Annotated in this window: 52 protein-coding genes, 2 tRNA genes, 1 other RNA gene and 1 pseudogene (1 of these 56 running past the window's edge); 28 read left to right on the top strand and 28 right to left on the bottom strand. The window is 64.9% G+C overall.

The annotated features are described in order from the left end of the window. A protein-coding gene (locus QFZ47_RS27580; RefSeq protein ID WP_307658657.1) for a cupin domain-containing protein crosses the window boundary here: on the top strand, nt 1-671 show its 3' portion. Its footprint begins 367 nt before the window's first position; the window shows 671 of its 1038 coding nt (coding positions 368-1038); its start codon lies off the left edge, out of view; the stop codon is at nt 669-671. A gap of 367 nt (nt 672-1038) precedes the next feature. Further along, nucleotides 1039-1464, top strand: a pseudogene (locus QFZ47_RS27575) (phage terminase large subunit family protein); the annotation flags it as partial. A gap of 210 nt (nt 1465-1674) precedes the next feature. Here QFZ47_RS27575 and QFZ47_RS27570 read toward each other — a convergent pair. Next, nucleotides 1675-1824, bottom strand: a complete 150-nt coding sequence (locus QFZ47_RS27570) for a hypothetical protein (RefSeq protein ID WP_307658656.1) — start codon at nt 1822-1824, stop codon at nt 1675-1677. Nucleotides 1825-2059: 235 nt separating this feature from the next. Continuing rightward, nucleotides 2060-2278: a hypothetical protein gene (locus QFZ47_RS27565; RefSeq protein ID WP_307658655.1), complete on the bottom strand. Its 219-nt coding sequence runs from the start codon at nt 2276-2278 to the stop codon at nt 2060-2062. 347 nt (nt 2279-2625) lie between these two features. Here QFZ47_RS27565 and QFZ47_RS27560 point away from each other — a divergent pair, with 347 nt between their 5' ends. Together QFZ47_RS27560 and QFZ47_RS27555 are read left to right on the top strand one after the other, a co-directional pair. Then, the gene (locus QFZ47_RS27560) at nt 2626-2850 is read left to right on the top strand and encodes a hypothetical protein (protein WP_307658654.1); all 225 of its coding nucleotides are present in this window, start codon (nt 2626-2628) and stop codon (nt 2848-2850) included. Nucleotides 2851-3046: 196 nt separating this feature from the next. Beyond that, nucleotides 3047-3328: a hypothetical protein gene (locus QFZ47_RS27555; RefSeq protein ID WP_307658653.1), complete on the top strand. Its 282-nt coding sequence runs from the start codon at nt 3047-3049 to the stop codon at nt 3326-3328. Nucleotides 3329-4151: 823 nt separating this feature from the next. Here the strand turns inward: QFZ47_RS27555 and QFZ47_RS27550 are convergent. Continuing rightward, entirely contained in the window at nt 4152-4676 is a 525-nt protein-coding gene (locus QFZ47_RS27550; RefSeq protein WP_307658652.1) for a hypothetical protein, read from the bottom strand. Nucleotides 4677-5849: 1173 nt separating this feature from the next. On the opposite strand from QFZ47_RS27550, the gene QFZ47_RS27545 reads away from it, so the two are divergent. From QFZ47_RS27545 to QFZ47_RS27535, 3 genes are all read left to right on the top strand, one after another. Further along, nucleotides 5850-6746 carry an abortive infection family protein gene (locus QFZ47_RS27545; protein WP_307658651.1) on the top strand — a complete coding sequence of 299 codons (897 nt, stop codon included), beginning with the start codon at nt 5850-5852 and terminating at the stop codon, nt 6744-6746. Between the two features lie 849 nt (nt 6747-7595). After that, the gene (locus tag QFZ47_RS27540; protein WP_307658650.1) at nt 7596-9164 is read left to right on the top strand and encodes an AAA family ATPase; all 1569 of its coding nucleotides are present in this window, start codon (nt 7596-7598) and stop codon (nt 9162-9164) included. Then, nucleotides 9157-10095: a DUF4435 domain-containing protein gene (locus tag QFZ47_RS27535; RefSeq protein WP_307658649.1), complete on the top strand. Its 939-nt coding sequence runs from the start codon at nt 9157-9159 to the stop codon at nt 10093-10095. Before QFZ47_RS27540 ends, QFZ47_RS27535 begins: the two co-directional genes overlap by 8 nt. A gap of 427 nt (nt 10096-10522) precedes the next feature. Here the strand turns inward: QFZ47_RS27535 and QFZ47_RS27530 are convergent, their stop codons facing one another. From QFZ47_RS27530 to QFZ47_RS27495, 8 genes are all read right to left on the bottom strand, one after another. Further along, nucleotides 10523-11173, bottom strand: a complete 651-nt coding sequence (locus QFZ47_RS27530) for a hypothetical protein (protein ID WP_307658648.1) — start codon at nt 11171-11173, stop codon at nt 10523-10525. A 94-nt stretch (nt 11174-11267) separates the two neighbouring features. Continuing rightward, a complete protein-coding gene (locus tag QFZ47_RS27525; protein ID WP_307658647.1) occupies nt 11268-11915 on the bottom strand; it encodes a hypothetical protein in 648 nt (215 codons plus the stop codon). A 47-nt stretch (nt 11916-11962) separates the two neighbouring features. Continuing rightward, entirely contained in the window at nt 11963-12277 is a 315-nt protein-coding gene (locus tag QFZ47_RS27520; RefSeq protein ID WP_307658646.1) for a hypothetical protein, read from the bottom strand. After that, a complete protein-coding gene (locus tag QFZ47_RS27515; RefSeq protein ID WP_307658645.1) occupies nt 12277-12534 on the bottom strand; it encodes a hypothetical protein in 258 nt (85 codons plus the stop codon). The genes QFZ47_RS27520 and QFZ47_RS27515 overlap by 1 nt, the downstream gene beginning before the upstream one ends. A 62-nt stretch (nt 12535-12596) precedes the next feature. Beyond that, nucleotides 12597-12875 carry a hypothetical protein gene (locus QFZ47_RS27510; RefSeq protein ID WP_307658644.1) on the bottom strand — a complete coding sequence of 93 codons (279 nt, stop codon included), beginning with the start codon at nt 12873-12875 and terminating at the stop codon, nt 12597-12599. Next, complete coding sequence (locus tag QFZ47_RS27505; RefSeq protein ID WP_307658643.1) at nt 12875-13306, bottom strand: hypothetical protein; 432 nt, start codon at nt 13304-13306, stop codon at nt 12875-12877. The genes QFZ47_RS27510 and QFZ47_RS27505 overlap by 1 nt, the downstream gene beginning before the upstream one ends. A gap of 20 nt (nt 13307-13326) precedes the next feature. Further along, nucleotides 13327-13944, bottom strand: coding sequence for a pentapeptide repeat-containing protein (locus tag QFZ47_RS27500; protein ID WP_307658642.1), 618 nt, complete (start codon nt 13942-13944; stop codon nt 13327-13329). 411 nt (nt 13945-14355) lie between these two features. Further along, nucleotides 14356-14958: a hypothetical protein gene (locus tag QFZ47_RS27495; protein ID WP_307658641.1), complete on the bottom strand. Its 603-nt coding sequence runs from the start codon at nt 14956-14958 to the stop codon at nt 14356-14358. Nucleotides 14959-15661: 703 nt separating this feature from the next. Between QFZ47_RS27495 and QFZ47_RS27490 the strand changes: the two genes are divergently transcribed. Beyond that, on the top strand, nt 15662-16834 hold the full coding sequence (locus QFZ47_RS27490; RefSeq protein ID WP_307658640.1) for a hypothetical protein: 1173 nt from the start codon (nt 15662-15664) through the stop codon (nt 16832-16834). A 73-nt stretch (nt 16835-16907) separates the two neighbouring features. On the opposite strand, the gene QFZ47_RS27485 is transcribed toward QFZ47_RS27490, so the two are convergent. The 9 genes from QFZ47_RS27485 to QFZ47_RS27445 all read right to left on the bottom strand — a co-directional run bounded on the left by QFZ47_RS27485 (nt 16908) and on the right by QFZ47_RS27445 (nt 24052). Next, on the bottom strand, nt 16908-17546 hold the full coding sequence (locus QFZ47_RS27485) for a hypothetical protein (protein ID WP_307658639.1): 639 nt from the start codon (nt 17544-17546) through the stop codon (nt 16908-16910). Nucleotides 17547-17611: 65 nt separating this feature from the next. Further along, complete coding sequence (locus QFZ47_RS27480) at nt 17612-17980, bottom strand: hypothetical protein (protein ID WP_307658638.1); 369 nt, start codon at nt 17978-17980, stop codon at nt 17612-17614. A 118-nt stretch (nt 17981-18098) separates the two neighbouring features. Beyond that, nucleotides 18099-19850 (bottom strand): site-specific integrase, encoded by a 1752-nt coding sequence (locus QFZ47_RS27475; protein ID WP_307658637.1) that lies wholly within the window; start codon nt 19848-19850, stop codon nt 18099-18101. 238 nt (nt 19851-20088) lie between these two features. Continuing rightward, nucleotides 20089-20165, bottom strand: a tRNA-Arg gene (locus tag QFZ47_RS27470). 100 nt (nt 20166-20265) lie between these two features. Continuing rightward, nucleotides 20266-20514 carry a hypothetical protein gene (locus QFZ47_RS27465; RefSeq protein WP_307658636.1) on the bottom strand — a complete coding sequence of 83 codons (249 nt, stop codon included), beginning with the start codon at nt 20512-20514 and terminating at the stop codon, nt 20266-20268. A 110-nt stretch (nt 20515-20624) separates the two neighbouring features. Continuing rightward, a complete protein-coding gene (locus QFZ47_RS27460; protein ID WP_307658635.1) occupies nt 20625-21014 on the bottom strand; it encodes a hypothetical protein in 390 nt (129 codons plus the stop codon). Between the two features lie 426 nt (nt 21015-21440). Continuing rightward, a tRNA-Pro gene (locus QFZ47_RS27455) sits at nt 21441-21517 on the bottom strand. A 35-nt stretch (nt 21518-21552) separates the two neighbouring features. After that, nucleotides 21553-22257, bottom strand: a complete 705-nt coding sequence (locus QFZ47_RS27450; RefSeq protein WP_307658634.1) for a glutathione binding-like protein — start codon at nt 22255-22257, stop codon at nt 21553-21555. A 115-nt stretch (nt 22258-22372) separates the two neighbouring features. Beyond that, nucleotides 22373-24052, bottom strand: coding sequence for an FAD-dependent oxidoreductase (locus QFZ47_RS27445; protein WP_307658633.1), 1680 nt, complete (start codon nt 24050-24052; stop codon nt 22373-22375). 145 nt (nt 24053-24197) lie between these two features. Between QFZ47_RS27445 and QFZ47_RS27440 the strand changes: the two genes are divergently transcribed. From QFZ47_RS27440 to QFZ47_RS27420, 5 genes are all read left to right on the top strand, one after another. After that, the gene (locus QFZ47_RS27440; protein WP_307658632.1) at nt 24198-25067 is read left to right on the top strand and encodes a GNAT family N-acetyltransferase; all 870 of its coding nucleotides are present in this window, start codon (nt 24198-24200) and stop codon (nt 25065-25067) included. 176 nt (nt 25068-25243) lie between these two features. Next, nucleotides 25244-27391 carry a polyphosphate kinase 1 gene (ppk1, locus tag QFZ47_RS27435; protein WP_307658631.1) on the top strand — a complete coding sequence of 716 codons (2148 nt, stop codon included), beginning with the start codon at nt 25244-25246 and terminating at the stop codon, nt 27389-27391. 19 nt (nt 27392-27410) lie between these two features. Then, a complete protein-coding gene (locus tag QFZ47_RS27430) occupies nt 27411-27872 on the top strand; it encodes a SixA phosphatase family protein (RefSeq protein ID WP_307658630.1) in 462 nt (153 codons plus the stop codon). Between the two features lie 144 nt (nt 27873-28016). Beyond that, the gene (locus QFZ47_RS27425; protein WP_307658629.1) at nt 28017-28799 is read left to right on the top strand and encodes a hypothetical protein; all 783 of its coding nucleotides are present in this window, start codon (nt 28017-28019) and stop codon (nt 28797-28799) included. 285 nt (nt 28800-29084) lie between these two features. Then, nucleotides 29085-29828: a hypothetical protein gene (locus tag QFZ47_RS27420; RefSeq protein ID WP_307658628.1), complete on the top strand. Its 744-nt coding sequence runs from the start codon at nt 29085-29087 to the stop codon at nt 29826-29828. Between the two features lie 6 nt (nt 29829-29834). Here the strand turns inward: QFZ47_RS27420 and QFZ47_RS27415 are convergent, their stop codons facing one another. Continuing rightward, on the bottom strand, nt 29835-31355 hold the full coding sequence (locus tag QFZ47_RS27415) for a Ppx/GppA phosphatase family protein (RefSeq protein ID WP_307658627.1): 1521 nt from the start codon (nt 31353-31355) through the stop codon (nt 29835-29837). 252 nt (nt 31356-31607) lie between these two features. Between QFZ47_RS27415 and pstS the strand changes: the two genes are divergently transcribed. Genes pstS through phoR form a run of 7 tightly spaced genes read left to right on the top strand, consistent with a single transcriptional unit; the run spans nt 31608 to nt 38255 of the window. Next, the gene (gene pstS / locus QFZ47_RS27410; protein WP_307658626.1) at nt 31608-32645 is read left to right on the top strand and encodes a phosphate ABC transporter substrate-binding protein PstS; all 1038 of its coding nucleotides are present in this window, start codon (nt 31608-31610) and stop codon (nt 32643-32645) included. Between the two features lie 30 nt (nt 32646-32675). Then, complete coding sequence (pstC, locus tag QFZ47_RS27405) at nt 32676-33755, top strand: phosphate ABC transporter permease subunit PstC (RefSeq protein ID WP_307658625.1); 1080 nt, start codon at nt 32676-32678, stop codon at nt 33753-33755. Then, nucleotides 33752-34636: a phosphate ABC transporter permease PstA gene (gene pstA / locus QFZ47_RS27400; RefSeq protein WP_307658624.1), complete on the top strand. Its 885-nt coding sequence runs from the start codon at nt 33752-33754 to the stop codon at nt 34634-34636. The genes pstC and pstA overlap by 4 nt, the downstream gene beginning before the upstream one ends. Nucleotides 34637-34656: 20 nt before the next feature. Further along, nucleotides 34657-35436, top strand: a complete 780-nt coding sequence (gene pstB, locus QFZ47_RS27395) for a phosphate ABC transporter ATP-binding protein PstB (protein WP_307658623.1) — start codon at nt 34657-34659, stop codon at nt 35434-35436. Nucleotides 35437-35451: 15 nt separating this feature from the next. Then, a complete protein-coding gene (phoU, locus tag QFZ47_RS27390; protein WP_307658622.1) occupies nt 35452-36153 on the top strand; it encodes a phosphate signaling complex protein PhoU in 702 nt (233 codons plus the stop codon). A 27-nt stretch (nt 36154-36180) separates the two neighbouring features. Then, nucleotides 36181-36873, top strand: a complete 693-nt coding sequence (phoB, locus tag QFZ47_RS27385) for a phosphate regulon transcriptional regulator PhoB (RefSeq protein ID WP_307658621.1) — start codon at nt 36181-36183, stop codon at nt 36871-36873. A 44-nt stretch (nt 36874-36917) separates the two neighbouring features. Then, on the top strand, nt 36918-38255 hold the full coding sequence (phoR, locus tag QFZ47_RS27380) for a phosphate regulon sensor histidine kinase PhoR (RefSeq protein WP_307658620.1): 1338 nt from the start codon (nt 36918-36920) through the stop codon (nt 38253-38255). Here the strand turns inward: phoR and QFZ47_RS27375 are convergent. The 3 genes from QFZ47_RS27375 to QFZ47_RS27365 all read right to left on the bottom strand — a co-directional run bounded on the left by QFZ47_RS27375 (nt 38244) and on the right by QFZ47_RS27365 (nt 41671). Beyond that, complete coding sequence (locus QFZ47_RS27375) at nt 38244-39587, bottom strand: MATE family efflux transporter (protein WP_307658619.1); 1344 nt, start codon at nt 39585-39587, stop codon at nt 38244-38246. The two genes, phoR and QFZ47_RS27375, sit on opposite strands and share 12 nt — an antisense overlap. Before the next feature lie 3 nt (nt 39588-39590). Then, entirely contained in the window at nt 39591-41318 is a 1728-nt protein-coding gene (locus tag QFZ47_RS27370; RefSeq protein WP_307658618.1) for a hypothetical protein, read from the bottom strand. Between the two features lie 83 nt (nt 41319-41401). Then, complete coding sequence (locus QFZ47_RS27365) at nt 41402-41671, bottom strand: type B 50S ribosomal protein L31 (RefSeq protein WP_007836661.1); 270 nt, start codon at nt 41669-41671, stop codon at nt 41402-41404. 157 nt (nt 41672-41828) lie between these two features. Here QFZ47_RS27365 and QFZ47_RS27360 point away from each other — a divergent pair, with 157 nt between their 5' ends. Continuing rightward, nucleotides 41829-42902, top strand: a complete 1074-nt coding sequence (locus tag QFZ47_RS27360; protein ID WP_307658617.1) for an oxidoreductase — start codon at nt 41829-41831, stop codon at nt 42900-42902. 51 nt (nt 42903-42953) lie between these two features. Here QFZ47_RS27360 and rho read toward each other — a convergent pair whose 3' ends face one another. Beyond that, on the bottom strand, nt 42954-44219 hold the full coding sequence (gene rho, locus QFZ47_RS27355; RefSeq protein WP_307658616.1) for a transcription termination factor Rho: 1266 nt from the start codon (nt 44217-44219) through the stop codon (nt 42954-42956). Between the two features lie 182 nt (nt 44220-44401). Further along, the gene (gene trxA / locus QFZ47_RS27350) at nt 44402-44734 is read right to left on the bottom strand and encodes a thioredoxin TrxA (protein WP_012747433.1); all 333 of its coding nucleotides are present in this window, start codon (nt 44732-44734) and stop codon (nt 44402-44404) included. Between the two features lie 158 nt (nt 44735-44892). Here trxA and QFZ47_RS27345 point away from each other — a divergent pair, with 158 nt between their 5' ends. The 6 genes from QFZ47_RS27345 to QFZ47_RS27320 all read left to right on the top strand — a co-directional run bounded on the left by QFZ47_RS27345 (nt 44893) and on the right by QFZ47_RS27320 (nt 55061). Next, nucleotides 44893-47484: a PD-(D/E)XK nuclease family protein gene (locus QFZ47_RS27345; RefSeq protein WP_307658615.1), complete on the top strand. Its 2592-nt coding sequence runs from the start codon at nt 44893-44895 to the stop codon at nt 47482-47484. Beyond that, entirely contained in the window at nt 47481-50744 is a 3264-nt protein-coding gene (locus tag QFZ47_RS27340; RefSeq protein WP_307658614.1) for a UvrD-helicase domain-containing protein, read from the top strand. The genes QFZ47_RS27345 and QFZ47_RS27340 overlap by 4 nt, the downstream gene beginning before the upstream one ends. Then, complete coding sequence (locus QFZ47_RS27335; protein ID WP_307658613.1) at nt 50741-51979, top strand: TIGR03862 family flavoprotein; 1239 nt, start codon at nt 50741-50743, stop codon at nt 51977-51979. The genes QFZ47_RS27340 and QFZ47_RS27335 overlap by 4 nt, the downstream gene beginning before the upstream one ends. Nucleotides 51980-52059: 80 nt before the next feature. Beyond that, nucleotides 52060-53976 (top strand): galactose oxidase early set domain-containing protein, encoded by a 1917-nt coding sequence (locus QFZ47_RS27330; RefSeq protein WP_307658612.1) that lies wholly within the window; start codon nt 52060-52062, stop codon nt 53974-53976. A gap of 33 nt (nt 53977-54009) precedes the next feature. Next, on the top strand, nt 54010-54456 hold the full coding sequence (locus QFZ47_RS27325; RefSeq protein ID WP_307658611.1) for a hypothetical protein: 447 nt from the start codon (nt 54010-54012) through the stop codon (nt 54454-54456). Next, complete coding sequence (locus QFZ47_RS27320) at nt 54453-55061, top strand: SCO family protein (protein WP_307658610.1); 609 nt, start codon at nt 54453-54455, stop codon at nt 55059-55061. The genes QFZ47_RS27325 and QFZ47_RS27320 overlap by 4 nt, the downstream gene beginning before the upstream one ends. Before the next feature lie 30 nt (nt 55062-55091). On the opposite strand, the gene QFZ47_RS27315 is transcribed toward QFZ47_RS27320, so the two are convergent. Further along, a complete protein-coding gene (locus QFZ47_RS27315; RefSeq protein ID WP_307658609.1) occupies nt 55092-55781 on the bottom strand; it encodes a winged helix-turn-helix transcriptional regulator in 690 nt (229 codons plus the stop codon). A gap of 109 nt (nt 55782-55890) precedes the next feature. On the opposite strand from QFZ47_RS27315, the gene QFZ47_RS27310 reads away from it, so the two are divergent. After that, nucleotides 55891-56763, top strand: coding sequence for a class I SAM-dependent methyltransferase (locus QFZ47_RS27310; protein ID WP_307658608.1), 873 nt, complete (start codon nt 55891-55893; stop codon nt 56761-56763). Nucleotides 56764-56840: 77 nt separating this feature from the next. On the opposite strand, the gene ffs is transcribed toward QFZ47_RS27310, so the two are convergent. After that, nucleotides 56841-56937, bottom strand: an RNA gene (gene ffs, locus QFZ47_RS27305) — signal recognition particle sRNA small type. Nucleotides 56938-56981: the final 44 nt, after the last annotated feature.

Genomic DNA, 56981 nt, shown 5'->3' with positions numbered 1-56981 from the left:
GCGCGGGCGACATCTTCCTGCTGCCCGCGGCACGGGGCTACCGGCTCAGCGCCGGTGCCGCGGGCGCGTTGCTGTGGACCGTGGGCAACGAGCCGCAACTGGCTTTCGACGGGTCCCAGCCACCTGTGGCGTCGAGCGCGCTCATCGATGCAGTCCACTATCCCTTCGACGAGATCGAACGGCAATTCGCGCTGATCTTTTCCATGGCCACAAGCGACGCGACTTCGGGCCGTGCGCTGATTTTTTCGTCCGATCGGCAGGAGGCTGCGCGCAATCTCACGCCCACGCTGACCTTGAGCTTCAATACCCTGGAGCCGCACACGCACCAGCGATCGCACCGCCACAACTCCGCGGCCGTCACGCTGGTGGTGCAGGGTAAGGCATGCCATTCGATGGTCGGCGCATTGCGTTGTCCATGGATGCCATGGGCGACCCTTGTCACGCCGCCGGGCGCGCCGCATTCGCATCACAACGCGGGCATGAAAGGCGCGCGCTTCCTGATCGTGCAGGACGGCGGGCTGCACTATCACGCGCGGACGATGGGGTTCGAGTTTCTGGAGGCGGCCGCGCAGGCCGTCGCGGCCCGCACCGGCCCAGAAGATCAACCCGCCGGGTGGTGCCGGGAAGAAAGCACGAAAGCCTCGGAGGGCGAATCGGGATGCGGCCCGTAGGCCGATCCGAAGTAGCGCGCGGCCGCGCGTCCCAGGTTCGTGACCTCGTGCACCGTGGCACAGGGCGCCGCCGCCCCTTGTGGCGGCGAGAACGCTACCTTGATGTACCCGGCATCCCGCAGATCCTTGAGCCCATCTATTTCAGACGGACCGTAGAACCGCGTTGGCAGCCGCGTCGTCAGTATCTGCTTGAAAAGCGTATGCGCCACGTTACGACTCCCTGACCAGAGGGTGGATTGGGCGACACAGGTGCGCGGCATTGCACACCGGTCGGGTCGGAAGATAACCCAGTCGATGCGGCCTATCGATCCCACATTCGGCATAGGCCTTGGTGGGTGGATAACGGGGGCGGAGGGGAGAGATGGCCCCGGACAAGCCCGGCGGCAAGTTCCGCGTGCTCGAGCGCCACCAGTGGCGCGGCCTCGACTTCGAGGCGCAGGCCCAAGCCATCCGGCAGATCACGCTTCGCTACAACGTGACGTTCGTCGGCATCGACATTACCGGACTGGGGCAGGGCGTCTATCAGCTGGTGACCAAGTTCTTTCCCGCGGCGAAGTCGATCAACTATTCGGTCGAGTCGAAGACCCGCCTGGTGCTCAAGGCGAAGAACGTCATCGGCAAAGGGCGCCTCGAGTTCGACGCCGGCTGGACGGACCTGGCGCACGCGTTCCTCGCCATTCGCAGAACGCTTACGGCCAGTGGCCGCAACGTCACATTCGACGCCGGCCGCAACGAAGAGACCGGCCACGCCGATCTCGCGTGGGCCTGCATGCATGCCCTCGACAAGGGTTAGGTCTAGGTTAGGAAAAAATTAGGTTTGTCTGAAGTGTTGAAACCCGCATGGATAAAGGCTTTGCAGCGTGTTTCGTGGGGTCGATTAGGAAAGTTAGGCTTTTCCCGAACCCTCCCCGGAATTCTGGGTCGGCAGCGGACGGTGGCGCGACGAGGGGATCTCGTTCGCAAACTTTCGGGCGAAAAAAAGCCCGCTGAAGCGGGTTCACGTTCAGTTGCTGAACCGGATAGCAAGCAGTACGAGGAGATACATGCACACCATGATCGCACTGAGGACGGCGAACTGCGTGGACGACATGCCCGCGTCTTCACGCAGCAGGTTCATGAAGAAATTTTCCGGTAGCAGGTTGTGCGATTCCATGCGCGTTCTCCAGTGAAGTGGTCAACTGGCGCCGCTTGTTTGTCCGTCCTGGAACAAAGCGTTTCGCCGTGAAGTTCACTGTAGAAATTGCGCCGTCCGCCCGCATGAGTGGTGCGCCCCTTTTCCAGGGAGACAATCGCCCTGCCCACCTCGTCGTTGCCTATGACAAAGTGCCTCCGCCTCTCAGAGGCAGGAATCGGAGCCGGAAGGTCGCTGCACGGCTTGAGCAATCGGCTCAATCCTTTGCGTGTGCGCGCGTGATCGTGACAGGACCGATGCCGCTGTAGATCGTCGCGTTCGTCTTCGGACAAGTGACGGTCCAACTGTCGCCGGGCGTCACCTTGTAGTCGCCGGGCGTCAGTGGCAGCTCGCGGTCTTCATGCACCTGGCTGCCCAGCCACGATGGCATGCGAAGGATGGTGGCGGGTTCGATAAAAAATTCTGTTTGGGACATGCCGAGATTGTCGCGGGAGGGCGCGATCAAACAGGTCGCACCTCGATGTACGCCTCGGTGGTATCGCCGAGATCCCGGAAGCCCGCGTCTCGGGCCGCTTCATAGGCCTTTGCCCAGCGCGAGGCAAGCATGACTTCTGTGGCGCGCCGTAGCCCTCGACCCACTTGGATCGCTCAGCCATCTCCTCGCTGGTCTCGGGAATCCGCCGGACCTCGCGGCTCGTCAGATCGGGCTGGAAAAAATAGAAGAACTCGACCTCTTTCGTGGGGACCTCGGTGACATTCGTGGTTTCCAAAAGTACTGGTTAAATATACAGTTCTTTGGGTAGAATGCAAACCATGGACACAATGCCTGCCACCCTCTGGATTGCCGCCTGCGCGCACCGGTTGCAGCAGCAGTGGCACACCGTTGACCCGCTCGAGCTGGAGGATGTCGCGCGTGATCTCTGGCGCGACGAACGGCTGCGAACGATGCTGCCAGACGCGGCGGCCGTGGAGTGGCTGAAGCCGATTACCGAGCGACCCAGCTCTGCCGATCGGGTGGCCGCTGGCCTGGAAGCCGGCCACGTCTGACATCTCGAGCCCTTGCTCGAAACCCAATTTGCAGTTGCCCCGATTCTTGGTTTGCGGGGCCTTTGACGTGGCGACATCGTCAAAGATTTCCGCCCAGCAGCGTGCTGGGCGTTTTTTTGTCCGCGTGCGCCAGATCGGCCGAGACAGTCGAGGTCGTCCGACTTGCCGAAGTACGGATCCGGGCGACTATCGGGCCATGCAGCCACTCTGCAGAATCGCCGTCACCGTGGTCGAAGAGGAAGAGGGCGCCTACCGCTGGCGCCTGATCGAACTCGAAGGCGAGGGCTGGCACAGCCTCAACCAGCAGTCGCGATCCGTAAAGACTTACAAGGCAGCGATGGCTGCTGGCCTGCTCGAACTGCAGAAGATGGTCGAGGATCTCGACGTCGGGCCGCGAGAGGAGGAGCTTGAGCCGGCGAAGCCCAAGAAGAGCGGATCCGTTTTCGGCTTCGGGTTTGGGCTGCCGAAGATGGGGTGACCATCAGCACCAGAGCGCGATTCTTCCCCAAGATTTTTGGAAGATGCGATTTTTGTGGGGGAACGTGGAGCAACAAAATGGCCTGCCCGGAGGGGATCGAACCCTGCACCCCAGTGTTTTGGGGAAGCTAATTTCGTTATAAATCAACTAGTTAGCTAGCGTCCTCAGGCCGTGTGATACCTGGAAATTCTGTTCCAAGTGCACATGGTGCGCCTTGAGTATGGCATGGGAATCTCGACGTGCGATGAATTCATGCGTCGCTTTGCGTAGGCCTTACCAGCGGCGTCACTCTTCGCGAATCTGCCGGACTTCGCGACTAGTTAAGTGGCGCACGCCATACATCCTTGCCCCTTCTCCAAAGAGCGTTGCGAGGCTGTCCAGTAGTTGCTGGTGATCCGTTCCGGCGATGGCTTCCGCTGCGCCCACAGAGACCAAAGTCACCTCCGGATGCGTTGCACCCGCTCGGACCAGAAATGATAGTTCCGCCCCTCGCAGCCATGTCGCAACGTAAGGAACGATCGAAGTTGACCCAACGGAGTAGCGTTGCGTGGCGTAACTTGATCCGCCGAGACAGGCAGCCCTTGCGCCGTTATCTTGAGAGAAAAGCGCCGAGCGCAAGTCCGAAAATCTGCGTCCTCGGCTCCCATGGCGGCGCCAGCGAGGGCTTCCTACCTTCGTCTCCATCTGGTGGATACCAAATTCGATGACTCCCGGTTCATCAAGTTGACTGAGCACTAAATCCCACGACATCGAACCCTCCACGCAAGAAGACTTGGTGTCTCGACAGTAATCGGTTGCTCAGGATTACGACATAGGGCGTTTGTCACGTACGTCTTAGGGCAACATCTCTTCGGGTAGCCGCTGCGCGTTCCTGCGCTTCGGCACGATGCTTTTCGCGCAGCGCCTGTAGCAGTGCCAGATGATCCCGCTGTTCAACGTCGAAGCCAAGGCTTGCCGAAGCCTGCCGAAGGCCCCCGGTGCCTCCCCCTCGCCGACGAATGGCTTCGGTCTGCCGTTCCCGAATCAGCGCCTTTATCGGGTCGCGATACGGCCCGCGCACGCGGTTGAGTTGACGCTTCACCCATGCTTTCCGAGTCTTACGCTCACGGGCACTGGCGTCCTGCTGGGCCTTGATTGCGAGCCACTGCGGACTGAAGAAGTAGGCGGCGTTAATTCTGTTCGCCTTGTCTATGGCGCGGCGTGTGCGCTCCCGCGTGTTTCGTAGCGGCTTGCGTGCGGCGCGGGCGGCGCCATTCGCCTCGGATGTGCAAGGCTTGCAGGCAGGGCCATAGCGGCTCAGCTGCCATGGGTACCGGCGGCTATCGACGTAGAAGTGATCCACGTTCAACGGGAGCACCTTGGCGCAGCGATTGCAAAGGCGATGCGTGGGCAGCAAGTCGGGATGTGGGCGGGTCAGCCGAGAGTCGGCGTGCTCCGGTGTGATCTCAGGTCGTGGCATTGGGTGGGATGGTGATGGTGGATGGCGGACCCAGTTGATCCCCGGGAGTCCCTTGGCTGCCTGGATGTCCTGAGCAGTCTTGCTGCGGCGGTTCATCTCACGATGTGGATTCAGCAAGACCCATTGAGCCGCAAGTGCAGGCGCGTGGATGCGGAGGCGCAGGACCCTCGAGACGGCCCGCACATCGCTGGCGGCGGATGCTGCGCCGTGACACAAGGGACAGAGGGCCTCTACGCGGCTACGATACGGCGCATGACGCACGATGAACTCCAGCAAGTTAACGCGAGCATTCAGCGCAGCCTCGCGCAGACATCGCGCAACGCCGCCGACCTAGAGCGCCAGCGTCTCTCCATCGTTGACAGACCTTGGTTTCCCTTGGGTCGCCATGCCCTGTGCGGTGGCCCTGGGAGTCGCCTTGGCCCTAGTCACGCGATAAGTCGGAGCGGGATGGTCCAGGCAGGCCACGGCTTGCTGGGTGATCGTTGGGCGGAGGGTATGCAACCCTACGGCTGTCCTATGCGAATCAATGACTTAGCACCGACGATCTGTTGATTCGACCAGCAAACTGCCGCCTCTGTGGCACTTGGCAGTGCGCACGCGATGGGGAAACCAGCGAGACCCGAGCGGCCCAGGGTGATTCCAGCAGGACTCTAAAAGTGGTTTGGAACGGTGACATCGGCCTGATGTGCCCAGACTTGTTGACGTTCTGCGGACCGATGGCTGCTCGGCTGTCTGCGTATACCCAGTTGACACGCTGGCGGCCTCAGGTCGCCCAGGGATGCGCGGCGGTCCCAGGCGTTCACAGTCCATCTTCGCAATCGGCGCATGCCCAGAGCGTCCACGCTGGCCCAATGGCCGCAGGAGGACTCCCTCAGGTGCGAGCGGCCAGAGGGCCCCAGCGCCCCGCCAGAGGGCCCTCAGGGCCCCTAGGGGGCGCTGCGTGCGCGGCGGGGACGTAGGAGTGTCGCGAATATTCTTGGTATTTTTTAGGCCGCCGAGTCCCCGAGGAGCGCCGTGAATCGCGAGCCGACAATGGACGCTTCGCAGCCCTTTGGTCTCTCAATGGCTAGGCTCATCCCGCCGCCCCTCCTTGCTATCGTTTCGAACATCGTCTCCACAGTCGAGACCCACGCCAGCATGAACAGCCTGTTTATGTACGCCGAGGCTCCAGGCGAGCCACCAGACGGGAGTAAGCACGTCAAGGCACAAGAGTGGTTACGACATACGAACAAGCAGCATCCCGAGCCTTTGGCGGTTCTCGGACGGATCATCAGCGGGTACATGGAAGACCCCGTGATGGCGGCTGACTACGTTGTCCCTCGATGGACAACGGAAGACGAAGACACCCTGAAGAAGCGAGAGAACGTCCGGAAGATTGAGACGGTGCTCGCCAACAATGGGCTGCAGTATCGCGTCGGCGGATTCATCACAGGTGGTGGGCTTGCGCCAAGTAAGACGCTGGGTCAGTTGATCAAGGGCCGCGACATGCCCGCGATCCATCGTGAGTTTGATCGCGCTATGGAGACCGTTGAGGCCAAGCCGCGCGAGGCAGTGTCGGCCGCCTCAAACATTCTTGAATCGATCTTCAAGATTTATATCGAGGACAACAAGCTGACGATGCCGGACAAGCAGGATTTGCAGCCAGTGTTCAAGGTCGTTCGTGCAGACCTCGGGCTTGACCCCGGAAGCATCGAGGACCAGGACCTGCAACGAATCATCACGGGCCTGTTCTCAATCGTTGATGGTATCGGGGCACTGCGCACGCATGCGGGCAGCGCCCATAGCGAGGGCCGCAAGGGCTACAAGCTTGAGCCTCGGCATGCACGTCTTGCGGTCAATGCCGCGCACACGGTCGCAACATTCGTAATGGAGACCTGGGACAAGAAGATCGGGTTCAAACCGCCAACTGCGACCGCCAAACCCGTGCCCGTCGAGCTTGACGAAGACACCCCGTTCTAGAGGGCCAGGACGCCATCGATTGCAAGGGGCCCAGGAAGCCCCGAGGCCGTCATGGGGCGCTAGTTCGCTGGATTGATTCATCGGGCCGGGGAATGATTGAAAAGAGACTGCCCAGGGGCCCCAGTCTCCTAAAAGAAAGGCGCGGGGGGCCAAGGGGGCTGGCCTCACGCGGTGACGCAGGAGTGCAGACGAAGATTTCGCACGTTTTTAAGCCGGGACCGCTGCGCCTCAACGGCACGCGGGCGGCGCCGGGCAAAGCGTCCCTTGAGAGACCCCCTGGGAGACACCGAGGCACCCAAAAGGGTCACGGAGAGTCCAGCGGCGCGGCCTGCATCGATTGCGGGTTCTCTGGCGAACCGTTGCCTTCCATTCCCGACGCGAACCAAATGAGCCAGGAAGCCAAGGAAGATCACGACGAACAGCATGCCGCCTGCGGTAGACAGCGGAGAGGGTGATGGCATCGTCAGGACGGCGCCCAGGACCCCGAGGGCGCTGGCCTTGTCGGTGAAACCAAGATGGTCCTCTTCCATGGTGACTGCCGGGGGCAATCACCGTGGCGGGGCTTCGTTCTGGTCTTCGGCGCCGACTCGCGCGGAGTGCCGTCCCGTCCGTTAGCGTCCGCGAGCAGCCGGAACACCTCGCACCCGCAGCGTGATGCCTCAGCGCGGGAGACGGCATGGGGGCATGGGGGAAGCGGATGAGGGGAACGATTTTTTCGGATGATTTCTTGCCCGGCTTGGTGATTCCGCAGCATCCAATGTTCGGGGCTCGTTACTGGTATATCCCGCTACCTCAGACCGTGGCAATCGGCGTTTCGCTTGTATGCTAGGCAGCAACAAGGGGTAAGTAATGGAACAGTCCGAATCGGCACGAGACACCACGCGGGCGGCACGCCAACCATCCATAGTGGAACACTTTTCAATCGAAGGACTCTTCGGGTACAGATCCGTGAGCCTCTCATCAAAATGCGCAGCGACCGTACTTATTGCTCGCAACGGCTCTGGAAAGACAACCCTCATTGCAGCGTTAGACGCCTTTTTGCGTGGGCAATTCACCCGGTTTGCCGCCCTTAAATTTGAGAAGGTCACGTGCATTTTGCGTGGTCAACCCGAACCCTTGATCCTCCTCCGGAGTGATGTAGACCAGCTCACCGATTTGTCAGCACATAGCGAAATTGCAATCGGCGCAAAGAATTGGGAAGTGGAGCCCCTTGCTCTGTTGGAATTGGTCGAAATGGCTGCCACGGACGCCAAGATGTCCGACTTAATGGACAACCCGACTTTTTACACAATATACGCGAAGGTTGGGTATGACTCCACACTTGCTCGTCGGCAGTGCGAAAGGCTGGCCTCGGCTATTGAGGGGAGAAATCCAAACATTGATACTTTGAGGCGAACTGTGCGTTCTGTACTCAGTGGTACGGAAATTGTCTATTTACCGACTTACCGCAGAATTGAACTTTCGATACCGACTTCGGATGCGCGGCAAAGCGGAAGGCGAAAAAGTATTCTTTCCCGACTAGGTGTGGCGAGAAGTGGTCTTTACACTGCCGACATTCAGTTTGGATTAGGTGATATTTCGGATCGATTGAAAGCCTTGTATTCCGAAATGCTTTACCTTTCGAATCAAGGCTATGGAAAGGTAAGCGCCAATATTATCAATGACTTGATTTCTGGAAATTACAAGGAAGAGGGTTCGAACCCTAAATTTCCACCAACAAAAGAATCTTTGGAAATTTTCTTTTCTCGAATTAAAAATGCGGAGCGTGAGCGAGGATATGCCAGGGGGCCGTATCAGAACTTCGTTGCCAGCCCGGACTTGGATAGAGTCTATAGCGGAGATGTTGCAGATGACGCCAAGCCCTTTTTAAATTATTTTCTAGACCAGCTAAATTCCGTAATTCAGCAGACGAGAGGATCCGAAGAGTTGGTCGAAGCATTCATTGGCAACTGCAATAGGTATTTATCTGATGATGATCAATCGACTGATCAGTTTGAAGAGGGCGCCGAGAATGCGCAGGACAAAAAGCGGTTAACATTTAATAGAAAAAATTTCAAGGTAAAAGTCAGCAGTCTGTCGTCAGACACCGAAGTGCCACTTGAAGCGCTTTCCTCGGGTGAGAAGCAAATGATCTCGCTATTTGCTCGGCTCTATTTGTATCCTGGCCCGAAGATCGTACTAATTGACGAGCCGGAGCTTTCGCTCTCGTTGGATTGGCAGCGAAAAATTCTGACTGATGTTCTTCAAGCCCCGACGTGCAAGCAGGTCATCGCGATTACTCATTCTCCATTCATATTTGACAACGCGCTGGAGCCCTTTGCTGGCTCGTTGCAGTTAAAGATCGTCTCGAACAAGAGCGAACCGCTTTTTCCTGCAAGCCAGTTTGGCGAGGAAATCGAGGAGGACGGAAATGAATAAGCCTAACGAGCTTCCACAAGAAAAGGTGGCGGACAAATATCTTGCAAAAGTCAAACAAGCCAAGGATGTCCGAGCAGTCTTAAAGGTCGATTTCGCTACATTTGCTTCTGCCGTGCCAGAAGAGGTAAAGGTGTTTGCGTATGAGGGGCCAGCCGATAAATTCATCTACTATCATTGGATTCGAGAGTTGCGACCTTCCCTTCGCTACGAGGCGTATATTTGCAAAAACAAGGCCAAGGCTTTGCAACTTTTTGATATTTTGCAGAGTGATTTAACTGGCCTAGGTGAACGTGTTTACTTTTTTGTTGATAAAGACTTTGATGATCTTCAGGGGCGAGCCGCCACAAGCAAAGTCTTTTTAACTGATAGGTACTCTATAGAAAACTATATTGTTTGCCCCAAGCTCTTGGAGGACTTGCTTATGATCGATTTTCACTGCAATGGCCATCCCGGTGCGCGAATTGAAGTGCGGGAGTACTTTGAAAAGATATACTCCAAGTTCCTTGAAATTACGAGGAATCTGAACTTTAGAATTTTTGCCGCCCGAAAACTACAGATAGAACAGACGGAAGACCTGCCCGATAAAATCAACTTATTGGCTCAGGTGGAATTGACTGAAATTTCTCCGACTGAGCACGCGGTAGAGGGTTTGGTGAAACTTGGCAGAGAACCTACCGCAGAGGAGTGGGCGGGATTGAAGGAAGCATTTGCAGCCATTAATCCAATGCAAGGATATCGAGGCAAGTTTGCATTGCAATTTTTTGTCAAATGGTTGGGATTGCTCCGCCAAGACAGAGCGTCGTCGCCATCTGTTTTATTTCCAATGCTGCCAGCATCAACTTTCATGGTGGACGGGAATTTCTCTTTGCAGACTCTTGCACCTAAGGCCGCGCCTCCAAAGGACCTCGGAGCATTTCTGGCCTCCATATAAATCTCTGCAATTTCCGGGTTGATCTGGAATGCCGCGAGCCGAATGGATCGTGCGACAGAAACGGGTGGAATCCGTTCAGAGGCCACGGCTCAGCGCCGATCACGTTGCGGTATCAGTTGAAGCGAAGGCCGGCGCAAATCGTATGGACCATTTAGGTAGCGTACGACGTCCCGCTGCTCGGTCGTCCCGACGATCAGTCGAGCCAGTTGCCATACCCGGCGGTCTGAACTGCCCGGAGTTCTTAGGACGACACGGGGGTCCGTGATGGACCCGGTGCCACGCCGTCGGGCCCCTTGGATTCGCATGGAGAACCCAGCAATCAAGACCGGCTGTAGGCGGTCCCACGTCTCGCGGTCCATGGTGACAGAGACGGTCGAACCGCCATCGGGCCCCAGCCCATGAGCGGCCGGAAGCTCGACAGTGACAGTCACGCCAGCGTCTCGACAGTGAAGTCGGCGGGTCGCCGCAGCACCCCGAGCAGGGCCCCAAGGTCCATGATCTGCGGCGGATCCATGGCGCGACATCGCATGGTCACAGCGCCATTGGCCCCCAGCATCCATGTGGAACTGTCCACGCGGGTCTTCGGGTGACGCACGAGGTCGCGGTAAGCGGATGTCGGGAGCACGGCGTGGCCGATGAGATTGCGTCGGGAGTCCACCAGGACCACGCGGGTGCTGGGGCCCGTCGTGTCTGGCAGCGGTGCGCGCACCTTGCGACCATTCACGAACAGAGGCGGCGGTCCGCCTTTGCCTGTCGGCGGGTGGTAAGTAGCGGTGCTGGGCGTCTTGCTGCTGATACACGCGAAAGCGGCGGCGGCGATGATGGCTTCGCCCTTGGTCGTCTTCGGGATCTGCTTTGGCTTCGGCGGCGCGATCAGGTCGGCCAGGGTCTCCAGGGTCAGGCCGTGCAGTTCGTCACGAGACTTGCGGTAGACGCGAACGTCGGCACCGACAACGCAGAGACGCGACAGGTCTACGTCGAGGCCCAGGAGGCCCGCATGCGTGGCGGGATCGACTGCCACGTCATGGCCCTCGATGGTCGTCAGGTGGATGTCTTGGGTCGTAGCGTGATCGTTCATGTGGTCCATAAGTGGAAAGACCGCCAAGCTTTCGCGTGGCGGCCGAATGGGTGAGGTGGTAAGTCTGCAAGCCCCGGGGCGGGGGTCACGGAATCTAAGTTTGTGTGTCGGGTTTGCGCGGTCTGCGCGTGCCCTTGGGAGTCGATACGGTCTCGTCGTCGGTCCAGCCGAGTCGCTTTCGGTTGCGCAGGAACGCAGCGGAGACGTTCAGGTGCCGCGCCCATGCCAGCAGGGGCATGCGGATCTTTTCGGTCTCAAGCCACAGCGTGTTGCGCTTGCCCATAGCTTGCTCGGCGCGGGTTTCCCATCGGACGTTGCCGGGGACGTAGTGACCATTGGGATCTCGGCGGCCCAAGGTCGTGCCTGCAGGGCGGAGGCCCATCCATGCGAGGAACGACCGAAAGCTCGTCCATGCGTGGTCGATCCAGATGCCGCGTCCGCCGTAGTTCTCGTAACCGACATCGGCAGGGTTCAGACATCGGCGCTTCATAGCGGACCACGACCGGTACTCGGGGCTCCGCGTGGCGTAACGAACAGCGTTGCCTTCTCGGACCCGTGCGGGGTTGCGCTCGCGCCATGCCCGGCTGGTTGCGGCGCTGCATTCGCGGCACATGGTCTGCCGGCCGTATTGGCCTCCGACTGTCTGCGACGCAAAGGCGGCAAGCGGCAGGTAGCGCCCACAGCCATTGCGGCCAGCGCATTGCTTCTCGGGCTCGAAGGCGCCCATCGGGATATTGATCATCGGATTTGTGTGTTGATTGGCAGCCCCTTTCGGGGGCTGGTGGTCGCCTATGCGGCGCTGCGGCCGATGGTGGACCGGGGGTCAGGCCTGAAGTCGCGGGAAACCTCGGCGACCTCTGGGGGCGCATGGTGCCCATGGTCCCGCCACGCCTGCGAGTCACGCGCGTGCAGCGGGATCGCCGCGTGCTCTGCGAGGTAGTCCCATCGACCAGCGGCATGCGCTGCATCGGCAATGGCGGCGTGGTAGCAGCGGATCTCTTCGGCTCGGGCCCAATGGGCTCGCCATGTCGCGGCGATTTCCTCGGGGGTCTTGGGAGCCTTGCGGTTGGCGGTGCGCTGGGCGCTCAGCTTGCTAGCCGTCATCAGGTCCGAATGACCAGTGCAGAGTCGAACTCGTAGCCGGCCGGCACACGGGCGCCGGGTTCTACGCGGTTCGCGTCGACCACGGCAGCCGGCAGGGTGCGAGCTTGGAAGTCGGCTGCGCCATGAATCACTTCGCCAACGAAGCCAACCATGCGAATGATTGATTGGTTGTCGATGTATGCGATGCGTTCAGCGGTGATCTCAACGGGAGGGGCGAGGCGGGCACCACGGGTGATGCCAAGGTCTTGAGGGAACATAGGAATTCAATAGAGGGTTTGAGATGCCCCGCCACTGATTGGCCGGCGGGGCGCTAGGCTATTCAATAGCCGCGAGACAGCTTGGACGGATCGACGCCGACAGGCAGGCATATGGCAATGCGATGGGTGCGGCTCTCGTGGGTCACACGGATGTTCTCGGCGTTCGCCACGATGACGTCCAGATGGTCGAGTGCGGCGTTATGCCGCTCGGCGCTCATGACGTGCGAGGCGTTCGCGTGGTACCGCGTGGCTTGTGTTAGACGGCCCATGCGGACCCCGTCGAGCTTGTTGTCCGCGTTGTCGGCCGAGATGGCCAAGATGTCTTGGAAGAAGCTGTTCATCAGCGCCACACGGCTCGGCCGTTGTTCGCCTGCGCGGCCTTGATCGCCTCTGCCAGCTTGGCGGCGTGGATTTGCGTGAGGTCCGGGTGGCGTGGCGCGAGCCCGCTGAGGTATCCGCGCTGCACGCTACGGAAGTCGGATGCGTATCGTTCGGCAAGGACCTCCAGGACTCGGGTCGGGACAAAGCCGGACTCGATGCGACCGATGACCGCCAGCAGTTCGCGACCTTGATGGGCCTGCTCCGGATTGAAGGTGTCGATCACTGCCTTGACAGCCTCGGTCGTGTTGGCGCGGTCCAGCAGTGCTTGCTCAAGGTCGAAGGCCATACGGCCGAACGCGTTGGCTCGGTCAAGCTCAGGCGTGTCGAGATGGCCGCCGGGGGCGTTGCTCGGCAGGGTCGGGGCGAAGGTGGATTTTTTGGTTTTGCTCACGGGATGGTTCTGAGGTTGGGTTAGAAGCGCTTGATCGCGCCGACAGCAGCCGCTTCGGCTTCGGCGTCGGCACGCTGCGCCAACGTGCGGCCGGTGGTTGCGAGCGACCGGATGTCATCGAACGGCGTACGGCACGTTTCGAGTTGCTCGTGTGTGACGTTCGCGAGATGCACGTTGGCGCCAGCGACATCGGCATCGACCAGCAAGGCACGCTGCAGCTTCGCGGCGTTGAACTGGACTCGGCGGAAGTCGCCGTGACTCAGGTTGGTCCCTTGCGCGTTGACGGAATGAAGGTCGGCGCCGGATGCTTTGAGATTGCTAGCGTCGATGCCAGAGATGTGGGCTTGCGTGAGGTCCGCATTGACCAGAGACGCGCCCGTAAGGCATCGCGTGATCGTTGCGCGGGCGAGCTTGGCGCCGTCGAGCTTCGCGTTCTCCAGCGATCCGACGAATGTGGCGCCCTCGGCCTGCATGCCGGTCAGGATGGCGGCGGTCAGGTCGACATCGATCATTCGACCAGTGAAAGACACGCCATCGGCTACAGCCTTCTCGATGGTGCTGCGTGCGTCATGAAGCATGGGTAGCTGCAGCGGGGGCACGAACGGGGAGGAGGCGGTGAGGGTTAGGTACTTGGACATGGGTTCAGTGGTTGGGGGTGGTTGGGTTGGAGAAATCGAAGGCACAGTCGCCCATGCGGCGGCGTCGATGATGGCAACCGTAGAAGTCAGAGATGAGAGTCAGGGGAGATGTCTGCGCGAGATGCGCCGTGTCGGGCGTAGCCCGGGGTCGGCGAGACCGCGCGGGGTCTCAGCGGCGACCTAAACCACGATCATGCGGAAGCATGAAATAGGTCTTTGATGGTCGTAGCCCAGGGGTGGGCGGCGGTCAGGCGGGCCGCATGGTCTTGCGGGTCCGCCGGGTCTGCCAGGAGCCTTGAGGTCCAAGCTCGGCTTCGCCATTGCAGCAAACCCTGTGTATAAGCACGGCGTGTGAAAGCCCAGCATCCATGCGGGTTCCCGGGCGATACACAAATTTGGGGTGCCTTCTTTTTAAGCAAATTCAAGGGCGGTCAGCGATACACAAAGCGAGTCAGAGCGAGCCCATGGAAGCCAATCGGCTGGCTTCCCGTCGATCAACTCTTGCCAGTGAGTAGACGCAGTCGTGTCATCAGTAGCTGGTGAGGCCCTCGGTGTCTTTGGGGCCCCTTGATAGTTCCATGCTTCTGCTGCGCGTACGGCATCGTCAGCCCAGGTCAGTAGGTTGTACCGGCGCACCGACTCGCGCACCAGATGCTCGGTCAGCCCGGGCAGTCGGTCGGCGTTCTCCGCATGCTTTCGGATCGCGGTGCCGCCGATGGCCTGATGCCGCCGCCGGGCGCGGGCCGAGATGATCACGGTGTTCTCTGGCGTGAAGCCCTCGGAGTCAACAAGTCGCGCAAGGATCGGCTGCTGCGGGCTGTCGCCTTCTATGAGGTCGTCCAGTGTGTATACGCAGACTGCGGGCCACGGGAGCAGATGGTCGGGCGTGATCGTCACCGGCAGGTGCCAGATTGCAGCGTAGGGGCGGGCGGCGTCGATCAGCCTCAGGGCCAGCGCCTCAGGCGTTTCCACCGGGGGCGCCTTGCGACGTTTCGCTGCATTGGCGGCCCGCATGCATGCGCTGCAGCGGCCTTGCTTGAACAGCGGGGGACGCGATGCGTCTCGACCAAAAGAATCTAGGGGCAGCACGGAGGCGCACGAGGGGCACCGTTTGTGACCCGTGGGGACGTGGGGCGCTATACGCGGCATGGGTACTCCATGGGTTCAGTAGTGTTCGGAAAAAATGCAGACCCATTGCGGGCCTGCGAGTCATCGGGGGACCCTGGGTCTCACAGCGTGACCAAGGGCCACTTGTCGGGCGGCGTACCGCTCTCGTTTCGTGCGGGTCTTGCACTCGATGCAGTGAGCACCGGGGCCGGTGACCTTGTGCCAGTAGAAGAGCGAGGTTGACTTGTGGAGTCCGCAGGTTCCGCAGGTCTTGTGCGTCAGCCGTGCGTTGTCGTAGAAGGGTGCGGGCATGTTCGTGTGGGTGGTGTGCCGCCGGAGGGCAGCGTGGGCGTGGTGCCTGCGCGGTCGTGTTCGGTGTTAGGAAAAACACAGGGAGAACGCGGGACCATTAGGGTTGCTCACTCTGTACGGGTTTATTCGCAATCAGGGCGGCGACGGTCGTTCTGATGGGCTGAGTCGCGTACATCGCGTCAAGCACGTTGGCTGCCTCGCCCTTGGATAGACTCGCTCCCAACTTGAAGGGAAACACATGTACGGGACAAGGCGCGAGCGGGAGTACCTCTTCTCCACTCAGGACGGGGGAGCAGTTATGCGGGCGCAGATCGCCGCAGCGTGCGCAGAGGCCGATGGTCTGCAAGAGGATCGGCTTCTCAATACGGACGTCGAAGGCCTTGTCGGGTACTTCCTCGAAAAATACGAAGTAACCGTACCAACACTCGACCGTGCGGGGATGGAAGGCAGCCACCATGAGCGCGAGTTCGAACACTTTGATATCTGGGACAAACGGACAATCATGGTCCCGGGCGAGGCGTATGACTTCGAGGTCCCGTTTACCGGTGAGCCCAGCATCTTCAAGATGCAACCCAACGCTTACGACACAAGCCCGCCGCTCGCGGTAGTCGCGGGCAAGACGCTGAGATTTACAGTGGCCGGCCGCACCTTGGCCCCCGAAGCGGTAAAGCAACAGGTCGACATGCTGCTGGATTCAATTGAAAAATACCTCCTATGGCACCAGTCAATGTGGGCCAGCTACCCGGATCAGTTGAGCCGTGAGGTTCGGCAGCGTATTGAGGTTCGTAGCGCGAGGCTTTTGCATCAAAAGGGATCAGTGGCGGCGCTCTCGGGTCTCGGGATCAAGATCAAGGAGAAACCCGGCGATGCACGGACCTTCGTGCCTCCTGTCGTTAAACAGAAGGTGCAGCCGCAGCTTCCGCCGATGAAGCCTTCGCGGCCTCCTGAGCCGACGCTCGACAAAGCCGTCTATGAGAACATCCTCGGCATTGTTCGTGGGGCGGGCCGAAGCATCGAGCAGAGTTCATCTAGGACGCGCAGTCTTGACGAAGAAAGCTTGCGAGACATGTTCCTCGTGCCGCTCAATGCGCATTTCGGCAATGCGACCGGGGAAGCCTTCAACGTCACCGGCAAGACCGATATCTTGATCCGTCACGAGACCGGGAACATCTTTGTGGCAGAGTTCAAAATCTGGGGCGGGGAGAAGCGCTTCATTGCCACAATTGACCAACTTCTCGGCTATCTGTCTTGGCGCGATACGAGGACCGCCATCGTCATGTTCAATCGAAACGCGGGCTTTTCAGGCGTGGTCGCCAAGATGCGCGAATTGGTGAAAACGCACGTCAACTACGTTAACGGGCCGGTACGGCTCGACGAGACGAGCGATAGCTATACGTTCTCGCTGCCTCAGGACAAGGACCGGCACATAACCATTGCGCTCTTGGCTTTCGATCTTGGCGTCAAGCCATAGCCTTCTCGGTGATCCGAATCGCTTATGGGTCTACCTTGTGCGTTCCTATAAAAAAATGAATGAGGACAATGGCTTACGCCTCATTGCAGGTGGACATCCATGACGATATCGGGGTCCACGGTCGACCATAGCGCTCGACAGCGATTCGGTATTCTTCGTACGACGCGATGCGCTCGACGATCTCGGCCGCAACCTGGGCGGTCGGTGGGCCGAAGTCCAGAGGCTGGAACGCGGACTTGACGTTGTAGGCGTCGTCGGGGAATTCCAGCACCGTGCGCGTCGGCCGCACGAAACCATTCCGGCGGTTTCGCTGGGCTCGTTGCGCTTCCCGATCACACGCAGCACAGATGTTGTTACTGACCTGGGCGCCGAACAGATTGGACGGCAAGACCTCGCCCTTGCCGTTGCCCCAGTGGCACCGGCACCAGCGCATGCCCTCGGGGATCACGGCGGGCTTGCTGCGGGTCAAGGTGTGCCGGTATCGGAACGCCTCGGACTCTGCGGCTTTCGTGGCCTCCCGGTCTATGTCGGCCTGCAGGAAGGACGACGGGCGCAGCGGGTACAGCATGGGGACCGGCAGACCCTCACGGATGGCCTTGGCGGTCTGGCGGGCAGCCACGCGCTCTCTGAGCTTGTAGGCGTGTTCCTCCTTACCTCGTGGCGACGTGTCGCGCGTCGAAGTTTTCGCAGTCTTGCGGGTCGTGAGGCTCACTTGGTTCTCAGGAAACTCGGGACCAGCGGGCCCCGGGGCTTCAACGTGTTTCGGGTGTCTGGCCCTCAGTGGACCCGCGTGATGTGCGGCGAGGTCATCGCACGCCATTCCCGCATGCCCGCGAATCTCGCAGCCTTGATCGCCTCTGCGAATTCGGCGCTGGGTTCCACTGACGATCCATCGGCCCCCATGACCGCAGCGCCTACGGGAATGCCTGAGCCCACCAAGATGGACACCAGGGGTCCTGGGGTTCCTGGGGCGCCCTCTGGCAGCGACTCGACGCACAGCGCGGCCCACAGTTGCCCGCAGTCGGTGGCGCCGTACTCGGTAGTGATGGTGCGGTGTGTGCGCTGGACCAGATCACGGCGCAGGGCCTCGATGCGGTTGCGTTGGTCTGCAGTGAAGTCGGCGGGGTTGTGCATTTGCGTGGTCATTGGTTGGTTTTCGGTTTGGCGGTGTTGAGGCCGCGAATTTAGGGGCTTTCCAACCTCTTGTCGTCGAGCGAACTGCGCTCAGTAGAACGCTTCACGACCTTCGCGCAACACCAGGGGCTTATGCTTGACGTCGTTGGTAGACGCGGTGTAGTTCGAACGGGAAAGTCACCCGGTTCAATGAAACACGCACTTCTTCGGGCTTGACGTGCGTGTAGGCCGTGCGGCCTGAACTTCCCCGCGCCGCATGGCCTGTAAGCGCGTCACCCTTCTCCACACCCACGTCAAACGCAGCGAGCCGGCTGCGGATGGTGTGGCGGAATTTATGGTGCCCGTTCAATACTCCAGGAGGTGTGCCAACCGCCTCACGGTAGACCCTCATCCACTCGCCGAACACGTCTCCGGAGGCTACCTTGCCCCCCTTGTGGAATGTTGGGAACAGCTTTGTGTCCCCGGCGTCTTGGCGTGCTTGCACGAACTCCAAGAAGCCGAGGCGGATGCACTCGGCGCTTATAGGCACCTTGCGCCGGCTTTCCTCGGTCTTGACCTTTGAGCCTTCTGCCTCAGCGTGGATGCGGAATAGGTCAATGCCGTTCTCGACCATCACGTCCGCAGTTTCAAGCTGTGCAATCTCACTGATGCGGGCTCCGCACCACAGCGACAGCAGCAGTGCGTAGTAAGCGTCTTGGGGGTCGATCCCCTGGACGACAGGCCATTGCCCCTCGGTGAACAGCTTGGACCCGAACAGCTTCTTAAGCTCTTCGTCAGTGAAGTCTTCGCGCTTTTTGCTGCCCTTCACCTCAAAGTCGGCCAGATCGGGCCATGGATTCTTATCGATCAAGTCCGCACGCACAGCGATGTTCAGCAGCGCTAGGAGACACCCTGCGTAGTTGTGGGCGGTCTTATCACCGAAGCCCCTTGCATCGTTGTCGAGAAGCCATGCCTGCAATGCGAACCCGTGCGCCTTGGTCATCGACTTCAGCGGGTAGTTCTGCCCCGACTTCTCCAGAAGTCTTAAGGCGCGTTCGGTGCGCTCTTGCCCGTCCCTACCGGGCCGGGCACGTTGCATCCACAGGGGCACTACGTCCCGGAGCATCTTCACAGCCTGCGGGGTCCTAGGGGTCTCCTGGGGCACCGCCACAGGCGTCGGCATCGCCGGGGTCTCGACGACGGCCCCTGCGTCCTTCTGGACGGCCCCGGTCCGGGCGCGGGCGTAGCCGTTGAGAGCCGCGTGCAGCGTTGCCACGCCGTCATCGCTTTCCCAGTCGATCGACAGCCCGAGGTGCCTAGCGGCCGCCTCTGCGATTGGTAGGACCGCCAGGAGGTCCCCGGAGGCTATGGCGCCCGCTACGAACTCGACTCGGCGCTTGTTGAGCGCATCGCGAGCAGCACGGACCACCGGAGACAGAGGGGCGAGCTTGGAAACCGGGGCGGGAATCTCGTCTTGGCCGTGCAATTGTTCGATGGCATGCGCAGCGAAGCCCTCGGGGTTCAGATCGTCCTCCTCGACGTAGCCCACACGGACGCCATACGTCATACGGACCGCCCGCGACTTCTCCAGGCGCTCGGCTTGATCAGCTGCCATCTCTGAGGCGTAGACCGCTTGCGCGATGACTTCCCGAAGGGCTGCCGGGATCGTGGCGAGCTTCGGCGGCGCCAGCTGGTGACGCTGGGTATGCCATAGGCGTTCGAACTCGGAGCGCTTTGCTATCGCCCGTACCCGGGCCTCGCCGGGATCTGTCGTGCCTAGGGAGGCATGAAAGCTCAGGCGCTTGCCGCCGTTCAGCGGCTGCAGTTCAAGCGGGCACACTATCCGCAGCCAGTATGTGCGGTTGCGGGGGTATAGGCCGGGGATGTTTTGGACCTTCGCCATGGTCAGGCTCCCTGCGTAGTTGGCGCGGCCACGCTGTTCGCATTTTCGACGCGCTCTCGGGTCACTTCTTGGAATCTAGGGGAGGTCTGAACAGGGGCGCACAAGGGCGCCGGGGGCTTCGAGTCTGAGGCTTTCATGACGTGCTTTCGTGAAGGTTGAACTTCACCAAGTGCACAGGTCAAGTGCTACGCAAATCGGGCTGTAACCCGCATAAAGCCTAGCTTTCCTCGGTAACTCATGGCCTGCCCGGAGGGGATCGAACCCCCGACAACCTGCTTAGAAGGCAGGTGCTCTATCCAACTGAGCTACGGGCAGATTCCGGGCCGGACAGAACAAAAGCTGGTCGGTGCGAAAGGATCCGGGAAGGCCGAATTCTACCTACATCCAAGCCTGGGCCCTCGGCGCCGGAAGGCGATCAGATCTGGACGAAATTGCTGACCGGCTCGAAATTCTCGACGGCCCAGGCGCGAAGCAAGCCGAGCGTCTCGGCTTCCGATTGGCCGAAGGTCTGGTGCTGCGCCAGTGGCGTGGAATTGACCTCGTCCGTGGCACGCGGGGCCCGGCGATTGGGCATCCAGTACAGGGTGGCGGTGTAGGAGACGAGATCCTGCGTGACCTGAACGAGGCCCGTCTGCTTGCCAATCTTCAGTTCGTAGTAGGGCACGGCCAAGCCTGCGTCAGTGAAAGTTGAATTCGACTGTACGCGATGAATTCGCTCCCCCGGGGATTGTTTTCGGCAGCGCGGCCGAATGCCGATGCGCGAGACCCGCGGTGCTATTCGAAGCGTATTTCGGCCACCGTCGGGGCGTCCGGCTCCTTGCTATTCGTATTCGCGAGAGCGCCCTCTTTTCTGAACCAGTAGCGGCAGCCGGTCCTCAAGACCATCGTCACGCACATCAAGCCATCGGCGTCGAGGATCCATGTGCCGGACGCTCTGCCGGGGCCGCTTCGGTTGACAAAATCCACGTGGCCGTCCGAATGGAATTGCCAGCGCGAGACCATTCCACTCGCAAGATTGTTCGAAATGATGGCCCTGCCGATCAAGGTTCTCTCGATATCGGCCTTGCTGAGAAACACACGATCATGGATTGGCACCGGCTCGTCGGCAATGGCAGGTAGGGCTGCGATGCACCACCACATGAGGATGACATGGCGAGCAAACATGGCAGGGCCTGTTCATGAGGTCGCCGGAAGGTCGCTGTTCACGTGCCACGTGCGGCATTCGCCGTCGTTACGTGAAACCAACAAAAAAGCACTACTTTTATGTGCCGAAAATTTCTTTCTGGCCCGGCGGACGGAAAGCAGTTTCTGCAACGCCAATGGCCTCGAAATATAAAACGACATGGTGTGTGCTCCGGTGGCCTCACTCGGCGAGTGTCCGAAGAGTGACGTGGGTCAGGCGCCGGAAGCAGGTTGCCGAGACGCCAGCAACGGCGTGAATTCACTATGCCTGCACCGTTGCCGGCGCGTGTATTGCACGTGTAAGTTGCCACCGTTCGAGGCTGCAAGGCGCTTGGCGCGCAGGGCGTCCGTGGGGCCAAAAGCAAAATGCCTGCAACAACGTAAGTCATTGCAGGCATTCACTTTTTTTGGTCGGGGCGAAAGGATTCGAACCTTCGACCCTCTGGTCCCAAACCAGATGCGCTACCAGGCTGCGCTACACCCCGACAAGCCTTCTATTCTAGCCCGAATAACTGCGCCCTCAGCGCTTCTCGTACTGCGTCTTGCCGAAAAGGATCTCGCGCTCCTTGTCGCCGGTGATCGGCTGGCGCAGGTCGGCCAGTACTTTCACGCCGCGCTGCACGGCGGGGCGAGCGGCAATGCCGTCGAACCAGGCCTTCAGGTGCGGGTAGTCGGTGAGCGTGATGCCCTGGTTTTCCCAGCTGCGCAGCCACGGGAAGATCGCGATGTCGGCAATCGAATAGGTCTTGCCGGCAATGAACCTGTTCTTCGACAACTGCTTGTCGATCACGCCATAGAGGCGCTTGGCTTCGTTGCTGTAGCGCTCGATGGCGTAGCCGATCTTTTCAGGGGCATACATGCGGAAGTGATGCGCCTGGCCGAGCATGGGGCCGACGCCGCCCATCTGGAACATGAGCCACTGCAGAACGTCGTAGCGCTCGCGGTCGGTTTTGGGCAGCAGCTGGCCGGTCTTGCCGGCCAGGTAGACGAGGATGGCGCCCGATTCGAAGAGCGAAATCGGCTTGCCGTCCGGACCGTCGGGGTCGGTGATGGCGGGGATCTTGTTGTTGGGGCTGATCTGCAAAAACTCGGGAGCGAACTGGTCGCCCTTGCCGATGTTGATCGGGCGGGCGTTGTACGGCAGGCCGCACTCCTCCAGCATGATGTGAATCTTGTGGCCGTTGGGCGTGGGCCAGGAATAGACCTCGATGGGCGATGCAGGCATGTCGCGGGCTCCGGTGTTGGGTTGGGTGTGATGCGAGGCAGGCAGCATATACGCGGCCATCCGCACGCGTGCAGCGCCGGGAATTACGCCCGCTCCGCGCCTTCCGGCCCTACCGTCAGGCAACGGCCGAGTTGGACGACAGGTGCTGGTGGATCAGCGCGACCACGGCAGCGCCTTCGCCGATGGCGCCGCCCACGCGCTTGACCGAACCCGAGCGCACGTCGCCCACGGCAAAGACGCCCTGCACGCTGGATTCCAGTGCACTGGCGGCCCGCGCCGGAAAGCCGCTGCTGGCCGCATCGCCCGTCCGCACGAAGCCGTGCTTGTCGACCGAGACGCCGCAGCCGTCGAGCCAACTGGTCTCGGGCTCCGCGCCCACGAAGAGGAAGATGTTGCGCGCGTCGCAGTCGTGTTCGTTGCCCGTGGTCTGGCAGCGCCAGGTCGCGCCTGTCAGTCCTTCGCCGGAATCGCCGTTGAGCTTCACGAGCTGGGTGTGGGGATGCAGTTCGATGTTGGGCGTGGCCTCGATCCGATCGACCAGGTAGCGCGACATGCTGGCCGCGAGCGAGGGGCCGCGCACCAGCACATTGACCTTGGCCGCATGGCGCGACAGGAACACCGCGGCTTGGCCCGCCGAGTTGCCGCCGCCGACCAGTGCAACCTCCTGCTGTGCGCAGAGCTTGGCCTCGATGGCCGAGGCCCAGTACCAGATGCCGCGGCCTTCGAACTCGGACAGCCTCGGCACGTCGGGGCGCCGGTAGCGTGCGCCGCTTGCAATCACCACCGTGCGCGCGTTGATGGCGCGTCCGTCGGCAAGGGCGATGCGCAGGCTGCCCATGGGGTTGTCGCGCGAGCAGTCCAGCGACGTGACCTTGGCCGGAATCAGCATCTCCACGCCGAACTTCTGGGCCTGCACGAAGGCCCGGCCCGCGAGCGCCTGGCCCGAGATGCCGGTGGGAAAGCCCAGGTAGTTCTCGATGCGCGCGCTCGCGCCGGCCTGGCCGCCAAACGCGCGGCAGTCGAGCACGATCACGCGCAGGCCCTCGGAGGCCGCATACACCGCGGTCGCGAGGCCGGCGGGGCCGGCGCCGACCACCGCCACGTCGAACAGCTCGTTGTGCTCCGCGGTGTCGACCATGCCCAGGCAGCGGGCCAGGGCATCCTCGGCCGGGTTGACCAGCACCGAGCCGTCGGGGCAGACGGCAAGCAGCTTGCAGGTGCCGTACTGCTCCAGCAACGCGGCGGCGCCGGGGTCTTCGGCCGCATCGACCAGGTGGTAGGGATGCCCGTTGCGGCGCAGGAAGTTCTCCAGCCGCGCCATGTCGGGCGACTCGGGCTTGCCGATCAGCACCGGCCCGCTGGCACCGGATTCGATCAGCGCCACGCGCCGCAGGATCAGCGCGCGGGTGATGCGCTCGCCAAGGTCGGCTTCCGCCACCAGCAGCGCGCGCAATTGCGCGGGCGGCACGATGAGCGCTTCCACTTCTTCCTCGGCATGGCCGTCGACCAGGGCAGGGCGGCCGCTCAGCTGGCCCACTTCGGCAAGGAACTCGCCGGGCCCCTGGCGCACGATCGGCACCACGTGCCCGAGGCCGTCGCGCTGCGTGACCGCCACCACGCCCTTGAGCAGAACGAACATGCCGGGGCTTGTTTCGCCGGCGGTGAACAGCCGCTCCCCGCGCGCGAAGCGCTGCACCGTTCCGAAGTGCGCGATGCGCGCGATTTCCGTATCGCTCAGGACGGGAAAGGTCTGGTGAAGGCGGTTGTCGAAATTGCTGCTTGCGGCTGTGGCCATTTGAGAAAACTCCATGTCGCGGACCCATCGCATTAGACAACCAAGCGGCCCCAAAACAAGCGGTAACACCGTCATGCAAATGCAATGCCGCTGACATACCCGTTTCACCGCAGGTGCCGAGACTCCCTCAGCAGAAAGGGTCCCCATGAAAGAACTGCCCAACCCGACGTTTCCGCTGTCGCAGATCGGACTGCGCGCCGCCCTGTGGCCCACTCCTGCCGCCGCGCGCACGCCAATGCCCGAGGCGGCCACCGCAGCGCTCGTGCCGCCGGTCGTCGATGCCACCAGGCAAGGCATCACCGTGAGCTGGGCCCGCCACTTGGACGACGTGCGCGCGGCGCAGCGCCTGCGCCACGAGGTGTTCGTCGGCGAAATGGGCGCCCGCGTGAGCACGCCGCTGGCCGGCCACGACATCGACCTGTTCGACGACTTCTGCGAGCACCTGCTGGTGCGCGAGGAACGGACCCAGCAGGTGATCGGCACCTACCGCGTGCTCACGCCGGCCCAGGCCCGGCGCGTGGGCAGCACCTACAGCGACACCGAGTTCGACCTGACCCGGCTGCGCGACCTGCGCGAGCGCATGGTCGAGCTGGGCCGCAGCTGCGTGCATCCCGACCACCGGCAGGGCGGCGTGATCCTTGCGCTGTGGGGCGCGCTGGCGGGCTTCATGCACCGCAACAAGCTCGACACCATGATCGGCTGCGCGAGCATTCCGATGTCGCACAACGGCGTGACCAGCGGCGATGCGGCGGCCAGCATCTGGCGGCAGCTGTCGGCCAGCCACATGGCGCCGATCCAGTACCAAGTGCAGCCGCGCCTGCCGCTGCCGGTCGAGCGGCTCGACGGCGCGCTCGACGTCGAACCGCCCGCGCTCATCAAGGGCTACCTGCGTCTGGGTGCCAAGGTGCTGGGCGCCCCGGCCTGGGACCCGGACTTCAACACGGCAGACCTGCCGATGCTGATGCGCATCGACGACCTGCCGGCGCGCTACCGCAAGCACTTCCTGGGCGCATGAAACCAGCGGCCGCCCGGTCCGGTGCCGGGGCATCCGCCTCATCGCCCGGCACGGGGCTGCCACAAGGCGGCCCGCAGGCGTCACATGGCCGTCACGAAAGCGTCACAAACGAGGATGACACTGTCATATTTCAGCCTACATGTGCTCCCGTGCCGCTTGCCCCAGAATCAGTGCCCATGCAACTTGCTCCCGCTGACCGGACGCCCGCGGTCGCGGCATCGGCGCTCGCGCTGCTCGACCGCGACCACAGCATCCTGTCCTTCAACGAGCGTGTGCTCGACTGGGCCCGCAGGCCCGAAGTGCCGCTGATCGAGCGCCTTCGCTACCTTTGCATCGTTTCATCGAACCTCGACGAATTCTTCGAAGTCCGTGCCGCGCCGCACCTGATTGCCAGCAGCGCCGGCGACCAGAAGGGCGCCTACACGATCGAGTCGTTCGAGCACCTGGCCGAGGCTGCCCACAAGCTGGTGGCACGCCAGTACGCGCTCTACAACGACGAGCTGATGCCAACGTTCGCAAAGCACGGCATCCACATCATTTCGCACGGCGAACGCAATCCGGCGCAGCGCAAATGGGTCAGCGAGTATTTCGAGCGCGAAGTGCGCCCGCTGCTGATCCCGGTCGGGCTGGACCCGGCGCACCCGTTTCCGCAGGTGGCCAACAAGTCGCTCAACTTCATCGTGCGGCTCGGCGGCAAGGACGCCTTCGGCCGCGAGAACCCGATCCAGATCGTCAAGGTGCCGCGCGTGCTGCCGCGCGTGATCCGCATGCCGGCCAAGGTGTCGGACGGCAAGACGCTGTTCGTGGCGCTTTCGAGCGTGGTGCGGGCGCACTTGTCGAGCATGTTCCCGGGGCGCGAGGTCGGCGACTTCTCGCAGTTCCGCGTCACGCGGCATTCCGACCTGGCGGTCGACGAGGAAGACGTCAAGAACCTGCGCACCGCATTGCGCCAGGGGCTGCAGCACAGGCACTACGGGCAGGCGGTGCGGCTCGAGGTGTCAGCCAGTTGCGCGGAGTCGCTCGCGAGCTTCCTGCTGGCGCAATTCAACCTGCCGCCGCAGGCGCTCTACCGCGTGCACGGCCCCGTCAACCTGGCCCGGCTGACCCAGCTGATCGATCTGCTGGAGGAGCCGCAGTTGCTCTTTCCACCGTACTCGGCCTCCTACCCTGTCACGCTGTCGCCGGCGCAGTCGTTCTTCGAGCGGCTGCAGCGCGGCGACGTGCTGATCCACCAGCCCTTCGAGAGTTTCGACGGCGTGCTCGCGTTCCTGCGCGAAGCCGTGCTGGACCCGCAGGTGCTGGCCATCAAGCAGACCATCTACCGCACCGGCACCGACTCGGAGCTGATGGACCTGCTGCGCGAGGCTGTGCGCCGCGGCAAGGAGGTGACGGTGGTGGTGGAGCTCAAGGCCCGCTTCGACGAAGAGGCGAACATCAACTGGGCCGAAATGCTCGAGTCGATCGGCGCGCAGGTGGTGTATGGCGTGGTGGGCCTGAAGACGCACGCCAAGATGCTGCTGGTGACGCGCCGCGAGGGCAAGCAGATGCGCCGCTACGGCCATCTTTCCACCGGCAACTACAACCCGCGCACGGCCAGGCTCTACACCGACATCAGCCACCTGACGGCCGACCCGCTGCTCACGGCCGACATGGAAGCCGTGTTCGTGCACCTGGCAAGCCAGAGCCGGCTGCCCAAGCTCAACCGCATGTGGCTCGCGCCGTTCGACCTGCACAAGAACCTCATCCTGCAGATCGACGCGCTGGGCCTGACCGCCGCCACCGGCGAGCCCACGCGCATCGTCGCCAAGATGAATGCGCTGACCGACGAACAACTGGTGGCCGCGCTGATGCGCGCGGGCCAGAACGGCGTGAAGATCGACCTCATCGTGCGCGGCGCGTGCACGCTGCCCGCGCAGGTGCCGGGCCTGACGGACAACATCCGCGTGCGTTCGGTGATCGGGCGTTTTCTCGAGCACTCGCGTGTCTTCTACTTTCGCAACGGAGAAGAAGAATCGCTCTACCTGTCGAGCGCCGACTGGATGAACCGCAACATGATGCGGCGCATCGAGCTGGCGTGGCCGGTGACCGACCCCAGCCTGCGCCAGCGCCTGATCGACGAATGCCTGGTCGCCTATCTGCACGACGGCCGCGACGCCTGGGACCTGGGAGGCGACGGCATCTACACGCGCGTCGACCACGACACCCACTCCGGCGAGGCCGGCGCATCGCGCGCCATCGAGGCGCACGGCGCGCAGGCCGCACTCATGAACCGGTATGCATCGCGAGGCCATCACCTCGATGCACCCGATGCGTCCAGCAACTGACGATCGAAAGACGATAACCATGGACTTGATCTTCTGGCGCCATGCCGAAGCCGAGGACTGGACCGAGGGCTGCGACGACCTGCAGCGTTCCCTGACCGCGCGCGGCGAGAAGCAGGCCAAGCGCATGGCAAGCTGGCTCGACCGGCAACTGCCCGACGGCACGCGCATCATCTGCAGCCCCGCGCGGCGCTGCGAGCAAACCGCGCTCGCGCTCGGCCGCAAGTACAAGCTGCGCGCCGAACTCGCACCCGACACCACACCCGAGGCGATGCTGGCCGCCGCCGGCTGGCCCAATGGCAAGTCGGTGGTGCTGATGGTCGGACACCAGCCTTCGGTGGGGCAGGCGATTTCGCTTCTTCTCGGGTTGAAGCAGGACAGCTGTCCGGTGCGCAAGGGTTCGCTCTGGTGGATCCGCACGCGCGAACGCGATGGCGACGTGCAGACCGTGGTGGTGACGGTGCAGTCGCCCGAGCTTCTCTGAGGGGCGATCCGCGGGCTGAAAATTTGCCCGAATCTGCAAACTAATTGACGAAATTCGGTGGGCCGCGGCAGTGCTAGGTAGGCACAATGGCTGTGTCAGATGCATTTAGACACAAATTGCATCTGCAACTTACAACCGTGACCCATGAAGACGCTTGTTTCGCTGCTGTTTTCTGCAGCTCTCCTGGCCGGCTGCGCCACGAGCACGCCCGAGCCTGCGCCGGAGGTCGGCCACGACGCCACTCGCTCGATCACCAGGATCGAACTCGTCTACAACGAGCAGGACCAGCTGTCCGTGATGGATGGCGGCGGCTCCGCGATCATGGGCTGGGCCGGGGTTTTCGGGCCGGTCGGCACGTTGGTGGCCCTTGGCGTCGAGGTCGGCACCCGGGTGACGATGGCCAGCCGCATCGAGCGGCGCAGCAAGGAGTTCACGGCGGCCGTGAAAAACAGCGGAGCGATGCCGCTCAATCGGCAGTTTGCCGAGCAGCTGGCGGCGCGGCTGCGGGCCGGCGGACGCGAAGTGAAGCTGACACCCGCCGCGCGCGTGGACGGCGAGCTCGCCCGCATGCAGGCGCCTGGATTCGAGCCCACTCCGGGCTACAGCACACTGCTCGTGCGCGTCACCACGACCTACGGGGCGCCCGACATGACATCGAGCTTCAAGCCCTTCGTGGCGATCGAGCAGTCGCTCCAGGACGAGCAGCAGGCCGTTCTTCACCAGACCACCCATACCTCAGACCTGGAGGAGCCGGCCTACTTGGCGTACGACGGTCTGCTGCAGGACACGGCCAAGGCCCAGGAAGGGCTGCGGCAAGGGCTGGCCGGGATCGTCCAGCCCGCCTATGCCGGCATGTTCGGGGAAGACGAGCGGCCGCGCCTCGCCGGCCCGGAAAGCACGCGGACCGCCGGACTCGAACCGAAGTGACGCAGCGCGGATAGCTGCGCGTCCCGCGCGTGCGGCAGGCGCTTTGTCGTGGCCGCGGGCGGGGGTGGCGGGGCGCTTGTCTCCCGGCAAAAAGTGCGCACCGCTCATGTGCGCGGGCAGCGTGATTCCTACAGTGACTCCACCTCGGCCACCTCGGCCACATCACTGGGGAACACGCATGAAACTGCTCAACCCGCTCCCAAGAAGCTTCATGGATCTGCTGCGCCTGGACGCGGGCATGTCGTTGCAGAAGCTGGCTTCCTGCTTGTCGCCACCGCCCTGCTGGTGGGGTGTGCGGCCGACGCGGCCAGGCCCAAGCTGCAGGCGCGCCAGGATGCCACCCGGTCGGCCGCGAAGGTCGAGCTCGTCTACAACGAGGAAGACCAGCTGATCGTCACCGATGGCGGCGGTTCGGGGCTCACGGGCTTTGCCGGGCTGCTTCTGGGGCCCATCGGCGCGCTGCTGGCCCTGAGCATCGACACCAACAGCCGCATGACGATGGCCGCCCGGACCGACCAGCGCAGCAAGGAGTTCACGGCGGCGGTCAAGGACAGCGGCGCGGCCATGACGCTCAACAGGCAGTTCGCGCAGCAGCTGGCGGCGCGCCTGCGCGAGAGCGGCCGCGAAGTGAAGCTGACGCCCTTCATGCGCGCCACCGGACAGGCCGCCGAGATGAAGGTGCCGGAGCTCCAGCCCATGCCCGGCTACAGCACCTTGATCCTGCGGATCACCACGGCCTACGGCGCGGCCGATGCGACCTCGAGCTTCAAGCCCTTCATCTCGGTGGAGCAGCTGCTCAGGGACGAGCGGCAGTCCGTCGTGCACCAGACGGCCCATACCGCCGACGTGATCGAGCCCACCTATTTCAGCTACGAGGGCCTGCTCAAGGACACTGCGGTGGCCCACGAGGGACTGAAGCAGGGGCTGGACCGGATCGTGCAGCCTGCCTACGCCGGCATGTTCGGGGGCGACCAGCCGCGCGCCGTGCCGGCGGAAACCACCCGCACCGCTGGCCTCGACGCAAGGTGAGGCGGTTCAGGCCCCGCTGAGCTCCACGCGCCAGCTGCTGGTCTTCTGCCACGCCAGCACTTCCTCGCGCAGCAGGTGCGCGGACTGCGGATAGGCCTCGGTCCAGTCGGGCGCGCAGGCGATCGTGAAGGCCCTGGCGCCCAGTGCCGCAAGATGCAGCGCCCGCGGATCGGGATCCCGGCGCGCATGGCACAGGATCACCGCCAGGCGCAGTGAGAGCAGCTGCATCACGAAGGTCTCGTCCTCCAGTGCGGCGTCGAGCTTGCGCAGCTTCCCGCGCTGGCCCAGCACCAGCTGGCCGAGCGCATGCAGCTCGTTGACCGCGAAGCCGGGGGCGTCGGTGTTGTCGAGGATGTAGGCGCCGTGCTTGTGATAGTCGCTGTGCGAGACCAGCGTGCCGATCTCGTGCAGCTGCGCCGCCCAGCCGAGCTTGCGCAGCGCACGGCCGGCGCGGCTGCCCGGGCTGCCGCCGCGCGCCGCGGGGGTGAGCTGCACGAACAGGGCCGCCGCTGTTTCGCCGACCCGTCTTGCCTGGGCGGTATCGACCGAGAACCGGCTCGCCAGCCGCGCCACGGTGGCCGTGCGCATGTCGGCCACGCTCTCGTCGCGCTCCAGCAGCTCATAGAGCACGCCGTGGCGCAGCGCGCCCTGGGCCACTTTCATTTCGTCGATGCCGAGCAGGTCGAACACCGCGCGCAGCACGCTCACGCCGCCGCCGATGACGGGCTTGCGGTCGTCGCGCATGCCGTCCATGCGCAGCTTGTCGGTGCTGCCGGCCTTCAGGAGGCGGTCGACCAGCCAGTCGAGGCCGTCGCGGGTGATGAGCCCGGGCTCGCCGCCCGCCGCGGCCAGCACGTCGCCGACGGCGCCGATGGTGCCGGAGGCGCCATAGGCCACGTCCCACTGGTCGCGGGTATAGCTCGACAGCGCGTCGTCGAGCACCGCCTTGGCGGCCACCTCGGCGGCGCGGAACGCGCTTTGGGTAAAGAGGCCTTCCCCGAAGTGCTTCATCGACCAGGCGACGCTGCCCACGCGGTACGACTCCATCAGCTCGGCGTCGAGCGCGCGGCCGATGATCATTTCGGTGGAGCGCCCGCCGATGTCCACGACCAGCCGGCGTTCGCGGTCCGAGGCATCGGTGTGCGGCAGCATGTGCGCCACGCCTTGGTAGATGAGGCGCGCTTCTTCCCGGCCCGGGATCACGTCGATGCCGAAACCCAGGATGGTGCGCGCGCGCAGCAGGAATTCTTCGCGGTTGCGTGCCTCGCGCAGCGTCTGGGTGGCGACGGCGCGCACCTGCGAGCGCTTGAAGCCGGCCAGCCGTTCGCCGAAACGCGCGAGCGCGTCCCAACCCCGCTGCATGGCCTCGGCCGTGAGATTGCGGGCGCTATCGAGGCCGTTGCCCTGGCGCACCGTTTCCTTCAGGTACTCGGTGCGGTGGATCTGGCCGTGGTCGACCTGTCCGATTTCGAGCCTGAAGCTGTTCGAGCCGAGATCGACGGCGGCGAGGCGGGTGCCGTTTTGCATGTAGTTGTCGTGAAGAAGGCGGGTGGCTTCGATCGTAGCGCCGTGGCGGGCGCGCGGCCTCCCGAATCGCCGGTGGCGAGGCTCGCAAGGCTAGGCGCGGCGAATGACGGTTGTGTGACAGCGTCACACAAGCCGCAGGGAAAGAGCGGCATTTTCCCTCGACAGCGGGGTGTCACACCGATGTCACACAAGCTTTCTAGAGTCCGTTCCAAGCCCGAAAGGGACTACTTCTTACTTCTCAAGGAAGCCTCCATGAAAACGACTTTCAAGTTTGCAGCCGCCGGCCTCGTGGCCGCGGTCTTCGCCCAGGTGCCCGCTTTTGCGCAAGACGTGACCGGCGCTGGCGCCAGCTTCCCGGCGCCGCTGTACGCCAAGTGGGCCTCCGATTTCAACAAGGCCACCGGCGTCAAGATCAACTACCAGTCGGTCGGCTCGGGCGCCGGCCTGAAGCAGATCGAAGCCAAGACGGTCGATTTCGGTGCTTCCGACGCACCCCTGAAGGACGACGAACTCCAGGCCAAGGGCCTGATGCAGTTCCCCACCGTCATCGGCGGCGTGATTCCGGTGGTGAACATTCCCGGCATCAAGCCGGGCGAGCTGAAGCTCAACGGCCAGGTGCTGGGCGACATCTACCTGGGCAAGATCACCAAGTGGAACGACCCCGCCATCAAGGCGCTGAACGGCTCGCTGGCGCTGCCGGACGCCGCCATTGCGCCGGTCCGCCGCGCCGACGGCTCGGGCACCAGCTTCCTGTTCACCAACTACCTGAGCAAGGTCAACGCCGAGTGGAAGACCAAGGTGGGCGAGGGCACGGCCGTGAACTGGCCGACCGGCGCGGGCGGCAAGGGCAACGAAGGCGTGGCCGCGTTCGTGAACCGCCTGCCCAATTCGATCGGCTATGTGGAATACGCCTACGTCAAGCAGAACAAGATGACCTACGCCCAGCTGCAGAACGCGGCCGGCAACTTCGTCTCGCCCGAGGACACGGCCTTCAAGGCCGCCGCCGCCGGCGCCGACTGGAACAAGAGCTTCTACCAGGTGCTGACCAACCAGGCCGGCAAGGACGCATGGCCCATCACCGGCGCCACTTTCATCCTGTTGCACAAGGTGCAGGACAAGCCCGCCAACGCGACCACCGTGCTCAAGTTCTTCGACTGGGCCTACAAGGGTGGCGACAAGACCGCCGACGATCTCGACTACGTGCCGATGCCCGATGGCGTGAAGGCCACCATCGCCAAGGCATGGGGTGAAGTGAAGGACGCATCGGGCAAGCCGGTCGCGTTCAAGTAAGCCACCCCCATCAAGCCCAGGACGGCGCCCATGAGCAGCACTTCGCTCGAGGATGCGCCGCTTTCGTCATTGCCGGAGCGACCCGTGTCATCCACTTATCCTGCTTCCGCATCCACGCTCGACCTCGCGTCCGAACGCGGCCGCGCCGCCGCACCGCCGCCCGCCAAGGCACCGCGTTCGGGCCCCATGGCCGACCGGCTGTTCGGCTGGGCCGCCAAGGGCGCCGCGCTGCTGACGCTCGCGATGCTGATCGGCATCCTGGTGTCGCTGATTGCCGGCGCATGGCCCGCCATCTCGAAGTACGGCCTCGGCTTTCTGACCAGCAGCGTCTGGGATCCGGTGCAGAACGAGTACGGCGGCCTGGTCATGATCTACGGCACGCTGGCCACCTCGATCATCGCGCTGGTGATCGCGGTGCCGGTGAGCTTCGGCATTGCGCTGTTCCTGACCGAACTCTCCCCCAACTGGCTCAAGCGCCCGCTGGGCACGGCCATCGAACTGCTCGCCGCCGTGCCGTCGATCGTGTACGGCATGTGGGGCCTGCTGGTGTTCGGCCCGATTCTTTCCACCTGGGTGCAGCAGCCGCTGCAGAAGCTGCTCGCCGGCGTGCCGTACCTTGGCGCGCTGGTGTCCGGCCCGCCCGTGGGCATCGGCATTCTCTCGGCCGGCATCATCCTCGCGATCATGATCATTCCGTTCATCGCCTCGGTGATGCGCGACGTGTTCGAAGTGACGCCGCCGCTGCTCAAGGAGTCGGCCTACGGCCTCGGCTCCACGACCTGGGAAGTGGTCTCGAAGGTCGTGCTGCCCTATACCAAGGCCGGCGTGGTCGGCGGCATCATGCTCGGCCTCGGCCGGGCGCTGGGCGAGACGATGGCGGTCACTTTCGTGATCGGCAACATGAACCAGCTCAACTCGCTTTCCGTGTTCGAGGCGGCCAACAGCATCACTTCGGCACTTGCCAACGAATTCGCAGAAGCCGGCGCGGGCCTGCACCAGGCTGCGCTGATGTACCTGGGGCTGGTGCTGTTCTTCATCACCTTCGTCGTGCTGACGCTCTCGAAGGTGCTGCTGGCCCAGATGAAGAAGAGCGAAGGGACGAAATCGTGAGCACTGCCCAAAGTCTCCTGAACGCCAAGGCGCTCGCCGAAACGCGCCAGGCCAAGTTTGCCGCGCGCAATCGCGTCAACAAGATCGCGCTCACGCTGTCGCTCGCGGCGATGGTGTTCGGCGTGTTCTGGCTCGTCTGGATCCTGTGGGAGACGCTGCGCCTGGGCCTTGGCGGCCTGGCGCTCGCCACCTTCACCGAAATGACGCCGCCGCCCAACGAAGCGGGCGGCATCGCCAACGCGATCTTCGGCTCGTTCGTGATGGTGGCGCTGGCCACCTTCGTGGGCACGCCGATCGGCATCATGGCCGGCATCTACCTGGCCGAGTACAACCCCAAGGGCTGGCTGTCGTCGGTGACTCGCTTCGTCAACGACATCCTGCTGTCGGCGCCGTCGATCGTGATCGGCTTGTTCGTCTATGCCGTGGTGGTGGCGTACTTCAAGACCTTCTCGGGCCTGGCCGGTGCGCTGTCGCTCGCGCTGATCGTGATTCCGGTGGTGATCCGCACCACCGAGAACATGCTGCAGCTGGTGCCTCCCGGTTTGCGTGAAGCAGCCTATGCATTGGGCGCACCGAAGTGGAAGGTCATCCTGAGCATCACGCTGCGTGCGGCACGCGCCGGTGTGGTCACGGGCGTGCTGCTGGCGGTGGCGCGCATCGCGGGCGAAACCGCGCCGCTGCTCTTCACCGCGCTGAACAACCAGTTCTGGACCGCCGACGTGAGCCAGCCCATGGCCAGCCTGCCGGTGACCATCTTCAAGTTCGCGATGAGCCCGTACGAAAACTGGCAACAGCTGGCCTGGGCCGGCGTGTTCCTGATCACCGTCGCCGTGCTCGCCCTCAACATCCTGGCGCGGGTCCTCACGCGCAACAAACTCTGATTCAAGAAGAAGTAGCAACCATGCCAATTACCGCCGCACAACCGTCGCGCTCGAAGATCTCGGTCAAGGACCTGAACTTCTACTACGGCAAGTTCCATGCGCTCAAGGGCATCAACCTCGAGATTCCCGAGAACAAGGTGACGGCCTTCATCGGCCCGTCGGGCTGCGGCAAGTCGACCCTGCTGCGCACCTTCAACCGCATGTTCGAGCTCTACCCCGAGCAGCGCGCCGAGGGCACCATCGCGCTGGACGGCGAGAACCTGCTCACGTCCAAGCAGGACGTGGCGCTGATCCGCGCCAAGATCGGCATGGTGTTCCAGAAGCCCACGCCGTTCCCGATGTCGATCTACGACAACATCGCCTTCGGCGTGAAGCTGTTCGAGAACCTGAGCGCCAGCGAAATGGACGACCGCGTCGAATGGGCGCTCAAGAAGGCAGCGCTCTGGACCGAAGTGCGCGACAAGCTGCAGCAAAGCGGCTCGGGCCTCTCCGGCGGCCAGCAGCAGCGCCTGTGCATTGCACGCGGCATTGCGATCAAGCCCGAGGTGCTGCTGCTCGACGAGCCGTGCTCCGCGCTCGACCCGATCTCGACCGCGAAGATCGAAGAGTTGATTGCCGAGCTGAAAAACGAGTACACCGTGGTCATCGTGACGCACAACATGCAGCAGGCTGCACGGTGCAGCGACTACACCGCGTACATGTACCTGGGCGACCTGATCGAGTTCGGCGCGACGGAACAGATGTTCTTCAAGCCGCAGCGCAAGGAGACCGAGGACTACATCACCGGCCGTTTCGGCTGATGCCAAGGAGCACACATGACTGAAAAACATCTCTCCAGCCAGTTCGACAGCGAACTCAACGGCGTTTCGTCGCGCGTGATGGAGCTCGGCGGCATGGTCGAGGCGCAGATCCACCAGGCGATCTACGCGCTGCTGCAGTTCGACCCCGAGGCCGCCGACCGCGTGATGGAAACCGAGACGCGCGTCAACGCCATGGAGATCGAGATCGACCGCGAGCTGTCGTCGATCATCGCGCGGCGCCAGCCGACGGCGCGCGACCTGCGCCTACTGATCGCCATCTCCAAGACCACGGCCAACCTCGAGCGCGTGGGCGACGAGGCCAACAAGATCGCGCGCATGGTCAAGTCGATCATCGAGAGCGGCTCGGCCCGCGCGCTGCCTTCGAGCGAACTGCGCATTGCGGCCGACCTGGCGTCGGGCCTGCTGCGCACCGCGCTCGATGCGTTCGCGCGGCTGGACACGGCCGCGGCGCTGTCGATCCTGAAGGACGACGACCTGATCGACAAGGAGTTCGACGGCTTCGTGCGCAAGCTGGTCACCTACATGATGGAAGACCCGCGCACGATCTCCGCCAGCCTCGACCTGCTGTTCCTGGCCAAGGCCATCGAACGCATCGGCGACCACGCCAAGAACATCGCCGAATTCATCATCTACATCGTCAAGGGCGCCGATGTGCGGCACACTTCGATGCAGGAAATCGAGTCGGCGCTGAAGTAAGAACAGCGGCAAGATTCCAAAGAAAGCATGAAGAAACCCCGAGTCCTGATCGTCGAAGACGAGTCCTCGATCGCCGAACTGATCGCCGTCAACCTGCGCCACAACGGCTTCGAGCCGATCTGGTCGGAAGACGGCGCGGCGGCGCAACGCGAGATCGATGCCTTCCTGCCGGACCTGATCCTGCTCGACTGGATGCTGCCGGGCCAGAGCGGCCTGCAGCTTGCGCGCCAGTGGCGCAAGGACCCGCGCACCAAGGCCATCCCCATCCTGATGCTCACGGCGCGCGGCGACGAGCCCGACAAGGTGGCCGGCCTCGACGCGGGCGCCGACGACTACATCACCAAGCCGTTTTCCACGCAGGAAATGCTCGCGCGCATCCGCGCCGTGCTGCGCCGCCGCGCGCCCGAGGTGGTGGCCGAGCGCGTGGAGATCGGCGAGCTCGCGCTCGACACCGCCACGCACCGCGTCACCTGGCAGGGCAGCGCGCTCAAGGTCGGGCCGACCGAATTCAAGCTGCTGGCCTACCTGATGCAGCACGCCGAGCGCGTGCACAGCCGGGCGCAGTTGCTCGACAAGGTCTGGGGCGACCACGTCTACATCGAGGAGCGCACGGTCGACGTGCACGTCAAGCGCCTGCGCGAATCGCTGGGCGCCGCCTCGCCCATGGTCGAGACGGTGCGCGGCGCCGGCTATCGCCTGACGGCCCAAGTCACGGTTTGACCTGCGCCGCGTCCACGGGCCGCGGGCGCGGATAATCGCCCGCCATGCCTTTCCGTATTGCTACGTTTCTAATAGCGTCCCTGGCAATGGGAGCGGGCGCTGCAGCCATCTTTGGCTGGAGATTCGGGTGGCTGGGCGCCTGGCTGGGCGCGGCGCTGTGGCTCGCGCTCGATGCGTGGCGTGCCGAGCGCCTGCTCAAGGTGCTGCGCAACAACGCGGCGGGCCTGCCGACCCGCGGCGCCGGCGTGTGGGGCGAACTCTCCGAGCGCATCCGCAAGCTGCTGCGCGACCGCGAGCAGCAGACCCGGCAGGCCGAGGACCGCCTGCAGGAATTCCTCGCCGCCATCCAGGCGTCTCCCAACGGCGTGATCCTGCTCGACGAGCAGGGCCGCATCGAGTGGTGCAACCAGACGGCGGCCAGCCAGTTCGGCATCGATGCCGAGAGGGATCTGCTGCAGCATCTCGCGAACCTCGTCCGCGACCCTGCCTTCGTGGCCTACCTGGCCTCGTGGAACTACAGCCGCGACGTGGTCATCGATGCCTCCGGCCTTGGGCAGGGCCACCAGCGCAGCCATCCGGCGCGCCTGTCGGTGCAAGTGCATCCCTATGCGGGCAATCGCCGCATGCTGCTGACGCGCGACATCACCGCGGTCGAACAGGCGGAAGCCATGCGGCGCGACTTTGTCGCCAACGTGTCGCACGAGATCCGCACGCCGCTCACCGTGCTGGCGGGCTTCGTCGAAACTCTGCAGAACCTGCCCCTCGATGCGGACGAGCGCGCGCGCTATCTCTCGCTCATGAGCCAGCAGTCGCACCGCATGGAAACGCTGGTCAACGACCTGCTGACGCTCTCGCGGCTCGAAGGCAGCGCGGCGCCATCGGGCAACCAGTGGATCCGCATCCGTGCGCTGCTTGCCCAGTGCGAAGACGAGGGGCGGGGGCTGTCGGGCCGGCTCGCGCCGCAGGGCCACCGCCTTTCGTTCAGCATCGAGGCCGAATCCGAAATTTCGGGCGCGCCGACCGAACTGCAAAGCGCCATGTCGAACCTGCTGAGCAACGCCATCCGCTACACGCCCGGCGGCGGCGAAGTGGCGGTGATCTGGCGGCTGCTGCCCGACGGGCGCGGCGAATACGCGGTGCGCGATACCGGCCCCGGCATTGCCGCCGAGCACATTCCGCGATTGACCGAGCGCTTCTATCGCATCGATCGCAGCCGCTCGCGCGAAACCGGCGGCACCGGCCTGGGCCTGGCCATCGTGAAGCACATCGCGCAGCGGCACGGCGCCGAACTGCGCATCGAGAGCACGGTGGGGAAGGGCTCGCGCTTCACCTTGGTGTTCCCGGCGACCCGCGTGCGGGAAGCGCGGCTTCTAGCGAAGTGAGCGGCGCATCGTCCAGCGCAGCAGCGCGCCGAACAGCAAGGCCGTGACCGCGAGCGCTCCCGCGCTCATGAGCCAGAACGCCAGGGGCGACTGCATCGCGGGCCATGGCCCCAGGCCGCGATAGGCCAGCAGGTAGCTGCCGCCGAGGCCAAAACCCCACAGCAGCGTGCAATAGGCGAGCAGCGGCAGCAACGTGACGCGGTAGCTGCGCAGCACGAACACGCACAGCGTCTGCAGCGCGTCGGCAAAGTGATAGGCCGCCACCACCAGCAGCAGCGCCGCGGCGAGCGCGATGACTGACGGGTTGTCGGAATACACATGGGCCAGCTTGAAGCGCAGCGCCACCATGGCGCCTGCGAAGAACAGTGCGCAAAGGGCGGTGAGTTCGAAGCCCATGCGGCAGGCGCGGCGGGCCTTGGCCGCATTGCCGGCGCCGAGCCAGAAGCTCACGCGCGCGCTGGTGGCAATGGCCAGCGAAAGCGGCACCATGTAGGCCACCGCCAGCAGGTTCGAGGCAATCTGGTGCGCGGCGGCCGCAGCCGTGCCCAGGCGCGCAATGAACAGTGCCATCAAGGTGAACGAAGTCACTTCCACCAGCACGGCCAGGCCGCCGGGGATGCCCAGGCTCGCGAACTGGCGGATCTGGCGCCAGTCGGGCGCCTCGATGCGCTCCCAGAGGCGGTAGTCGCGGTAGAAGGCGCTGCCGCGCAGCAGCCACACGGCACAGGCCAGCATGGCCCAGTTCACGCACAGCGTGGCCCAGGCGCAGCCCACCAGGCCCATGGCCGGCAGGCCGGCGCCGCCAAAGGCGAACCAGACCGACAGCGGCAGCTTCACGCACAGCGAGCCCAGCTGGAGCCAGGTCACGACCTGCGGCTTGCCCAGGCTCTGGTTCAGGGTACTGAACAGGCGGAACAACAGGGCCGGCGGCAGTGCGAAGGCGAGCACCGCCAGGTAGGTTTCCACTTCGCCGCGCATTGCGGGCGGCACCTGGGTCCAGCGCAGCACCGCGCCCGGCAACAGCAGCACGGCCATGCCGATGGCGATGGTGATGGCACTCAGGTAAAGCGACTGCCGTACCGAGCGGCCGACCTCGCTTCGTCGGTCCGCGCCGTGCAGCTCGGCCCAGACCGGCAGCAGCGCCTGCAGCACGCCCATCAGCGAGACGAACACGCTGATGAAGACGGCCGCGCCCACCGACAGCGCGGCCAGCGCGTTCTCGGAATAGCGGCCGGCCACGATGGTGTCGGTCACGCCGAACGCCATCACGGCCAGCTGGCCCACCAGCACCGTGCCGGCGTGCCGCGCGATCAGACCTCGTTCGCCTGCCACGTGCTACGGCGCAATCTTCTGATAGAGCAACAGGTCGTCGGTCGCGCCGCTGGGCCGTCGCAGGGTGCCGCTGAAACGCCATTGCTCCAGGGAAATGATGGTGTGCAGCCGCTCGATCGTTTCAGGGCTGACCAGCAGCCAGGGGCAATCGGTGCCGAGCAGCAGCGGCTGCAGGTTGAACTGGCCGTGATGCCGCAGCGCCGCAATGTGCGCCCGGCTCAGCGCCAGTTCGGCGATGCAGCTCGGTTGTCCGACCCGCTCGGCCACCGCCCGCACCTGTGGCACATAGCTGCGCGCGTAGTCGATGGGAGGCAGCCACAGCGTCATCAGCAGCATCCAGCACAGCGCGGTGCCGCCGGCCGGCAGCACCAGCGTTTTCCAGAGTGCGGCCTGGTGGCGCCCGGTGCGCCAGCGGACCACCCAGCACCAGGTGATGGTGGCGGCCAGCGCCAGCGCGAACGCAATGGGCGAGAACTCGGGCACGAATCCGGGCACCAGCCGTGTCACGCTGGCTGCCGGCTTGTGCGGCACGCCGGTCTGCATGGCGATCCAGTAGATCCATCCCAGCACGGCCAGCCCGCTGAAGAACAGCACGTTGAACCAGTCGATCAGCGCCGCCGCGCTGCGCCGGAAGGTGGGCAGGGCGAAGGCGGCCAGCGTGGCGAGTGCGGGCAGCGCCAGCAGCAACGAGCGGTCGGAATAGTCGGTGGTCCAGGTCGCGGCCAGCGGCACCAGCGCGAACCAGAACGGCAGTGCCACATGGCGCGCGGTGAGCTGGCGGCGCCAGCGCCAGAGCGTCCAGATCGCGAGCGGCCAGACCGGCCAGGTGAACCACACCAACAGCTTGGCCTGGCTGCGCACATCGCTCAGCACCGAGGTGCTGCTCGGATGATGGCCCGGCAACTGGATCTTCCATTGCAGCAGGCCCAGCCCTAGAGCCAGCGCGGCGGCCACCAGCGCGGCCGCGGTCATCGTGGCGAGCGCGCCCCGGGTATAGCCGGGGCTTTCGTCGGAAGCGGCATCGGCGGTGCGCCGCTCGTAGGCGATGAAGAGCGCGCTGCCCGCCGCCAGCGCCAGGCCGACCGTGGGACCGCCGCTCAAGGTCATGCCGACGGTCCCGACCAGCAGTGCGATCACCGGGCCGACGCGGCGGTAGGGCAGTGCCGCCACGCCGTAGAAGAGGTGCGATGCGAAATACAGCTGCGCCAGCGCCGGCGTGGTTTCGTGGCCCAGCTGGGCCAGGCCCAGGCAGGCGATCAGCGCCAGCAGTCCGCCGTCGGCAATGGCGCGGGCGTAGTCGGTGGGCCGCGCCTCGCCGCCGAAGGCGAAGGCCACCGGCTGGGCCCGCGAGGTGCGCGCGAGGTAGTACACGGCGTACCACGTGGCGGTGAACGTGCCCCAGAGCAGCAGCGCAAAGACGATGCGCACCGCCAGGTCAGGGTGCACCCAGGACGGCGCGATCTTGATGGCCCAGGCACCGATCCAGTAGGGAATGAGCGCCGGCGTTTCGGGACGCAGGCCCAGCAGCATGGGATCGAACCAGCGGGCGATGCCTTCGGTGTTGCGCGCCAGTTCGGCCATGTAGCCGAAGGAGGTGATGTCGGCGCTCTTCCAGGGGCCGCGCCCCACCAGGCCCGGCAGGAGGTAGGCGGCGCACAGCAGCAGCAGTGCCAGGCGCGGCAATCGGCGCACGGCGCTCTGGGCAACGATCGCGGGAGTGGGCTGATTCACAGGGGAGAAGTAGCGTCGGTCTTGGGAAAGAAAAAAAGGGCAGCGCGGTAAACCGGGCTGCCCTCGATGCGAAAGCGCGTGCTTTACTTGGAAGCAGCGCCGGTGGTCTTGCCGAAGCGGTTGCGGAACTTCTCGACGCGACCGCCCATGTTGTCGACCGACTTTTGCGTGCCCGTGTAGAACGGATGCGATTCGCTCGTGGTGTCGAGCTTGAACAGCGGCAGTTCGCGGCCGTCGTCGGTCTTGCCCATTTCCTTGGTGTTCGCGCACGAACGGGTCACGAACTTGAAGCCGTTCGACATGTCGACGAACAGAATTTCGCGGTAATTCGGGTGGATGCCTTCTTTTGCCATGGTCTTTCCTTTGAGGTCGATGCGAGAGCCACAAGCGTGCCCACAGGGGGCAAACCGTTCCGGGGAGGAAATCGCAGGGCAAGACGCCCGGCTGCACTTTTCGCGGAGCCAGCGATTATCGCATACTGTCCCATTTCGAGCGAAAGATGGCCCCCAGATGACTTCGAGAACCTTGCGTGCCGGCCTCGTCGGCTATGGCTTTGCCGGCCAGACCTTCCATGCGCCGGTGCTTTCGGCTGTTCCGGGGCTCGAACTGGCGGCCGTGGCAAGCTCCCGGCCCCACAAGGTCCATGCCGATTGGCCTGGCGTGGCGGTGGTGCCCGACGTGGACGCGCTGGTTGCCCGGGCGGACATCGACCTGGTGGTGGTCGCAACCCCCAACGCCCAGCACCACCCGGTCGCCAAGGCGGCGCTGGAGGCCGGCAAGCACGTGGTGGTGGACAAGCCGTTCACGCTCGACGTGGCCGAAGCCAGGGAGCTCGAACTGTTGGCTCGGCGCAACAATCGGGTACTGGCGGTCTATCAGAACCGCCGTTTCGATGCCGACTACCTCACGCTCAAGGACGTGTTGGCGAGCGGAGAACTGGGCCGGCTGGTGTACCTGGAGTCGCATTTCGACCGTTTTCGCCCCGAGGTGCGCGACCGCTGGCGCGAACAGAAGGTCCCGGGCGCCGGCCTGTGGGTCGATCTGGGCTCCCATCTGCTCGACCAGGCGGTTCAGCTGTTCGGAACGCCCGATACGCTGCAACTCGACACCGCGGCCTTGCGCGACGGCGCGCAGGTCGAAGACTATTTCCACGCTGTGCTGCGCTACGAAAGCGGCCCTCATGCGCCGCTGCGCGTGGTGCTGCACGCCACCACGCTCGCGGCCCATGCCGCGCCGCGCTACATCGTTCACGGCACGCGCGGCAGCTACATCAAGCACGGCGTCGATCCGCAGGAAGACGCGCTGCGCGCCGGCCAGCGGCCCCCGATTGCAGGGTGGGGTGCCGACCCGCAGGACGGCGAACTCGTGGTGCCCGGCAGCGACGGCGGCGAGCCGCAGCGCCGGATCTGGCCCACGCGGGCCGGCAACTACGTCGAGTACTACGCCGCGGTGCGGGATGCGATCCTTGGCAACGGCCCGAACCCCGTGCCTCCCGAGCAGGCCGTCGCGCTGATGGAACTGCTCGACATCGGCCAGCAGAGCGCCGCTGAAGGCCGGGCGATCCGCATCATCGACCGCCCATGAAAAAAGCGCGTTGACCCGAGGGCCAACGCGCTTTTGCGGCGAGCGTGGTGCTCAGCCTCCGCGACGCATCATGTCGAAGAATTCGACATTGGTCTTGGTCGCCTTCATGTTCTTGAGCATGAGCTCCATCGATTCGATCTCGTCCATGTTGTACATGAGCTGGCGCAGGATCCGGGTCTTCTGCAGGATCTCGGGCGCCAGCAGCAGCTCTTCGCGGCGCGTGCCGCTGCGGTTGAGCTGGATCGACGGGAACACGCGCTTTTCGTACAGGCGGCGGTCCAGGTGGATTTCGGAGTTGCCGGTGCCCTTGAACTCTTCGAAGATCACTTCGTCCATGCGGCTGCCGGTGTCGATCAGCGCGGTGCCGATGATGGTCAGCGAACCGCCTTCTTCAACGTTGCGCGCGGCGCCCAGGAAGCGCTTGGGACGCTGCAGCGCGTTGGAGTCGACGCCGCCGGTCAGCACCTTGCCCGACGAGGGCACGACGTTGTTGTAGGCGCGGGCGAGGCGGGTGATCGAGTCGAGCAGGATCACCACGTCCTTCTTGAGCTCGACCAGGCGCTTGGCGCGCTCGATCACCATCTCGGCCACGTGCACGTGGCGCGCTGCGGGTTCGTCGAAGGTCGAGGCAATGACCTCGCCCTTCACGGTGCGCTGCATTTCGGTCACTTCTTCAGGCCGCTCGTCCACCAGCAGCACCATCATGTGCACTTCGGGGTAGTTGGCGCTGATCGCGTGGGCGATGTGCTGCATCATCACCGTCTTGCCGCTCTTGGGCGGCGCCACCAGCAGGGCGCGCTGGCCCCTGCCGATGGGGGCGATGATGTCGATGATCCGGCCCGTGATGTTCTCGTCGCTCTTGACGCCGTCGCGTTCCAGCTTCATCTGTTCCTTGGGGAACAGCGGCGTCAGGTTCTCGAACATCACCTTGTGCTTGTTCTGCTCGGGCGGACCGTCGTTGACCTTGTCGAGCTTGGTCAGCGCAAAGTACCGCTCGCCGTCCTTGGGCGTGCGCACTTCGCCTTCGATCATGTCGCCGGTGTGCAGGTTGAAGCGGCGCACCTGGCTCGGCGAGATGTAGATGTCGTCTGTGCTGGCCGTGAAGCTGGTGTCGGGGCTGCGCAGGAAGCCGAAGCCGTCGGGCAGGATTTCGAGCACACCGTCGGCAAAGACCTGTTCGCCGGCCTTGGCGCGCTTCTTGATGATCGCGAACATCAGCTCCTGCTTGCGCATGCGGCCGACGTTTTCGATCTCAAGCGCTTCAGCCTGCTTGAGGACTTCAGACACGTGGAGTGCCTTGAGTTCGTTTAAGTGCATGGAATGACCCCTTGCGGGGCAATCGATCGGAAAAACGGGGGGAGGTTTGATGTGAGGCGAGAGCTGCCTCACAAACCGGGGAACTCGAACCGGTTGCCTTGAAGGGGCCGGTGAACTGTGGGAGATTATGACAGCAAAAAACCGTCCGGCCAACGCATTGCGCGCTGGCCGGGTGAAATGCCTCAGGCGAGCTGCTGGTCGATGAAGGCCGTGAGCTGCGCCTTGCTCATGGCGCCGACCTTGGTGGCGGCCAGCTGGCCGTCCTTGAACAGCATGAGCGTGGGAATGCCGCGGATGCCGAACTTGGCCGGGATGTCGCGGTTTTCGTCGACGTTGAGCTTGGCGATCTGCAGCTTGCCTTCGTAGGCGGTCGACACTTCGTCCAGGATGGGGGCGATCATCTTGCAGGGGCCGCACCATTCGGCCCAGTAGTCGACCAGCACGGGCTGGCTGGACTTGAGCACGTCGGCTTCGAAGGAAGAATCGGAGATGTGTTTGATCAGGTCGCTGGCCATGTGATGTGTCCTTGTGCGCAGAGAGTTTCGGTGCAGCTAAAGTGCTGGTCATTGTGACAGAAACCAAGGGGTGGGGTGCCATGCGGGAACGCTATGACACCGATAGCAAAAGCCCTTTGCGCGTCGCGCCTCCACGCTCTCCAACCCCTCGATAGAACATGAACGAAGGCCACCCCGTCCAGGCCCTGTGGTGCGACCCCGCCGACGGCGTCGTCGCGCGCATTGCCGGCGCCATCGCGCAGCAGGGGCTGCACGCGGCGCGCACCGTGGTGCTGGTGCCATATGCGCAATTGATGGGCGTGGCCCACGGGATGTGGTCGCGCTGCGGCAGCCCGGGTTTCGCGCCGCGCTTCGAAACCACGCGCAACTGGGCGCGCAGCGCGGGCGGTTTCCTGCCCACGGGCTACGACATCGCTTTCGACATGGCGCGCGACTTGGTCACGGCCCAGGCGCTGCTCTCGCAGGCCGGCTTTGCCGCGGAGCGCTTCGCGCTGGCCGGGCGCGTGGTCGAACTGGCCTACCAGCTGGCGCCCCTGGCAGCCGCGGCGCTGCCCGAGGTGCGCGGCAGCGAATGGGCGCAGCGCGCGGCCCAGGTGGCCGAAGCGGGCAGCGAGTCGGAATGGTTCCGCATCGAAAGCGCGCTGATCCGCGTCGCGGTGGCCTGGGCCGCCAACTCGGGCTATGCCACCGATGTGCTGCTGCGCGACGCGGTGCGTGCGCAGGTCGATGCGCTGATCGTGCTCGAGGGCTTCCAGTCCGATCCGCTCACGCAGACGCTCTGCACCTTGTGGGGCGATCGCGCCATCCATCTCTCGCTGGTGCCCGCAAGCCCTGCGGCCACCACGGCAGGTGCGCATGTCGCCGCCGATCCCGAAGACGAAGCGGAACTCGCGGCCGCATGCGTGCTGCGGCACCTGGCCGAGGGCCGCGCGCCGGTCGCGCTGATCGCGACCGACCGGGCGCTCACGCGGCGCATCGGCGCGCAGCTCCAGGCGCAGGGTGTCACGGCGCACGACGAAACCGGCTGGAAGCTCTCCACCACGCGCGCCGCCGCCACCGTGATGAGCGCGCTGCGCGCCTGTGCGCACGACGCCGGCAGCGACCAGGTGCTCGAATGGCTCAAGAGCGGCGCCGACGGCGATGCGCTCGCCACCCAGGCGCTCGAGGCTCGGCTGCGGCGCGAAGGCGTGCGCGAGTGGTCCGCCTGGTGCGGCCAGGCCGCGCGCAGCGAGAAGCCGCAGGACATCGCGCTGCTGCCGTTCACCGAAGCCGTCGAAGGCCGCCGCATGGCCATGGCCCGCTCGAGGCCCCTGGCCGACTGGCTGCGCGCCTTGCGCGAGCTGCTCGAGGCCGGGGAGCAATGGGAGCCGCTCGCGGCCGACATGGCCGGCGCCAAGGTGATCGGCGCGCTGTGGCTCGATGCCGATGTCCACGGCGGCGACGACGAATTTCCCGGCGGACGCCACACGCTGGCCGAATTCACGGCCTGGGTGCGCGACGTGCTCGAAGACGCCAGCTTCGTGCCGCCCGCCGGCGGCGAGGCGCCGCAGGTGGTGGTGTTGCCGCTGCACCAATTGCTGGGCCGCGCGTTCGGCGCGGTGGTCATTCCCGGTTGCGACGACCGGCGCCTGCCTGCGTCGCCCGAGCCGCCCGGCAACTGGAGCGCCGCCCAGCGGGCCGAACTGGGCTTGCCCGCGCGCGAAACGCTCGAGGCCGCGCAACGCGCGGCATGGGCCGCGGCCTTGTGCAATCCGTGCTGCGAAGTGCTGTGGCGCCAGTCCGATGCGAGCGGCGAGCCGGTCCGCCCGAGCCCGCTGGTGCAGGCGCTGCAGCTCGACCACGCCTTGCAGATGACTGCGGACCCGCGCACCCCGCGCGAGGTGGCGCTGCAGCCGACTGCGTACCCGACGCCGTCGGGGGCACTGCTGCCATTGCGCAATATCTCGACCAGCGTCTACGAAGACCTGCGCCGCTGCCCCTACCGTTTCTTCGCGCTGCGGCAATTGGGCCTGCGCAGTGCCGACGAACTCGATGCCGAGGTCGACAAGCGCGACTTCGGCAATTGGCTGCATGCCGTGCTGGGCCATTTCCATGAGGCGCTGAAAGAGAAGCCAACCCACGATGCCGCCGAGCGCGTGGCGTACCTCACTACGGCAGCCGAGCGCGCCACGCGCGAGTTCGGACTGTCCGATGCCGAGTTCCTGCCGTTCGCCGCGGCATGGCCGGCGGTGCGGGACGGCTACCTTCAATGGCTTGCCGGGCACGAGGCGAGCGGTGCTGTCTTCGCCGAATCCGAGCCCTGGATGGAACAGCCGCTGGGCAGCCTGCAACTGGTCGGCCGGCTGGACCGCATCGACCGCATGCCGGACGGCCAGGCCTTCGTGATCGACTACAAGACCGAATCGGCCGCTGTCACCAAGGAGCGCGTGAAAGACCCGACCGAAGACACGCAGCTCGCCTTCTATGCCGCGCTGGTGGCCGACGACACGCTGCGCGCGGCCTATGTCAACGTCGGCGAGAAGTCGTCCGGCACGCAGACCGTCGAGCAGCCCGTGGTGGTAGAGGCGCGCGATGCGCTGGTGGCCGGCATCCTCGACGACTTCACCCGCATCGCCCAGGGCGCGGCGCTGCCGCCGCTGGGGGAGGGCGCGATCTGCGACTACTGTGCGGCGCGCGGCCTTTGCCGCAAGGACTTTTGGGAGGTCGAACAGCTTGCACCTTCGACTTCGGATGGAGGGCCTGCGAAATGAACGGCGCCGCCTACGAACACAACGGCCGGCACGTCACGCGCGAGGCCTTCTACACCGTCGCCTGCGATCCACGGCGCTCGGTGGCCGTCGAGGCCTGCGCCGGCGCGGGCAAGACCTGGATGCTGGTGTCGCGCATCCTGCGCGCGCTGCTCGAAGAGGGCGAATCCGCCTGCGAGCCGCACGAGATCCTGGCCATCACCTTCACCAAGAAAGCCGCCGGCGAGATGCGCGAGCGGCTCGACCAATGGCTCGAGCAGTTCGCCGAGCGCAGCCCCGAGGAGCTGGTGCGCGAACTCGTCGTTCGTGGTGTCGAGCCTGCCGCTGCGCTCGCTGCCGTGCCGCGCCTGCAGGGCCTCTACCGGCGCTTGCTCGAAGGCGGCCGGCCGGTGCAGTTCCGCACCTTCCACGCCTGGTTTGCGGGCCTGCTGCGCAATGCGCCGCTGGCGGTGCTGCGCGAGCTTGGCCTGCCCGCGAACTACGAGCTGCTCGAGGACGATGCCGAGGCGCGCTCGCGCACCTGGCGCCCCTTCTTCGAAGCGGTGGCGGCCGACAGGGAGGCGCTGGCCGACTACTACGCGGTGGTCGCCACCTACGGCCGTTCGCAGACCGCCAAGGCACTTGGCGAAGCGCTCACGCGCCGGGTCGAGTTCTCGCTGTCCGACCCGGCGTCGGCGGTGCAGCATTTCAGCGCGCTTCATTCTTCGCTCGAGGAACTGGACGAGCCGACCGGTGCACTGCGCGGGGAGCAGGCCAGGCGCCGCTGGCTCGACCGTGCCGCCGCACTCGGCCGCGAAGCCAACAAGACGCCGCAGAAAGCGGCCGAGGCGATCATCGACGTGTTCGGTGTTGGCGAACCGCCGCAGGACTCGCTCGCTCCCGCGCTGGCGCACCTGCGCAAGAACTTCTTTGTCGCCACCGAAGACCGGCTCAACAAGAACCTGCAGAAATACCCCGCCGCGCAAGAAGCCGAGGCCGAGCTCCAGACGCTCTGCGCCGCACAGGCCCAGCATGCGGCCTGGCTCTATCAGCAGCGCATGACGCGCCTCACGCGCCTTTTGATCTCCGCCTTCGCCGAGGTCAAGCGCGCCCATGGCTGGGTCGACATGAACGACGTCGAGCAGGCCGCGCAATTGCTGCTGGGCCAGTCGGCGTTGTCGGGCTGGGTGCAGGAGCGGCTCGATGCGCGCATCGCGCACCTGCTGATCGACGAGTTCCAGGACACCAATCCGCTGCAATGGCAGGCGCTCTACGGCTGGCTCAGCGCCTACAGCGGCGCGGGCGGCAAGGCACCGCGCGTCTTCATCGTCGGGGACCCGAAGCAGAGCATCTACCGCTTCCGCCGCGCCGAGCCACAGGTGTTCATCGCTGCGAAGAAATTCGTGCGCGAAGGGCTGGGTGGCGAGCTGCTCAATTGCGATCACACGCACCGCAACGCGCGTGCGGTGGTCGGCCTGGTCAATCAGGCGATGCTGGCCGCGCAGGGCGCCGGCGAGTTCGACGGCTACCGCGCACACACCACCGAGCGCAATGACGAGGGCGAACTGCTCAAGCTGCCGCCCATCGATCGCGGCGCCATCGATACGGCAGCGGAGGCCGCGCCCGCGGACGACGGCATGCTGCACTGGCGCGACAGCCTTGTCACGCCGCGCGTGTTGCCCGAGGAGCAACTGCTGCAAAAGGAATGCGAGCAGGCCGCGCGATGGGTCGCGCAGCGCATTGCCGACGGCACGCCGCCGCGCCAGATCATGGTGCTGGCGCGCCGCCGCAACCGGCTGTCCGCCATGCAGGACGCGCTGCGCCAGCGCCACATTCCCGTGCAGCAGCCCGAGAAGAACGAGCTGCACGATGCGCCCGAAGTGCAGGACGTGGTGGCGCTGATCGATGCGCTGGTGTCCCCCGCGCATGACCTCTCCTTGGCGCGCGCGCTCAAGTCGCCGCTGTTCGGCATCGGCGACGACGCGCTGGTGCAACTGGCGCTGCGCCAGCGCGAACAGGCGTCGTCGAGCTGGTTTGCATTGATCCAGAAAGGCGAGGGTCTGCCGGCGGAACTGGTCGAAGCCGGGGCGAGGCTCAGGCAATGGCAGCGCTGGCTCGCTGCATTGCCGCCGCACGACGCGCTCGATGCGATCTTCCACGATGGCGATGTGTTGGCCAAATTCGGCGCCGCCGTTCCTTCCGCCATGCGCCAGAGCGCGCTGGCCAATCTGCGCGGGCTGCTCGCGGCTTCGCTCGAGATCGAGGGTGCGCGCTTTGCCACGCCGTATGCGCTGGTGCGCGCGCTGCGTGCCGGCGGCGTCAGGGCGCCGTCCGTCGCCGTGCCCGATGCGGTGCAGCTCCTGACCGTGCATGGCGCCAAGGGCCTCGAAGCCGACACCGTGCTCATGCTCGATTGCGACGCCCCATCCCCGCGCGCCCAGACCATGGGTGTGTTGGTCGAATGGAAAGGCAGCGACAGCGCTCCCACGCGCTTCGTGTTCCTGGCGAGCGAGAAAACGCCCCCGGGCTGCGCGGCCACGCTGCTCGAGGAAGAGCAGCGCGCGCGCCATCGCGAGGAGCTCAACGGCCTCTACGTCGCGACCACGCGGGCGCGCGAGCGCCTGGTGCTGTCGTCGGTGCAGCCGGCCCGGGCCAACGAGGGCAGCTGGTGGTCGCGGCTCGAATCGATGTGCGAGCCGGTCGAGGCCGACGAGCCGTTGCCCGTGTTGCCGGTGGAGGCCGGGGCCGGCAGCTTCTCGATGAAGAAGATGCCCGTGCTCGCACCTGCGGCCAAGGAACCCGCAGCCATCAGGAAAGCTGCTGGCGGCACCGTCGACGCGCGGGCTGCGGCCTTCGGCCAGGCGATGCACCGTCTGCTCGAATGGGCCTTGCCGGGCGAAGCGCTGCCGCCCGCGCATGTGCGCGCCGCGGCCCGCGAATTCATGCTCGACGCGCAACAGGCGCGCGGCGCCGCCGTGCTGGCCGAGCGCATTCGCGCGGGCGCGGGCGCCTGGGCATGGGATGAGCGCATGATCGACTGGCACGGCAACGAAGTGACACTGGTCCACGAAGGCGAGACGCTGCGCATCGACCGGCTGGTGCGCGAGCGCGCCAGCGGCGCCTGGTGGATCCTCGACTACAAATCTGCGGCGCGTCCCGAACGGGATGCGGAATTGATCGCACAGATGCAGCGCTACCGCGCGGCCGTGCAAGATGCCTATCCCGGTGCCTCGGTGCGCGCCGCGTTCCTGACCGGGCAGGGCGAACTGGTAAATCTCGAATGACTCTTTCCCATACCGTCGCCGTGATCGGCGGCGGACCGGCCGGCCTCATGGCGGCCGAAGTCTTGAGCGCGTCCGGCGTGCAGGTGCACGTCTACGACGCCATGCCCTCGGTGGGCCGCAAGTTCCTGCTGGCCGGCCGCGGCGGGCTGAATCTCACGCACTCGGAACCTTTCGACGTGTTCATGAGCCGGTTCGGCGAGCGCCGTGCGCAGCTCGAACCCATGCTTGCGCAGTTCGGTCCGCAGCAGGTGCGCGAATGGGCGGCGGGCCTGGGCATCGAAACTTTCGTGGGCACCTCGGGCCGCGTGTTCCCGACCGACATGAAAGCCGCGCCGCTGCTGCGTGCCTGGCTGCACCGGCTGCGCGCGGCGGGTGTGCAGTTTCATATGCGCCATCGCTGGCTTGGCGACGCATCACTCGACGCGGCCTCGTTGCGCTTCGCTACTCCGACGAGCGAGGCCATCGTGAAGGCCGATGCGGTGGTGCTCGCATTGGGTGGTGCAAGCTGGGCGCGGTTGGGGTCCGATGGCGCATGGGCGCCGTGGCTGCGAGAGCGCGGTATCGACATCGCGCCGCTGCTGCCTGCCAACTGCGGCTTCGATGGAGCCGGATGGAGCGAGCATTTCGCGAGCCGTTTTGCGGGCCAGCCGTTCAAGTCAGTCGCTATTTCGTTCACCGACAGCCAGGGGCGCCGCTTCGTGCGCAAAGGCGAGTTCGTTGCCACCGCAACCGGCATCGAAGGCAGCCTGATCTATGCGGTCTCGGCCTTGCTGCGCAACGAGATCGCGGCGGAAGGCAGCGCGACGCTGCTGCTCGATCTGCTGCCCGACCGCAGCGCCGAGCAGGTGCTGGCGGCCGTGAAGCATCCGCGCGGCGCCCGGTCGCTCAGCAGCCACCTGAAGAGCCGACTCGGACTGGAGGGCATCAAGGCCGGCGTGCTGCACGAGGCGCTGGGCCGCGAGGCGATGCAAGACCCCGCGCAACTGGCGGCGACGATCAAGGCCGTGCCGCTGCGGCTGGTTGCAACCCGGCCCATCGACGAAGCCATCAGCACCGCAGGCGGCGTGCGCTTCGAGGCGCTCGACGAACGGCTCATGGCCAGCGCGGTGCCGGGCGTGTTCATGGCGGGAGAAATGCTCGACTGGGAGGCGCCGACCGGCGGCTACCTGCTGACGGCATCGATGGCCAGCGGGGCAGCTGCGGCGCGCGGCGCAATCGAGCGGCTGGGTCTTTGAGGGCGTAACTGAATACTTTTGTATTGTTTGTTGCGCGCGCAAGGAATAAGCTGCGATCAGACAAAAATAAAGGAGCAGCGATGACCAGCGTTCCATCGCCGCGCGCCGCGCGCGGGCTTGCTTATGCATCCCTGGTGTTCCTGGTTTGGTCTGGCGGTGACGCAGGAGGCGGCGCCCGCGCGCAGGGCGCAAATCCGACGCTGCCGGGCACGTCCGCATCGGCAAGCAAGCCGGCGCCACCAGACGGACAGCCGGCGACCCTCACCAGTCCGTCCCCCGGCATCAAGTTCGCCAGCCGCAGCGCAACCTTCATCTGGAACAACACGGGTGCCAACCAGTACGGCTTGACGATCCTGTCGGCCTCTTCGGCGACACCTGTGGTGGACGCATCGACAAGTGCGACAACGCTGACGGTGACAAACCTTCCCATAGACGGCGCGGGGCTCGTGGTCCGGCTGCGCTCTCGATTCAAGGGGAAGTGGCTGCCGGCCAACGAGTACCTGTTCACGGCAGCCGGGTACACCGCGGCGCAATCGACCGCAGCGGTGAAGCCCTGGTCCGATCCGATCGCGCTGCCACTCGTGCCCGCATCGGCCGCCAACCTCCCCGACGGCAAGCTGCTGCTGTGGGCAGCCCGCTCGCCCACCAGCTTCAGCACGAACAGCAGCGACGCGTACACCTACACCTCGGTGTTCGACCCCGTCACGCGAAGCGCCAGCCCGCTGGTCGTCACGGCCACCGGCCACCAGATGTTCTGCCCTGGCCTGAGCATGCTGGCCGATGGCAGCGTGCTGGTCAGCGGCGGCAGCGATGCGACGAAGACCTCGATCTACGACCCGGCGCTGGGCGGCTGGGCGACGGGTGCGCAACTCGGCATTGCACGTGCCTACCAGGCGAGCACGACGATGTCCGACGGCTCCGTGTTCACAGTCGGCGGGTCGTGGAACGGCGGGCAGGGCGGCAAGTACGGCGAGGTGTGGTCGGCCGACACCAAGACCTGGCGCACGCTGTCCGGCGTACCGGCCAACATGCCCGATGCGAGCAATGTCTCGAATCCGCCGCTGGCCGGCCCGGACGCGGCCGGGGTCTACCGGGGCGACAACCACATGTGGCTGTTTGGCGCCGCCAACGGCTGGGTATTCCACGCCGGGCCTGCTGCCGCAATGCATTGGATCGACACGCGCGGCAGCGGCGCCATCCTGCAGGCCGGGCTGCGCAGCGACGACCCCTATGCCATGACCGCCAGCGCCGTGATGTACGACATCGGCAAGATCCTCAAGCTCGGCGGCGCGCCCAACCACGACAGCGGCAACGCCTTCAAGACCGCCTACATCATCGACATCAGCGCGGGCGCGCCGACGCCGCCCACGGTGCGCAAGCTTTCGCCGATGGCCTATGGCCGAACCTTTGTCAACAGCGTGGTGCTGCCTAACGGCGAGGTGTTCGTGATAGGCGGGCAGACGCAGCCCGTTCCGTTTTCCGACTCCTACAGTGTGCTGGCGGCCGAACTGTGGAGCCCGGAGCTGGAGAGCTTCATCACGGTGCCGCCGATGCAGAAACCGCGCAACTATCACAGCGTGGCCCTGCTGCTGCCGGACGGACGCGTGCTGTCGGGCGGCGGCGGGCTGTGCGACTGTGCGGGCGATCACCCGGATGCGGAGATCTACACGCCACCGTACCTGCTGGCGAGCGACGGTTCGCCGGCGCCCCGCCCGGCCATCACGACCGCGCCGGCCAGCGCCACATGGGGGAGCCAGATCGCCGTCGCGACCGACCGCGCGGCGGCCCGCTTTGCGCTGGTGCGCATGGCATCGGCCACTCACTCGGTCAACACCGATCAGCGCCGCATCCCGCTGTCATTCACGGGCACGGCAGGCAATAACTACCAGTTGGGCATTCCGACCGATCGCGGGACGGTGCTGCCGGGCAACTACATGCTGTTCGCACTTGACAGCAGCGGCGTGCCGAGCGTGGCGAGCACCATCAACATCCGGTAGCGGCCGGTGCGCTTCGCGAAGCCGAGGCTTTCGATGATGATGCTGGCACTGGCGCTCGGAACCGCACTGGCCGTTGGCCCGGCGTGGTCCGGAAAGCCTGAAGTCGCCGAGGCTTTCTCGGTGGCGCGCGGCGCACGCCTGTTCGATGGCACCGAGCCACTCGCAGGCACGCTGTCCGGCCACAGCGCGCCGCTGCCGGGCGCAGCGACGCGCTGCATCCAGTGCCACGCGGGCCCCGGCAAGTCCACTGCCGCTGTCTCCGGTTTCGCGCCGCCGCTCGACCGGCGCCAATTGCGCGAAGTCCTCCCGCGCCGCGGCGGCCCGCCCGTCGCGTACGAGCACGCATCCTTCTGCCGCACGCTGCGCACCGGCATCGACCCGGCCCATGTCACGCTGCCCCGAGCCATGCCGCGCTTCGATGCCGACGAAGGCCAGTGCGCGGCGTTGTGGGACTACCTGACGCAAGCCCTTTCTCAATGAACCCAATGAACGCGCGGGGCCCCTTCATACACTCGCGGGTTGCATCCCGCGGGCGCCGGCGCCTGCTTGCCGCCGGTGCACTGGCCTGGCTGGGCGTGCCTCCGGCCCGCGCAAACACCAGCATCGGCCCGGTGCTCCCGGCGGTGTCGGCTCCGGCCCTGCCGCTGCGGCGCCACGACGGCGCCACACCGATGCTCGCGGCGCAGTTGCGAGGCGCCCCCACCGCCGTTCAATTGATGTTTACCGGATGCAGCACGGTCTGCCCGATCCAGGGGGCCTTGTTCTCGACGCTGCAGGCGGCATTGCTGTCGGAGCGCAACACGGCGGTGCACCTGCTGTCGCTGAGCATCGACCCGCTGTCCGACGGCCCTGTTGCACTGAGCGCCTGGTTGCGGCGCTTCGGCGCAAGGCCAACGTGGAGCGCGGCGGCGCCAGCCCCTGAGGCATTCGAGTCGATGTTCTCGCTGTTCACGGGAGGCGCGGCAGCGGGCGACCGCCATACCGGCCAGGTTTATCTGTTCGATCGTCACGCCCGGCTGGTCTGGCGAACCAGCGAGTTGCCGCCGACCGAAGAGGTCATGGCCGGACTACGGCAGATGGGCTAGTTGGACGCAGCGGCTGCGGCGGGGAAGGCCTCAGAGTCGCGCTGCGACCCGGGTGTCGGCGAAAACGCTGCGCCCGAGCCAGCGCCAGAGGTCGCGGGTATCGGATTCCGTGCCGATGACGCGCAGGCGCCGCTCGAGCAACGCAGCCTCGGCGTCGAGATCGCCGGTCCAGATCTCGGTCAGCGTCCGCACGGTCGATTCGACGATCAGCGTCGGTTCCTCGCCGGGGTTGTCGCGGCAGAGGTCGGCGCTGCCCTGGTCGACCACCAGCCACCAGCGCCGCTCGCCCTCGGCTGCGTCGGTGAAGCGGAAGTGGATCACGATGCAGCGCGCGCGAGGGCACTCGTCGATCCGCACGAAGCGGCGGACGTCCCACATCAGGAAGCCGGCATCCAACTGGTCGCGCTTGAGCCGGCTGCCGATCCAGCGCGCGCCCCAATGGCCCAGCGCCATCACGATCGGGCGCAATTCCTCGCCCGCTGCGGTCAGGTGATATTCGGCCATGCTGCCGTCGCCCTGAACCCGCTTGACGACACCTACTTCCTCCAGCTTGCGCAGGCGCTGTGCCAACAACGAGCCCGACATGCGCGGCACGCCGCGCCGAATGTCGTTGAAGCGCGTGCTGCCGCACAGCAGCTCGCGCACGACCAGGGGCGTCCAGCGCTCGCACAGGACCTCGGCGCCGCGCGCCACGGTACAAAACTGGCCGTAGTCGATCATGGTGCCAATTTAGTCCTTGAGGCGAGCCGAGGCCAGTACAAATTCTGGACTGGCGAACCTCGGGCTGCGCTGCCATTCTTGAGACTCCCTCACTCGATGGAGACCCATCATGACCACCGTCACAGCCCCGCCGGCATTCAACGCTGCCGCCTTCAAGACCACCACCCGGGCTCAGTGGCAAGCTGCCGCCGAGGCCTGGCATCGCTGGGGGCCGTTTCTCGGTCGCTGGCTGGGCGATGCAACGGAAACGATGTTCGACCTGGCCCGCATCGGGCCCGGCAGCCGGGTGCTCGACGTCGCGGCTGGTGCAGGAGAGCAGTCGATCGGTGCTGCGCGGCGCGCGGGCGCCAGCGGCCACGTGCTCGCTACCGACATCGCGCCGGCCTTGCTCGAGCGCGCGGCGGCGGATGCCAAGGCCGCGGGACTGTCGAACCTCGAGACCCTGGAACTCGACGGCGAGGCGCTCGACACGCTGCCCGCCGGCAGCTTCGACGCGGCAATCAGCCGCGTGGGCCTGATCTACTTTCCCGACCAGCAGCGCGCGCTCGCCGGCATGCGGCGGGCCTTGCGTCCGGGCGGGCGGGTGTCGGCGGTCGTCTACTCGACTCCCGAGCGCAATGCCTTCTTCTCGATTCCCGTAAAGATCATCCGCGAACGCGCGCGGCTTCCCGCGCCGCTGCCGGGCCAGCCCGGGCCCTTTTCGCTCGGTGCCGAGGGTGCGCTCGAGGCCGCGTTTGCCAAAGCGGGTTTGCGCGACATCGAGGTGCGCCGGGTGCCGTCGCCGGTGCGGCTGGCGAGCGCAGCCGAATGCGTGCGCTTCGAGCGCGAGTCCTTCGGAGCGCTGCACCAGATGATGGTCGGGCTCGACGAGGCCGAGCGCGCGAGCACCTGGGATGCCATCGAAGAGGCGCTGCGACAGTTCGAAGGCAGCGAAGGCTTCGTCGGGCCGTGCGAGATGCTGGTCGGTGCCGGAAGCGCGTGAAGGTGGGAGCAGGGCTCGCAGCCCTTCTTTCAGCGCGTGAGTTCTTGCCTTGAGAACTCACGGCTTTTTGATGTTAGGTTGACGAGCCTTACCCCTGGCACTGACTACGCAGTTAGGGCTGCTTGGTTCCCCACCTGACCCGGTTGGCCACTTCACCATGCAGGGAGGCCCGTCAGCACTTATTGTAACCCCCCAGGCTGCGCGCACTTCGTGTCGCT

This window comes from Variovorax paradoxus, from assembly GCF_030815975.1.
Lineage (GTDB): Bacteria > Pseudomonadota > Gammaproteobacteria > Burkholderiales > Burkholderiaceae_C > Variovorax > Variovorax paradoxus_N.
This window is presented reverse-complemented; position numbering and strand designations above follow the sequence as displayed.

Coding starts and splice junctions, on each gene's coding strand:
- QFZ47_RS27570 (WP_307658656.1), bottom strand. CDS start 1,824: ATGGAATCGCACAACCTGCTACCGGAAAATTTCTTCATGAACCTGCTG.
- QFZ47_RS27565 (WP_307658655.1), bottom strand. CDS start 2,278: ATGTCCCAAACAGAATTTTTTATCGAACCCGCCACCATCCTTCGCATG.
- QFZ47_RS27560 (WP_307658654.1), top strand. CDS start 2,626: ATGCCTGCCACCCTCTGGATTGCCGCCTGCGCGCACCGGTTGCAGCAG.
- QFZ47_RS27555 (WP_307658653.1), top strand. CDS start 3,047: ATGCAGCCACTCTGCAGAATCGCCGTCACCGTGGTCGAAGAGGAAGAG.
- QFZ47_RS27545 (WP_307658651.1), top strand. CDS start 5,850: ATGGCTAGGCTCATCCCGCCGCCCCTCCTTGCTATCGTTTCGAACATC.
- QFZ47_RS27540 (WP_307658650.1), top strand. CDS start 7,596: ATGGAACAGTCCGAATCGGCACGAGACACCACGCGGGCGGCACGCCAA.
- QFZ47_RS27535 (WP_307658649.1), top strand. CDS start 9,157: ATGAATAAGCCTAACGAGCTTCCACAAGAAAAGGTGGCGGACAAATAT.
- QFZ47_RS27530 (WP_307658648.1), bottom strand. CDS start 11,173: ATGAACGATCACGCTACGACCCAAGACATCCACCTGACGACCATCGAG.
- QFZ47_RS27525 (WP_307658647.1), bottom strand. CDS start 11,915: ATGATCAATATCCCGATGGGCGCCTTCGAGCCCGAGAAGCAATGCGCT.
- QFZ47_RS27520 (WP_307658646.1), bottom strand. CDS start 12,277: ATGACGGCTAGCAAGCTGAGCGCCCAGCGCACCGCCAACCGCAAGGCT.
- QFZ47_RS27515 (WP_307658645.1), bottom strand. CDS start 12,534: ATGTTCCCTCAAGACCTTGGCATCACCCGTGGTGCCCGCCTCGCCCCT.
- QFZ47_RS27510 (WP_307658644.1), bottom strand. CDS start 12,875: ATGAACAGCTTCTTCCAAGACATCTTGGCCATCTCGGCCGACAACGCG.
- QFZ47_RS27500 (WP_307658642.1), bottom strand. CDS start 13,944: ATGTCCAAGTACCTAACCCTCACCGCCTCCTCCCCGTTCGTGCCCCCG.
- QFZ47_RS27495 (WP_307658641.1), bottom strand. CDS start 14,958: ATGCGGGCCGCCAATGCAGCGAAACGTCGCAAGGCGCCCCCGGTGGAA.
- QFZ47_RS27490 (WP_307658640.1), top strand. CDS start 15,662: ATGCGGGCGCAGATCGCCGCAGCGTGCGCAGAGGCCGATGGTCTGCAA.
- QFZ47_RS27480 (WP_307658638.1), bottom strand. CDS start 17,980: ATGACCACGCAAATGCACAACCCCGCCGACTTCACTGCAGACCAACGC.
- QFZ47_RS27475 (WP_307658637.1), bottom strand. CDS start 19,850: ATGGCGAAGGTCCAAAACATCCCCGGCCTATACCCCCGCAACCGCACA.
- QFZ47_RS27460 (WP_307658635.1), bottom strand. CDS start 21,014: ATGTTTGCTCGCCATGTCATCCTCATGTGGTGGTGCATCGCAGCCCTA.
- QFZ47_RS27450 (WP_307658634.1), bottom strand. CDS start 22,257: ATGCCTGCATCGCCCATCGAGGTCTATTCCTGGCCCACGCCCAACGGC.
- QFZ47_RS27445 (WP_307658633.1), bottom strand. CDS start 24,052: ATGGCCACAGCCGCAAGCAGCAATTTCGACAACCGCCTTCACCAGACC.
- QFZ47_RS27440 (WP_307658632.1), top strand. CDS start 24,198: ATGAAAGAACTGCCCAACCCGACGTTTCCGCTGTCGCAGATCGGACTG.
- ppk1 (WP_307658631.1), top strand. CDS start 25,244: ATGCAACTTGCTCCCGCTGACCGGACGCCCGCGGTCGCGGCATCGGCG.
- QFZ47_RS27430 (WP_307658630.1), top strand. CDS start 27,411: ATGGACTTGATCTTCTGGCGCCATGCCGAAGCCGAGGACTGGACCGAG.
- QFZ47_RS27425 (WP_307658629.1), top strand. CDS start 28,017: ATGAAGACGCTTGTTTCGCTGCTGTTTTCTGCAGCTCTCCTGGCCGGC.
- QFZ47_RS27415 (WP_307658627.1), bottom strand. CDS start 31,355: ATGCAAAACGGCACCCGCCTCGCCGCCGTCGATCTCGGCTCGAACAGC.
- pstS (WP_307658626.1), top strand. CDS start 31,608: ATGAAAACGACTTTCAAGTTTGCAGCCGCCGGCCTCGTGGCCGCGGTC.
- pstC (WP_307658625.1), top strand. CDS start 32,676: ATGAGCAGCACTTCGCTCGAGGATGCGCCGCTTTCGTCATTGCCGGAG.
- pstB (WP_307658623.1), top strand. CDS start 34,657: ATGCCAATTACCGCCGCACAACCGTCGCGCTCGAAGATCTCGGTCAAG.
- phoU (WP_307658622.1), top strand. CDS start 35,452: ATGACTGAAAAACATCTCTCCAGCCAGTTCGACAGCGAACTCAACGGC.
- phoB (WP_307658621.1), top strand. CDS start 36,181: ATGAAGAAACCCCGAGTCCTGATCGTCGAAGACGAGTCCTCGATCGCC.
- phoR (WP_307658620.1), top strand. CDS start 36,918: ATGCCTTTCCGTATTGCTACGTTTCTAATAGCGTCCCTGGCAATGGGA.
- QFZ47_RS27365 (WP_007836661.1), bottom strand. CDS start 41,671: ATGGCAAAAGAAGGCATCCACCCGAATTACCGCGAAATTCTGTTCGTC.
- QFZ47_RS27360 (WP_307658617.1), top strand. CDS start 41,829: ATGACTTCGAGAACCTTGCGTGCCGGCCTCGTCGGCTATGGCTTTGCC.
- rho (WP_307658616.1), bottom strand. CDS start 44,219: ATGCACTTAAACGAACTCAAGGCACTCCACGTGTCTGAAGTCCTCAAG.
- trxA (WP_012747433.1), bottom strand. CDS start 44,734: ATGGCCAGCGACCTGATCAAACACATCTCCGATTCTTCCTTCGAAGCC.
- QFZ47_RS27345 (WP_307658615.1), top strand. CDS start 44,893: ATGAACGAAGGCCACCCCGTCCAGGCCCTGTGGTGCGACCCCGCCGAC.
- QFZ47_RS27340 (WP_307658614.1), top strand. CDS start 47,481: ATGAACGGCGCCGCCTACGAACACAACGGCCGGCACGTCACGCGCGAG.
- QFZ47_RS27335 (WP_307658613.1), top strand. CDS start 50,741: ATGACTCTTTCCCATACCGTCGCCGTGATCGGCGGCGGACCGGCCGGC.
- QFZ47_RS27330 (WP_307658612.1), top strand. CDS start 52,060: ATGACCAGCGTTCCATCGCCGCGCGCCGCGCGCGGGCTTGCTTATGCA.
- QFZ47_RS27325 (WP_307658611.1), top strand. CDS start 54,010: ATGATGATGCTGGCACTGGCGCTCGGAACCGCACTGGCCGTTGGCCCG.
- QFZ47_RS27320 (WP_307658610.1), top strand. CDS start 54,453: ATGAACCCAATGAACGCGCGGGGCCCCTTCATACACTCGCGGGTTGCA.
- QFZ47_RS27315 (WP_307658609.1), bottom strand. CDS start 55,781: ATGATCGACTACGGCCAGTTTTGTACCGTGGCGCGCGGCGCCGAGGTC.
- QFZ47_RS27310 (WP_307658608.1), top strand. CDS start 55,891: ATGACCACCGTCACAGCCCCGCCGGCATTCAACGCTGCCGCCTTCAAG.